At 66.4% G+C, this 55712-nt stretch carries 55 protein-coding genes, 1 tRNA gene and 1 riboswitch (1 of these 57 only partly in view); of the genes, 26 read left to right on the forward strand and 30 right to left on the reverse strand.

Features of this window, described 5'->3' with window-relative positions:
- From ACWKSV_RS12315 to ACWKSV_RS12330, 4 genes are all read left to right on the forward strand, one after another.
- A protein-coding gene (locus tag ACWKSV_RS12315) for a GNAT family N-acetyltransferase (protein WP_076714073.1) crosses the window boundary here: on the forward strand, window positions 1-208 show its end. It extends 317 nt beyond the left edge of the window; the window shows 208 of its 525 coding nt (coding positions 318-525); the start codon falls outside the window, past its left edge; it ends in the stop codon at window positions 206-208.
- Between the two features lie 348 nt (window positions 209-556).
- Entirely contained in the window at window positions 557-1390 is an 834-nt protein-coding gene (locus tag ACWKSV_RS12320) for a sterol desaturase family protein (protein ID WP_237243581.1), read from the forward strand.
- Window positions 1356-1676 carry a DUF2141 domain-containing protein gene (locus tag ACWKSV_RS12325; RefSeq protein WP_330218791.1) on the forward strand — a complete coding sequence of 107 codons (321 nt, stop codon included), beginning with the start codon at window positions 1356-1358 and terminating at the stop codon, window positions 1674-1676. The genes ACWKSV_RS12320 and ACWKSV_RS12325 overlap by 35 nt, the downstream gene beginning before the upstream one ends.
- Before the next feature lie 111 nt (window positions 1677-1787).
- Complete coding sequence (locus tag ACWKSV_RS12330) at window positions 1788-2633, forward strand: MipA/OmpV family protein (protein WP_076714077.1); 846 nt, start codon at window positions 1788-1790, stop codon at window positions 2631-2633.
- Window positions 2634-2893: 260 nt separating this feature from the next.
- Here ACWKSV_RS12330 and ACWKSV_RS12335 read toward each other — a convergent pair whose 3' ends face one another.
- Window positions 2894-3409: an Ivy family c-type lysozyme inhibitor gene (locus ACWKSV_RS12335; RefSeq protein ID WP_056435817.1), complete on the reverse strand. Its 516-nt coding sequence runs from the start codon at window positions 3407-3409 to the stop codon at window positions 2894-2896.
- A 64-nt stretch (window positions 3410-3473) separates the two neighbouring features.
- Here ACWKSV_RS12335 and ACWKSV_RS12340 point away from each other — a divergent pair, with 64 nt between their 5' ends.
- Window positions 3474-3917, forward strand: a complete 444-nt coding sequence (locus ACWKSV_RS12340) for a DUF1810 domain-containing protein (RefSeq protein WP_076714079.1) — start codon at window positions 3474-3476, stop codon at window positions 3915-3917.
- 21 nt (window positions 3918-3938) lie between these two features.
- Here the strand turns inward: ACWKSV_RS12340 and ACWKSV_RS12345 are convergent, their stop codons facing one another.
- Entirely contained in the window at window positions 3939-4316 is a 378-nt protein-coding gene (locus tag ACWKSV_RS12345) for a hypothetical protein (protein ID WP_056435823.1), read from the reverse strand.
- Window positions 4317-4427: 111 nt separating this feature from the next.
- On the opposite strand from ACWKSV_RS12345, the gene ung reads away from it, so the two are divergent.
- From ung to ACWKSV_RS12370, 5 genes are all read left to right on the forward strand, one after another.
- Window positions 4428-5123, forward strand: coding sequence for a uracil-DNA glycosylase (gene ung, locus ACWKSV_RS12350; RefSeq protein WP_076714081.1), 696 nt, complete (start codon window positions 4428-4430; stop codon window positions 5121-5123).
- 79 nt (window positions 5124-5202) lie between these two features.
- A complete protein-coding gene (locus ACWKSV_RS12355) occupies window positions 5203-5514 on the forward strand; it encodes an alkylphosphonate utilization protein (protein WP_056435829.1) in 312 nt (103 codons plus the stop codon).
- A 39-nt stretch (window positions 5515-5553) separates the two neighbouring features.
- Window positions 5554-5799 (forward strand): type II toxin-antitoxin system Phd/YefM family antitoxin, encoded by a 246-nt coding sequence (locus ACWKSV_RS12360; protein ID WP_056435832.1) that lies wholly within the window; start codon window positions 5554-5556, stop codon window positions 5797-5799.
- Window positions 5796-6062 (forward strand): Txe/YoeB family addiction module toxin, encoded by a 267-nt coding sequence (locus ACWKSV_RS12365; protein ID WP_076714083.1) that lies wholly within the window; start codon window positions 5796-5798, stop codon window positions 6060-6062. Before ACWKSV_RS12360 ends, ACWKSV_RS12365 begins: the two co-directional genes overlap by 4 nt.
- Window positions 6063-6072: 10 nt before the next feature.
- Entirely contained in the window at window positions 6073-6750 is a 678-nt protein-coding gene (locus ACWKSV_RS12370) for a DUF8453 domain-containing protein (RefSeq protein ID WP_156884143.1), read from the forward strand.
- 11 nt (window positions 6751-6761) lie between these two features.
- On the opposite strand, the gene thiC is transcribed toward ACWKSV_RS12370, so the two are convergent.
- The 8 genes from thiC to gluQRS all read right to left on the reverse strand — a co-directional run bounded on the left by thiC (window position 6762) and on the right by gluQRS (window position 15097).
- Window positions 6762-8609: a phosphomethylpyrimidine synthase ThiC gene (gene thiC / locus ACWKSV_RS12375; protein ID WP_076714085.1), complete on the reverse strand. Its 1848-nt coding sequence runs from the start codon at window positions 8607-8609 to the stop codon at window positions 6762-6764.
- 48 nt (window positions 8610-8657) lie between these two features.
- Window positions 8658-8748, reverse strand: a riboswitch (TPP riboswitch).
- A gap of 153 nt (window positions 8749-8901) precedes the next feature.
- Window positions 8902-9933 (reverse strand): ferritin-like domain-containing protein, encoded by a 1032-nt coding sequence (locus ACWKSV_RS12380; RefSeq protein WP_076714087.1) that lies wholly within the window; start codon window positions 9931-9933, stop codon window positions 8902-8904.
- Between the two features lie 34 nt (window positions 9934-9967).
- A complete protein-coding gene (locus tag ACWKSV_RS12385; RefSeq protein ID WP_076717732.1) occupies window positions 9968-10948 on the reverse strand; it encodes a ferritin-like domain-containing protein in 981 nt (326 codons plus the stop codon).
- A gap of 200 nt (window positions 10949-11148) precedes the next feature.
- Window positions 11149-12126: an L-histidine N(alpha)-methyltransferase gene (gene egtD / locus ACWKSV_RS12390; protein ID WP_076714089.1), complete on the reverse strand. Its 978-nt coding sequence runs from the start codon at window positions 12124-12126 to the stop codon at window positions 11149-11151.
- 2 nt (window positions 12127-12128) lie between these two features.
- Window positions 12129-13400 (reverse strand): ergothioneine biosynthesis protein EgtB, encoded by a 1272-nt coding sequence (gene egtB, locus ACWKSV_RS12395; protein ID WP_076714091.1) that lies wholly within the window; start codon window positions 13398-13400, stop codon window positions 12129-12131.
- A 39-nt stretch (window positions 13401-13439) separates the two neighbouring features.
- Window positions 13440-14003, reverse strand: coding sequence for a cob(I)yrinic acid a,c-diamide adenosyltransferase (locus ACWKSV_RS12400; protein ID WP_076714093.1), 564 nt, complete (start codon window positions 14001-14003; stop codon window positions 13440-13442).
- Window positions 14004-14007: 4 nt separating this feature from the next.
- Window positions 14008-14235: a twin transmembrane helix small protein gene (locus ACWKSV_RS12405; RefSeq protein WP_056435854.1), complete on the reverse strand. Its 228-nt coding sequence runs from the start codon at window positions 14233-14235 to the stop codon at window positions 14008-14010.
- Window positions 14236-14245: 10 nt separating this feature from the next.
- Window positions 14246-15097, reverse strand: a complete 852-nt coding sequence (gluQRS, locus tag ACWKSV_RS12410; protein WP_076714095.1) for a tRNA glutamyl-Q(34) synthetase GluQRS — start codon at window positions 15095-15097, stop codon at window positions 14246-14248.
- Window positions 15098-15207: 110 nt separating this feature from the next.
- On the opposite strand from gluQRS, the gene ACWKSV_RS12415 reads away from it, so the two are divergent.
- From ACWKSV_RS12415 to ACWKSV_RS12435, 5 genes are all read left to right on the forward strand, one after another.
- A complete protein-coding gene (locus tag ACWKSV_RS12415) occupies window positions 15208-15774 on the forward strand; it encodes an HNH endonuclease (RefSeq protein ID WP_042485172.1) in 567 nt (188 codons plus the stop codon).
- Between the two features lie 17 nt (window positions 15775-15791).
- Complete coding sequence (locus tag ACWKSV_RS12420; RefSeq protein WP_076714097.1) at window positions 15792-16250, forward strand: EF-hand domain-containing protein; 459 nt, start codon at window positions 15792-15794, stop codon at window positions 16248-16250.
- Window positions 16251-16327: 77 nt separating this feature from the next.
- Entirely contained in the window at window positions 16328-17587 is a 1260-nt protein-coding gene (locus ACWKSV_RS12425) for a hypothetical protein (protein ID WP_156884144.1), read from the forward strand.
- 119 nt (window positions 17588-17706) lie between these two features.
- A complete protein-coding gene (gene ppc, locus ACWKSV_RS12430; protein ID WP_076714101.1) occupies window positions 17707-20382 on the forward strand; it encodes a phosphoenolpyruvate carboxylase in 2676 nt (891 codons plus the stop codon).
- Between the two features lie 17 nt (window positions 20383-20399).
- On the forward strand, window positions 20400-20792 hold the full coding sequence (locus ACWKSV_RS12435) for an OsmC family protein (protein ID WP_156884145.1): 393 nt from the start codon (window positions 20400-20402) through the stop codon (window positions 20790-20792).
- Between the two features lie 42 nt (window positions 20793-20834).
- Here the strand turns inward: ACWKSV_RS12435 and ACWKSV_RS12440 are convergent, their stop codons facing one another.
- From ACWKSV_RS12440 to ACWKSV_RS12470, 7 genes are all read right to left on the reverse strand, one after another.
- A complete protein-coding gene (locus ACWKSV_RS12440; protein WP_083706512.1) occupies window positions 20835-21191 on the reverse strand; it encodes a chorismate mutase in 357 nt (118 codons plus the stop codon).
- 132 nt (window positions 21192-21323) lie between these two features.
- A complete protein-coding gene (locus ACWKSV_RS12445) occupies window positions 21324-21971 on the reverse strand; it encodes an FMN-binding negative transcriptional regulator (RefSeq protein ID WP_076714107.1) in 648 nt (215 codons plus the stop codon).
- The gene (locus tag ACWKSV_RS12450) at window positions 21968-22465 is read right to left on the reverse strand and encodes a methylated-DNA--[protein]-cysteine S-methyltransferase (protein ID WP_056435875.1); all 498 of its coding nucleotides are present in this window, start codon (window positions 22463-22465) and stop codon (window positions 21968-21970) included. The genes ACWKSV_RS12445 and ACWKSV_RS12450 overlap by 4 nt, the downstream gene beginning before the upstream one ends.
- A gap of 50 nt (window positions 22466-22515) precedes the next feature.
- Window positions 22516-22911 carry an acyl-CoA thioesterase gene (locus tag ACWKSV_RS12455; protein WP_056435878.1) on the reverse strand — a complete coding sequence of 132 codons (396 nt, stop codon included), beginning with the start codon at window positions 22909-22911 and terminating at the stop codon, window positions 22516-22518.
- Window positions 22908-23513 carry a DedA family protein gene (locus ACWKSV_RS12460; RefSeq protein ID WP_237243470.1) on the reverse strand — a complete coding sequence of 202 codons (606 nt, stop codon included), beginning with the start codon at window positions 23511-23513 and terminating at the stop codon, window positions 22908-22910. The genes ACWKSV_RS12455 and ACWKSV_RS12460 overlap by 4 nt, the downstream gene beginning before the upstream one ends.
- Window positions 23489-25555 carry a S9 family peptidase gene (locus tag ACWKSV_RS12465; RefSeq protein ID WP_076714109.1) on the reverse strand — a complete coding sequence of 689 codons (2067 nt, stop codon included), beginning with the start codon at window positions 25553-25555 and terminating at the stop codon, window positions 23489-23491. Before ACWKSV_RS12465 ends, ACWKSV_RS12460 begins: the two co-directional genes overlap by 25 nt.
- A gap of 110 nt (window positions 25556-25665) precedes the next feature.
- Window positions 25666-26769: a glycoside hydrolase family 43 protein gene (locus ACWKSV_RS12470; protein ID WP_076714110.1), complete on the reverse strand. Its 1104-nt coding sequence runs from the start codon at window positions 26767-26769 to the stop codon at window positions 25666-25668.
- Window positions 26770-26897: 128 nt separating this feature from the next.
- Here ACWKSV_RS12470 and ACWKSV_RS12475 point away from each other — a divergent pair, with 128 nt between their 5' ends.
- Window positions 26898-28688, forward strand: coding sequence for an aminopeptidase P family protein (locus ACWKSV_RS12475; RefSeq protein ID WP_076714112.1), 1791 nt, complete (start codon window positions 26898-26900; stop codon window positions 28686-28688).
- A gap of 344 nt (window positions 28689-29032) precedes the next feature.
- On the opposite strand, the gene ACWKSV_RS12480 is transcribed toward ACWKSV_RS12475, so the two are convergent.
- Entirely contained in the window at window positions 29033-33646 is a 4614-nt protein-coding gene (locus ACWKSV_RS12480; RefSeq protein WP_076714114.1) for an NAD-glutamate dehydrogenase, read from the reverse strand.
- A gap of 80 nt (window positions 33647-33726) precedes the next feature.
- The gene (locus tag ACWKSV_RS12485) at window positions 33727-34557 is read right to left on the reverse strand and encodes a hypothetical protein (RefSeq protein WP_076714116.1); all 831 of its coding nucleotides are present in this window, start codon (window positions 34555-34557) and stop codon (window positions 33727-33729) included.
- Window positions 34558-34687: 130 nt separating this feature from the next.
- Between ACWKSV_RS12485 and ACWKSV_RS12490 the strand changes: the two genes are divergently transcribed.
- Both ACWKSV_RS12490 and ACWKSV_RS12495 read left to right on the forward strand, forming a co-directional pair.
- Window positions 34688-34763, forward strand: a tRNA-Thr gene (locus ACWKSV_RS12490).
- Window positions 34764-34848: 85 nt separating this feature from the next.
- Entirely contained in the window at window positions 34849-35640 is a 792-nt protein-coding gene (locus ACWKSV_RS12495; RefSeq protein WP_156884146.1) for a DUF6538 domain-containing protein, read from the forward strand.
- Here the strand turns inward: ACWKSV_RS12495 and ACWKSV_RS12500 are convergent.
- Window positions 35641-36398 (reverse strand): IS5 family transposase gene (locus ACWKSV_RS12500; RefSeq protein WP_156884147.1). Its coding sequence is split into 2 segments (ribosomal slippage): window positions 35641-36065 and window positions 36065-36398, totalling 759 coding nucleotides; the frame shifts between segments, so codons are not numbered across the junction.
- 72 nt (window positions 36399-36470) lie between these two features.
- Here ACWKSV_RS12500 and aac(3) point away from each other — a divergent pair.
- Window positions 36471-37238 (forward strand): aminoglycoside 3-N-acetyltransferase, encoded by a 768-nt coding sequence (gene aac(3) / locus ACWKSV_RS12505; RefSeq protein WP_237243582.1) that lies wholly within the window; start codon window positions 36471-36473, stop codon window positions 37236-37238.
- Window positions 37239-37286: 48 nt separating this feature from the next.
- Here the strand turns inward: aac(3) and ACWKSV_RS12510 are convergent, their stop codons facing one another.
- Window positions 37287-39206 carry a TonB-dependent receptor domain-containing protein gene (locus tag ACWKSV_RS12510; RefSeq protein WP_083706514.1) on the reverse strand — a complete coding sequence of 640 codons (1920 nt, stop codon included), beginning with the start codon at window positions 39204-39206 and terminating at the stop codon, window positions 37287-37289.
- Window positions 39207-39460: 254 nt separating this feature from the next.
- Between ACWKSV_RS12510 and ACWKSV_RS12515 the strand changes: the two genes are divergently transcribed.
- Window positions 39461-39757, forward strand: coding sequence for an Arm DNA-binding domain-containing protein (locus ACWKSV_RS12515; RefSeq protein ID WP_216637077.1), 297 nt, complete (start codon window positions 39461-39463; stop codon window positions 39755-39757).
- An 87-nt stretch (window positions 39758-39844) separates the two neighbouring features.
- Here ACWKSV_RS12515 and ACWKSV_RS12520 read toward each other — a convergent pair whose 3' ends face one another.
- From ACWKSV_RS12520 to ACWKSV_RS12545, 6 genes are all read right to left on the reverse strand, one after another.
- Window positions 39845-40612, reverse strand: a complete 768-nt coding sequence (locus ACWKSV_RS12520) for an outer membrane protein (RefSeq protein ID WP_076714124.1) — start codon at window positions 40610-40612, stop codon at window positions 39845-39847.
- A 223-nt stretch (window positions 40613-40835) separates the two neighbouring features.
- On the reverse strand, window positions 40836-41501 hold the full coding sequence (locus ACWKSV_RS12525; RefSeq protein ID WP_076714126.1) for a putative hemolysin: 666 nt from the start codon (window positions 41499-41501) through the stop codon (window positions 40836-40838).
- 118 nt (window positions 41502-41619) lie between these two features.
- The gene (locus tag ACWKSV_RS12530; protein ID WP_483666804.1) at window positions 41620-44019 is read right to left on the reverse strand and encodes a TonB-dependent receptor; all 2400 of its coding nucleotides are present in this window, start codon (window positions 44017-44019) and stop codon (window positions 41620-41622) included.
- Window positions 44016-44939 carry a FecR family protein gene (locus ACWKSV_RS12535; RefSeq protein WP_076714127.1) on the reverse strand — a complete coding sequence of 308 codons (924 nt, stop codon included), beginning with the start codon at window positions 44937-44939 and terminating at the stop codon, window positions 44016-44018. Before ACWKSV_RS12535 ends, ACWKSV_RS12530 begins: the two co-directional genes overlap by 4 nt.
- Window positions 44936-45613, reverse strand: a complete 678-nt coding sequence (locus ACWKSV_RS12540) for an RNA polymerase sigma factor (protein ID WP_335695359.1) — start codon at window positions 45611-45613, stop codon at window positions 44936-44938. Before ACWKSV_RS12540 ends, ACWKSV_RS12535 begins: the two co-directional genes overlap by 4 nt.
- Window positions 45603-45986, reverse strand: coding sequence for a DUF333 domain-containing protein (locus ACWKSV_RS12545; protein ID WP_076714129.1), 384 nt, complete (start codon window positions 45984-45986; stop codon window positions 45603-45605). The genes ACWKSV_RS12540 and ACWKSV_RS12545 overlap by 11 nt, the downstream gene beginning before the upstream one ends.
- 552 nt (window positions 45987-46538) lie before the next feature.
- On the opposite strand from ACWKSV_RS12545, the gene hemN reads away from it, so the two are divergent.
- Together hemN and ACWKSV_RS12555 are read left to right on the forward strand one after the other, a co-directional pair.
- Complete coding sequence (hemN, locus tag ACWKSV_RS12550) at window positions 46539-47861, forward strand: oxygen-independent coproporphyrinogen III oxidase (RefSeq protein WP_076714133.1); 1323 nt, start codon at window positions 46539-46541, stop codon at window positions 47859-47861.
- A 207-nt stretch (window positions 47862-48068) separates the two neighbouring features.
- The gene (locus tag ACWKSV_RS12555; protein ID WP_237243471.1) at window positions 48069-48209 is read left to right on the forward strand and encodes a helix-turn-helix domain-containing protein; all 141 of its coding nucleotides are present in this window, start codon (window positions 48069-48071) and stop codon (window positions 48207-48209) included.
- On the opposite strand, the gene ACWKSV_RS12560 is transcribed toward ACWKSV_RS12555, so the two are convergent.
- A complete protein-coding gene (locus tag ACWKSV_RS12560; RefSeq protein WP_076714137.1) occupies window positions 48206-49804 on the reverse strand; it encodes an amino acid ABC transporter ATP-binding/permease protein in 1599 nt (532 codons plus the stop codon). The two genes, ACWKSV_RS12555 and ACWKSV_RS12560, sit on opposite strands and share 4 nt — an antisense overlap.
- The gene (cydD, locus tag ACWKSV_RS12565; RefSeq protein WP_076717737.1) at window positions 49801-51432 is read right to left on the reverse strand and encodes a thiol reductant ABC exporter subunit CydD; all 1632 of its coding nucleotides are present in this window, start codon (window positions 51430-51432) and stop codon (window positions 49801-49803) included. Before cydD ends, ACWKSV_RS12560 begins: the two co-directional genes overlap by 4 nt.
- A gap of 124 nt (window positions 51433-51556) precedes the next feature.
- On the opposite strand from cydD, the gene ACWKSV_RS12570 reads away from it, so the two are divergent.
- From ACWKSV_RS12570 to ACWKSV_RS12585, 4 genes are read left to right on the forward strand one after another with little or no spacing between them, the layout of a single operon-like run.
- Window positions 51557-53125, forward strand: a complete 1569-nt coding sequence (locus ACWKSV_RS12570; RefSeq protein ID WP_076714139.1) for a cytochrome ubiquinol oxidase subunit I — start codon at window positions 51557-51559, stop codon at window positions 53123-53125.
- Between the two features lie 13 nt (window positions 53126-53138).
- Entirely contained in the window at window positions 53139-54278 is a 1140-nt protein-coding gene (gene cydB, locus ACWKSV_RS12575; protein ID WP_076714141.1) for a cytochrome d ubiquinol oxidase subunit II, read from the forward strand.
- A 32-nt stretch (window positions 54279-54310) separates the two neighbouring features.
- Window positions 54311-54409: a cytochrome bd oxidase small subunit, CydX/CbdX family gene (locus ACWKSV_RS12580; protein WP_443026371.1), complete on the forward strand. Its 99-nt coding sequence runs from the start codon at window positions 54311-54313 to the stop codon at window positions 54407-54409.
- 57 nt (window positions 54410-54466) lie between these two features.
- Window positions 54467-55177 (forward strand): Crp/Fnr family transcriptional regulator, encoded by a 711-nt coding sequence (locus ACWKSV_RS12585; RefSeq protein ID WP_076714143.1) that lies wholly within the window; start codon window positions 54467-54469, stop codon window positions 55175-55177.
- Here the strand turns inward: ACWKSV_RS12585 and ACWKSV_RS12590 are convergent.
- On the reverse strand, window positions 55174-55710 hold the full coding sequence (locus ACWKSV_RS12590) for a hypothetical protein (protein WP_076714145.1): 537 nt from the start codon (window positions 55708-55710) through the stop codon (window positions 55174-55176). The two genes, ACWKSV_RS12585 and ACWKSV_RS12590, sit on opposite strands and share 4 nt — an antisense overlap.
- Window positions 55711-55712: the final 2 nt, after the last annotated feature.

The following is a 55712-nucleotide window of genomic DNA, read 5'->3' on the forward strand; positions in this document are numbered from 1 at the left end:
GGTCCCGACGGCGCATGGCCGGGGCTTTGCGGCCGAGGCGATGCGCGCGGTGCTTGGCTGGGCCGATGGACGCGGCCTGACGCGGACATGCTGCATCATCGATCCGGGGAACGCCGCCTCGATCCGACTGGCGGAGAAGCTGGGCTACGGCGCGCCGGTCGAGGGGGTTTATCACGACCGCCCGATCCGGATTTTCCACCGGGGTTAATCCCAACCTCCGTTCGCACTGAGCGAAGTCGAAGTGCGCAGGAATGCGCGCGCGGCGTAGGGCAGGGCGTAGGCTTCGACTTCGCTCAGCCTGAACGGAGGGAGGGGGAAGTTCGCGCGGAAACGCGGAGGTGTAACGCCCGGCCGACAGGCCCCTTCTCATCATCGACGGTGCAGCAAGGACGGCGGACGAACGAGCGGCGGACGCCGACGCCCGACCAGACATCTCCGCGTCTCCGCGCCTCCGCGCGAACAAAAGGCCGCGCGCCGGACGTTCGCGGTTCAAGCCCCGCCCCCGATAGGGTACAAGACCCCCGTGACGCTTGCCCTGATCCTGTCCGCCATCGCCATGACGCTGATCGTCGGTGTCCGCTATCTGCTCGCCTCGGGAGCATTCGCGCTGGCGACCAAGGCGCGGCATCCGAACCTCTATGCCGGGCTCGATCCGCAGATCCGGCGGGAAATCTGGTGGAGCCTCGCCTCCGCTGCGATTTACGGCGTGCCCGCGGGGATCGTCGCCTGGGGCTGGCAGAATCGGGGATGGACGCAAATCTACGCCGATATCCATGCCTGGCCGCTCTGGTACTGGCCGGTTTCGGTGCTGCTGTACCTGGTCGCGCACGACACCTGGTTCTATTGGACGCATCGCTGGATGCACCGGCCCGCCATCTTCAAGGCCGCCCACGCCGTCCATCATGCCAGCCGACCGCCGACTGCCTGGGCCGCGATGGCATTCCACCCGATCGAGGCGGTGACGGGCGCTGTGGTAATTCCGCTACTTGTGTTTGTGATTCCGATTCACATCGGCGCGCTCGGCTTGGTGCTGATCATCATGACCGTTATGGGCGTGACCAACCACATGGGTTGGGAGATCTTTCCGCGATTCCTGTGGCAGGGGCACCTGGGGGGGTGGCTCATCACGGCAAGCCATCATCAACGGCATCATGAGCAATATGGGTGCAATTATGGACTCTATTTCCGGTTCTGGGATCGATTGTGCGGCACGGACCGGGGGCTTGGGGATTTCGAGCGCGCCCATGCGCAGGCCGCGCGCCGCGCTTCTGGTGCTGGCCGCCCTGCCGCTGATCAGCGCCGCACCGGTCAGCCGACTGGACATCGGGATCGACCAGCTCCGCTCGGCCAAGGGCATGATCCGGCTGTGCCTGACCGCCGACCCGGATAACTTCCCGCAATGCGTCGACGATGCCCGCGCGCTGACCCGTTCGGTTCCCGCCGGGCAGCGGGGCATCCATCTGGACGGCCTGCCGCACGGCAATTATGCCGCCGCCGTCATCCATGACGAGAACAACAACGCCAAGCTCGACACGCTGGCGGGCATCCCGCGCGAGGGCTTCGGCTTTTCGCGCAATCCGGTGATCCGGTTCGGCCCGCCGCGCTTTGCCGCGGCGCGGTTCACGCTCGATTCTGTTGCCGAAACACAACAGATCAAAATGCGGTACATCTTCTGACACAATCCGCCGGAGCGAAATCGTTACCGTAGCGTTGCATTTCGGATAACCGAATTCAGGGAGTTTTCCGTCTTGCGCCTATTTTCGCGCGTTTCCGCCCCGCTGATCGTCATGGGCGCACTGTCCCTGTCGGCCCCCGCTTTTGCGCAGGATGCCACGGTGTCCAGCAACCCCGCCGCCGCCGAGATGGCGGGCCAGTTGGGCAAGAACACCATCACCGTCGGCCTGGCCGGGGCCTATCTGCCGGATTATGAGGGGTCGAACGACTATCAGTTCACCCCCGCCCCCGCCGCGCTGGCCTATATCGACGGGCATACGATCACCTATATCGGCAACCGCGTCTCGGTCGACCTGATCGGCGACAAGGCCAATCGCGACTGGGATATCCAGGCGGGGCCGATCGGCGTGGTGAATTTGGACCGCACCGCGCCGTCGCGGATCGACGACCCCCGCGTCCGCGCGCTGGGCAAGATCGGCGCGGCGGTCGAGCTGGGCGGCTATGTCGGCATCGGCAAGATCGGCGTCGTCACCAGCCCCTATGACCGGCTGTCCGTGTCGGTCAGCTATCGCCATGACGTGACCGGCGTGCATGACAGCGGCATCTGGCAGCCGTCGGTCAATTATTTCACGCCGCTGTCGACCAAGGCGGCGGTCGGCCTGTTCGCCACCGCCGAGCGGGTCGGGCGCGGTTATGCCCGGCGCTATTTCTCGATCAATCAGGATCAGAGCGCGGCAAGCGGCCTGCCGGTCTACAACGCCCGTTCGGGCTGGAAGGACTGGTCGGTCGGCGGTCTTGCCACCTATTCGATCACGGGCAATCTGCTGAAGGGTTGGAAGGTCGTCGGCGGCCTGACCTATGGCCGGATGGTCAACGATTTCGGCGACAGCCCCATCGTGTCGCAGGCCGGTTCGCGCAGCCAGTGGCTGAGCGCGCTGGGGTTGGCCTACACGTTCTGAGGACAAGCTAAAGGCCCGACAGGGGAGGAACTGCCGTAGGCATATCCGGCGGCGATCCTCCCTGGAATGAACGCCTTTCATACGGGTCAGTCGGTGCGCCTTCCTCTCCCCTCCCGCAAGCGGGAGGGGTCGGGGGAGGGCAAGGAGTCTCACCGAGGCCATCGCCTGCGGCTTAACCCTCCCCCATCCCCTCCCGCCTGCGGGAGGGGCGTGCTTCGCTGCGAGCCGCTGGCGCCCCCTCGCCATTCACGGGGGGAGGATCAACCCTCCTGCGGGCATTCCCCCGGCTGGGTCACCGGCGCGCCGCCCATATACCAGTGGCTGCGGTCGCCCATTGTCTCGCGGTCGTGATAGCAGACCCGCGCCTTGGTCGATTTCATGTCGATCTCGACCGTCCAGTTGTTGTCGGCGCAGTCATGCGGGGTGCAGCCATGCGCGGCGATTCCCTGCTCCCCCTGGCGGAAGATCGGCACCGTCACCGCGCCGCGCGACATGATCCGCTGGACCAGCTTCTGATCGCCGACTGCATCGTGCAGCGCGGTCGCCACCTCGGTCCGATCGAAGAAGCTGACCCCGTCGACCGCATCGCCCGGATAATGGCCGATATAGCTGGTCAGCGGATTGACCTGCGCCACGCCCGGCATCGGCGTGGGCCGTGCCGTGCCCGGCGGGGTGAAGTTGCCGGGGGCGACATCCGAGTCGGTATCCCCACCCTGCCCGCCACACGCCGACAGCGCGAGCAGAGCCAAGGGGGCAAGGATGGCGAAACGGCGCATGTCTCTCTCCTGACGAATCTCGTGTTGGCGGGAACGCTTCGGGACTGCGGCCGGTTGCCCCTTCATGTCACCCCCGCCTTCCCATGATGCCGCGCTGGCCCGCTTTGTCGAGGCCCAGGCGAACAGTTTTGCCACCGCGCTGGCCGAACTGCGATCCGGCCGGAAGCAAAGCCACTGGATGTGGTACATCTTCCCGCAGATCGCCGGACTGGGTCGCAGCCCGACCGCGATATTCTATGCCATCGCCGATGCCCAGGAAGCGTGGGCCTATCTGGCGCATCCGCTGCTCGGACCGCGTTTGCAGGACGCCGTGGCCGCAGCGATCAATGCGCCGGGCTCGGCCGAGGCGATCTTCGGCGCGGTCGATGCGATGAAGCTGCGTTCGTCGCTGACCCTGTTCGCCGCCGTGGCCGACGATCCCGCGCCGTTCCGCCAGGGACTCGCGCGCTTCTTCGACGGGCAGGACGATCCCGCGACGCTGGCGAGACTCGACCGTCCCGAACGGTGACGGTCGAGTCTCCGCCCTGCGTCACTTGATCGTGACGGGGCCGGGGCCGGTGACGCTGGCCGACTGGTCGGCGGTCAGCACGATCGTCCACTGGGTCGTGCCGTCGCATACCGCGTTCCAGGTCGGGTTGCCGTTGGTGGCGGCGGCTTCCTTCATCGCCGTGACCGACTGGCAGCTGGCGCCGCTCGGCCCGGCATCGCGGATCGCGCGGAACAGGACGCCGCGACGCTGGCCCTCGGGCAGCGCACGGATCTTCGCCCCCAGCGTGTCGGCGCTCATCTCGGTGCCATTGGTGGTGACGGCGGCCGCGCTGTTATTGGCCGGTTCGCTCGACGAGCCGCACGCCGCCAGCGGCAGCGCGGCGGCCATCACGGCCAGGAGAATCGTGGAACGCTGCATGATCCAGGTCCTTTCCTATCGGGCGGCCGCGGGAGGGCGACCGTATCGCCTGCATAACGATCATCGGCGACACCGGTTGCGCGCATCCGTCGCGAACGGCAAGACGCATTCATGAGCGACGTTCGATTGCACGAAAGCTGGCTGTCGGTGCTGCGGCCCGAATTCGACGAACCCTATATGAAGGCGCTGAAGACCTTCCTTGGCCAGGAGCGCGAGGGCGGTCAGCGCGTCTTCCCCCGCCCGTCCGAGTGGTTCCGCGCGCTGGACCTGACGCCGCTGGATCAGGTGCGCGTCGTCATCCTGGGGCAGGACCCCTATCATGGCGAGGGGCAGGCGCATGGCCTGGCCTTCTCGGTCCAGCCCGGCGTCCGGCCGCCGCCCAGCCTGGTCAATATCTACAAGGAGATGGCGACCGACCTCGGCATCGCGCCGCCCTCCCATGGCCTGCTCGACCATTGGGCGCGGCAGGGGGTGCTCCTGCTCAACTCGGTGCTGACCGTGCGCATGGGCCAGGCCGCCTCGCATCAGGGGCGCGGCTGGGAGCGGTTTACCGACGCCGTGATCCGCGCCGTCGCCGCCAAGCCCGAGCCGGTCGTCTTCATCCTGTGGGGTGCCTATGCCCAGAAGAAGGCGGGCTTCGTACGCGAGATGGGCGAAGGGCGGCACTGCGTCCTGACCTCGGTCCACCCCTCGCCCTTGTCGGCGCGGGGCGGTTTTTTCGGGTCAAAGCCCTTTTCCAAGGCCAATGCCTTTCTGGCCGAACATGGCCAGCCGCCGATCGACTGGGCGCTGCCGCCGCTGCCATGATCTGTAATCGCTATGGCATCATTAGGCCTGAGCGCGCATAGGGTCGTGCATCCCCCTATCTGACGAAGGAATACAGGCGATGGCCGATGACGACTATGTCTATGACGAAGCGACCGGCGAATGGATCAGCGCCGCCGACGCCGCCGCCAAGGGCGGAACGGCCAGCGACGACGATGCGGTCGTGGTGCGGGACTCGGTCGGCAATGTGCTGAACGACGGGGACCAGGTGACGTTGATCAAGGATCTGACCGTCAAGGGCGCAGGCCAGACACTGAAGCGCGGCACCCTCATCAAGTCGATCCGCCTGACCGGCGACGCGCAGGAAATCGACTGCAAGTTCGACGGGATCAAGGGGTTGGTGCTGCGCGCGGAGTTCGTGCGGAAGCGGTGAGGGTTGACATTGGACAGGTGCTTGTACAACTTTAGTTGTATGCAGGCTGTCTCCTATTCCGAAGCGCGCGAGAATCTGAAGGCGATGATCGACAAGGTCGTCGCCGACCGCGCGCCCGTGGCGATCACCCGCCAGCGGGGCGAAGGCGCCGTGCTGATCTCCGCCAGCGAATGGGCGTCGATCGAAGAGACGCTGTACCTGCTGCGCTCGCCCAAGAATGCCGAACGTCTGCTCGACGCCGTGCGCGGCTTTGAGGCGGGCGACGAAGGCGTGCCCTTTCCGTGAAAGTGGCGTTCTGGCCGACGGCGTGGGACGATTATCGCCATTGGCAGGAACATGACGCCAAGCTTTGCGACAAGCTCAATGCGTTGATCGAGGAATGCCGCCGTCACCCGTTCAAGGGGACGGGCAAGCCCGAACCGTTGGGCGGCAACCTGTCAGGCTGGTGGTCGCGCCGGATCAGCCATGAGCATCGACTGGTGTACCGGGTGGCAGGCAGCGGCGAGGATCAGGTGCTACAAGTGGCGCAGTGCCGGTATCATTATTAAGGGGCCGCATTTGAACTGGGGTACTTTTTGGAGCGCTGCCAGTGCCATTGCTGCACTTGGCGTACTCATCATTACAGTAATTTATGCATGGCTGACCTACCGGCTGGCTAAAGCCGCTGAGTCTCAAATTTGGCAATCGTCTCGAGCTAGCGTGATAGCCTCCGTTGTCACTAACCAAGGTGGTCAGCTTTTCCTTTTGCATATTGAGAACCTTGGATCGTCACCCGCCGAGAGCCTCCGCGTACATATCGATCGACCGCTGCATACCCAATTCAGCCAGATCAAACCGATAACAGACGCGCCACTCTTTAAAAATGGGGTTTCATCATTTCCCGCAAGGCATTCCGTTAAATTTGCCCTTGGCGTTTCATTTAATTGGCTGAACAAGGCAACCGACCGAACATTACATCCTACGACATTTAATATAACTGTAGAATACGAAACCTTCGGCAGGAAAATTGTAGACACCTTTCCTATCGACATGGAAAGTCTCTACTCGCTTTCCACGATTGACAAAGATTACCTTGAGGAATTTGGCCGGACTTTCCCGGATAAATTTGAAAGATCGATACGAGACATAACTCGATCGATCCAAGAGGCTGCCGAGCCCGCCCCGCGAGTTCCACGCAAGCGATCATGGCCTGAGTGGTTCTCGCAAGGCGTTTGGGCTAAACATCAATGGGACTGAAGTGAATTGAATCACTCCGCCGGAAGGTAAACCTCCCCGCCCTTCTCGCGGAATTTCTCGCTCATTTCCTGCATGCCCGCCTCGGCATCCTCCGCCGCGACGAAGGTGTCGACCGGCGCGTTCTGCTTGGCCGCGAATTCCCGCACTTCCTGCGTGATCTTCATCGAGCAGAATTTCGGGCCACACATCGAACAGAAATGCGCGGTCTTGGCGCCCTCGGCCGGGAGGGTCTGGTCGTGGTAGGATTCCGCCGTGTCGGGGTCGAGCGACAGGTTGAACTGGTCGCGCCAGCGGAACTCGAAGCGGGCGCGGCTTAGCGCGTCGTCGCGCATCTTGGCGGCGGGGTGCCCCTTGGCGAGGTCGGCGGCGTGGGCGGCGAGCTTGTAGGTCACCACGCCGACCTTCACATCGTCGCGGTCGGGCAGGCCCAGATGCTCCTTGGGCGTGACGTAGCAGAGCATCGCCGTGCCGTACCAACCGATCATCGCCGCACCGATGCCGCTGGTGATATGGTCATACCCCGGCGCGATGTCGGTGGTGAGCGGCCCGAGCGTGTAGAAGGGCGCCTCGCCGCACGCCTCCAGCTGCTTGTCCATGTTCTGCTTGATCTTGTGCATCGGCACATGGCCGGGGCCTTCGATCATGACCTGCACGTCCTGCGCCCAGGCGCGCTTGGTCAGCTCGCCCAGCGTATAGAGCTCGGCAAACTGCGCCTCGTCATTGGCGTCGGCGATGGCACCGGGACGCAGGCCGTCGCCCAGCGAATAGGCGATGTCGTACGCCTTCATGATCTCGGTGATCTCGTCGAAGCGTTCGTAGAGGAACGACTCCTTGTGATGCGCCAGGCACCACTTCGCCATGATCGAGCCGCCGCGCGATACGATACCGGTGACGCGCTTGGCGGTCAGCGGGATGTAGGGCAGGCGCACGCCCGCATGGATGGTGAAATAGTCGACGCCCTGCTCGGCCTGTTCGATCAGCGTGTCGCGGAAGATCTCCCAGGTCAGCTCCTCGGCGATGCCGCCGACCTTTTCCAGCGCCTGATAGATGGGGACCGTGCCGATCGGCACCGGCGAGTTGCGGATGATCCATTCGCGCGTGTCGTGGATGTTGCGGCCCGTCGACAGGTCCATGACCGTGTCCGCGCCCCAGCGGATCGACCAGACCAGCTTGTCGACCTCGGACGCCACGTTGGAGGCGACCGCCGAATTGCCGATATTGGCGTTGATCTTGATCAGGAAGTTGCGGCCGATCGCCATCGGCTCGGATTCGGGGTGGTTGATGTTGTTGGGGATGATCGCTCGGCCGCGCGCCACTTCGTCGCGGACGAATTCGGGCGTCACGTAATCGGGGATGTCCGCGCCGAAGCTCTCGCCGTCGCGGACATATTCCTTCAGCATCTCGCGGCCCAGATTCTCGCGGGTCGCGACATATTCCATTTCGGGCGTGATGATGCCCCGGCGGGCATAATGCATCTGGCTGACGTTCATGCCTGCACGCGCGCGCAGCGGACGGTTCAGGCCGGTGCGCGGGAATTGCGGCACGCCGCCCGAACGGTCGGGGCCAAGCTGGCCGTTATCCTCGGGACGGATTTCGCGGCCGTCATAGGCCTCGACATCGCCGCGCGCCTCGATCCAGTTGCGACGGATCTGCGGCAGGCCCGCCATGATGTCGATGCGCGCATTCGGATCGGTATACGCTCCGCTCGTATCGTACACGCGCAAGGGCGGCTCGCCCGAAGAGGGGTCGAGATGGATTTCGCGCATCGCGACGTTCAGCGGGCCGACGTGAATCTTCTTCGAGCCACGAATGGGGCCGGTGGTCACGCCAATTTCGGCCTTTGCGGGGATATCTGCCATAGTCGTCCACTCCATGCGGAGGAAACGGACCATGAGAGATGGGGCCGCTCCCTCCCTACGCCGGTGTCAGCCGGATCAGGTTCAGCGGGTCAGGGGCTCTTGCCCCCCTCTCAAGCGCAGGCCAGCGCTCCCCCGGGGATGGGCCCGTCATAAGCGACTTCGCGGCGGATAAGAAGCGGTTTTGCGTGAAGGTGGATCAGCCCCGCGACGCAAACAAAATGCCCCGACCGGCCAGGGGACTAGCGACCGATCGGGGCAAACGGCCCTTGGAGGGGACCTTGGGAAGGGGGTTTTAGCCGCTGGCGGCGCTGGTGCGGACGTTGCCGTTCAGGCCGCTGGGGAAGAAGCCGCCGCCGGTCACCGCCGCCTTGTTGAGATACACGACGTTCAGCACCTGGCCGGGGGTGCGGACAAAGGCGATGGCGTTGGAATCGGCGGGAACCAGGTTCGCCACCTGCGTGCCGTTCACCGTCGTCACGAGGCCCTGATCCAGGTCGGCCGAGCCGTCTAGGCTGTCGCGTGCGTCCGAGATCTTGCCCGCATTGGTGATCAGCGCCGAATTGCTCAGCCCCTTGCGGTACAGCGTCGTGCGGACCAGACCGGCATGATAGGCCTCGGCCGCGTGGATGCCCGCCGCCGCCTCGATGAAGGTCTTGTTGGTCAGCAGGGAGACGCCGCCCATATAGGCGGTGACGCCGACATCCTCGAACAGGAAGGCGCCGAGGAGGAAGGCTTCGTCCGAGGCATAGGGGTCGAAAGTGCCGCTGGTGATCACGCCCGCCGCCAGCGCCGCCGCCGTGAACGCGCCGCTGGCATCGCCCGACAGGTTGATCGCAGGCTGCGCCACCGCCGCACTGCCCAGCGCCGAGCGCAGGAAGTTGACATGCGCGATCTCGTCATAGGCGATCTCGCGCGCATATTGCGCGACGATCGGGTCCTTGAACTGGACCTGACGCGGCTGCCCCGCGCCGTTGGTGGCGCTGGTGTTGATCGCGACCGCGCCCTGCGATCCGGTGCCGGTCAGCGCCGACGACGGCAGACCGGTGCCGAAGGCGGCATAGCTATAGAATTGCGCTTCCAGATATTCGAGCTGGAGCGCGAAGTTCAGCACATCGGCATCCGTCACCGACCCGGTCGGGGTGGTGGTGGGTGTCGGCGTGGGTACGACGATGACGTTGTCGCCATCGTCACCGCACGCGCCCAGCATCGCCAGGCCGCCGACGGCGCCAGCCCCGGCGGCCATACGCATGAAACGGCGACGATCGGACCGGCGCTTGGCGGAGGCTTCTTCGATAACCTCGAGAATGCAGCGTTCTTCGCTCATGATTCAAATCCTCTCCAGAGGAGGAAAAAGGGGATCAGTTCGCCACGCTCGCGCGCAGATTGCCGTTGACGCCGGCCGGGAAGAACCCGCCCAGCGTGGCGGCCGCCTTGTTCAGGTACACGATGTTGAGCACCTGCCCTGGCGAGCGGCTGAACGCGATGCCGTTCGTATCGAGCGGCACGATGTTGGACACCAGCTGTCCGTTGACCGTGGTCTGGGCGATCCCCTGGTCGAGGTCGGTCGAACCGTCCAGGCTGTCGCGCGCATCCGAAATCTTGCCTGCGGCGGTGATGAGCGACGATTCCGGGTTGGGATCGGCATATCCGCGGGCATAGAGCGTCGTGCGCACGATGGCCGCGTGATAGGCCTCGACCGCCAGAATACCGGCAGCCGCCTGCAGGAAGGTCTTGTTGCTGATCAGCGGCGAGGCGCCCTTATAGGCGGTCACGCCGACATCCTCGAAGATGTACGCGCCCAGCAGGAAGGCGGTGGGCGAGCTATAGGGATTGAAGGTGCCGCTGGTAATCACGCCCGCGGCCAGCGCCGCCGCCGTGAACGGGCCATTGGCATCGCCCGAGATGTTGATCGCGGGTTGCGCGACCGCCGCACTGCCCAGCGCGGTGCGCAGGAAGGCGACATGCGCCGCCTCGTCCGCCGCGATCTCGCGGGCATATTGCCCGACAATGGCGTCGTCGGCGCTGCCGGTCGCGAAATTGACCTGCTGGCCGCCGGTCACGGCACCCTGGGTGCCGGTGCCGGTCAGCTGGTTGGAGGCCAGGCCGGTGCCGTTGGCGGCAAAGGCATAGAACTGCGCCTCAAGATATTCGAGGTTCAACGCGAAGTTCAGAATGTCGGTGTCGGTGATCGTCGACTGGGCCCCGGCCTTGCCTGCCAGGGAAAAGGCGGTCACGCCGGCGGCTGCCGCGCCCATCGCCGTCTTGAAGAATTCGCGCCGCATATTGCGGCGCTCGACCCGTGCATCGAACGCGTCGAGCAGTTGTGCGCTTTCCGTCATCATGCTCCTCCCGATCAGGAACCAGCGGCCAGCTCTTCTGTTATGATGTAACGATCAGAAGTACATGCCGTGGGGTTTTGCCAAGGCCTGCTTTGTGAGCAAGGTCTTGGCCGAACCGGAAGTCAAAACGTCGGCTCTGACGAAAAGACGCATCGAACTAACAAAAATCAGATTTTAATCGTGATGCCACGACAGGACGTTCATGGTGCAAGCCGAGCCGATTGTGCTTCGGCCAGATAGACCGAAAACAGCTGATCGGGGTCCGTCCAGTCCTTCACCGGGGTCCAGCCCCCCGCCCGCAGCAGGATCTTTGCATCGCGCGGGCCATATTTGTGGCTGTTCTCGGTATGGATCGTCTCGCCCGCCGCCATGGCGAAGGGGCGACCTTCGATGGTGAAGTCGACATCCTGCTGGGCCGCCAGATGCATCTCGATCCGCGAGCGGTCGTCGTTCCAGATGGCACGATGGCGAAAGGCATCGACTGGGATGGTGCCGTCCAGTTCGCGGTTGATCCGGTCGAGCAGGTTGCGGTTGAACGCCGCCGTCACGCCTGCCGCATCGTCATAGGCGGGGACCAGCACGTCGCTGGGCTTGGTCCGGTCCATGCCGATCAGCAGCATCGCCCCCTCGCCCAGCGAGCCGCGCATCGCGCGCAGCAGGTCGGTCGCCATGGCGGGCGTCATGTTGCCGATGGTCGATCCGGGGAAGAACCCAAGTTTCGGCGCATCCGCCACCATTGCGGGCAGCGTCAGCGGGCGCATGAAATCGCCCTCCAGCGGATGGATGGGCAGGTCGGGAAACGCCTGTTGCAGCCCGCGCGCGGACTCGCGCAGGAAGTCGCCCGAAATGTCGATCGGCACATAGGCCGAAGGCTCGACACAGCGCAGCAGAACCGGCGTCTTGGTCGAGGAGCCCGATCCGAATTCGACGACCGCGCGCCCCTTGCCGACATGCGCGACCAGATCGGGGCACATGGTCTCCAGGATCGCCGTCTCGGTCCGCGTCGGATAATATTCGGGCAGATCGGTGATCGCCTCGAACAGCTCGGACCCCTTGCGGTCGTAGAACCAGCGCGCGGGGATGGCGCGCGGGCGACGCTCCAGCCCGGCAAGGACGTCGGCGCGGAAGGCGGGGTCGGCCAGCGACATCTGGCCGTCCTCGATCTCGGGCTTCAGCATGCTTAAAGATCCTTTGCCAGGCGGACGCCGGTGAACTGCCAGCGTTGATGGGGGTAGAAGAAATTGCGGTAACAGGCGCGGGCATGGCCCCGCGGCGTCGCGCAGCTGCCGCCGCGCAGGACGAACTGCCCGTTCATGAATTTGCCATTATATTCGCCGACCGCGCCCTCGACGGGGCGGAAGCCGGGATAGGGGCGATAGGCGCTGCCGGTCCATTCCCAGACATCGCCGAAAAAGGCCGGGCCACCCGAGGAGGGGCGCGGCTCGATCGCGCCCGCGCGGTCCAACTGGTTGCCGCCCGATGCGTCGAACGACGCGGCCGCCGCTTCCCATTCAAACTCGGTCGGCAGTCGCGCGCCCGCCCAGGTGGCGAAGGCATCGGCCTCGTAGAAGCTGACATGGGTGACTGGCGCGGCGGGGTCGATCGGACGCCGCCCGTCGAGCCCGAACCGGGTCCAGCCGCCGTCGCGCTGTTCCCAATAAAGCGGCGCGGCGATGCCCTCGCTCTTTACCCAGGCCCAGCCGTCCGACAGCCAGAGCCGTGCGTCATGATAGCCGCCATCGTCGATGAACTGCATCCATTCGGCATTGGTGACGGTGCGGTCGGCCATGGCATGGCCCTGAAGCAGCGCCTGATGACGCGGCCCTTCGCAATCGAAGGCGAAGCCCTGCCCGTCATGGCCGATCTCGACGATCCCCGTCCTGCCCTCGATCCAGCCGATCGGACCGGGCATGGCGACAGGGGCTTTCGGCTCGGGCGGGTAGATTGCCGGTTCCAGCGGGTTTTCCGAGAACAGGTGCAGGATGTCGGTGACGAACAATTCCTGATGCTGCTCCTCGTGGTGACAGCCCAGCGCCACCAGTTCGAGTGCCTCGGCGGGCAGGTCGGGCAGTGCCGCCAGCAATGCGGCATCGACATGGGCGCGATAGGCGCGCACCTCGTCCAGCGTCGGCCGGGTGATCATCCCCCGGCGATGGCGCGCATGGCGCTTTCCCTCCGCCTCGTAATAGCTGTTGAACAGGAAAGGAAAGCGCGGGTCGTGCAGGCCGTAACCCGGCACATGATCGCGCAGCACGAAGGTTTCGAAGAACCAGGTGGTATGCGCCATATGCCATTTGGCGGGCGAGGCGTCCGGCATCGACTGGACGGTCGCATCGGCATCGGACAGGGGCTCGGCCAGCGCCAGGGTCAGAGCGCGGACCGAGCGATAGCGGGATGCCAGGGAATCGGCAGGTGTCGGGGTTGCCGCAGAGGACGGCACAAGGGTCGGCATTGGGCGCTCCCCGGGATAGCGGGAAACGCGGTCGGCCCCTTACCGTACCATGCGTGCCCCTCCTGGAACCCAAAGAACGTCCGATGCGCCGCTTTGGTTCATCGTGCGCGCGGCGACGAAAAGCCAATCCGACAATCGGTTGAGATAGGCGAGCGCGGGCGGGTTGATCGCCTCCTGCCCGGCCAGCGCCACGGCGGCGCGCTCGGCCCGCCGGGCGATGGCGCGCGCCAGATGCAGATGCGCGGACGCCGCGCTGCCGCCGGGCAGGATGAAGCTGGTCAGCGGCGACAGCGACGCATTCATCGCGTCGATCTCCGCCTCCAGCCGCGCGACCTGTTCGGGAATGATGCGAAGCGCCCCCTCCACCTCTTCGGGCGTGGCAAGATCCGCGCCGAGGTCGAACAGGTCGTTCTGAATCATGGTCAGTCGCTCGGTGAGCGGCCCTTCGACCGATAGCAAGGCCACGCCGATCGCGCTGTTCGCCTCGTCCACCTCGCCGATCGCGACCATGCGCGTATCCGCCTTGGAACGGCGCGATCCGTCGACCAGCCCGGTCGTGCCTTCGTCGCCGGTGCGGGTGTAGATTTTCGTCAGCTTGACCAAGGGATCAGGTCCGCCCCGCCATGAACAGCAACAGCACGACCACGGTGATCGCAAGCGCCTGGAAGAAGATACGCTGCTGCATCATCCGGTTGGACTTGAGCTGCGAGGCGGTCGGCCCCTCGCCCTTCGCCTCGGCGGTCGCCTCCTGAAGAAAGGTGATGATGCCGCGCACCAGCGCGACCAAGGTGGCGAGCATCGCCGCGATCAGCAGGATCACGAGAAAAGTGGTCATGCCCTTGAGCTTACGCCTCCCCCAGCCGAAATCCAGCGGGAAGCATATTGCGCCGCAGCGCATCCGCCAGCGCGCGGCCGTCCTCCCCCGCCTCCCGCATCGCCGCCAGGGCGGGCGCACCGTGCCGCTTGGCCAGACGCTGGCCGTCCGTGCCGACGATCAGCGGGTGGTGGTGATAGAGCGGCGTCGGCAGGTCCAGCAGCGCCTGGAGCAATCGGTGGACATGGGTGGCGTCGAACAGATCGACTCCCCGCACTACATCGGTCACGCCCTGCGCCGCATCATCGACCGTCACCGCCAGATGATAGCTGGCGGGGGCATCCTTGCGCGCCAGGATGACGTCGCCATGGGCAAGCGGATGGGCGACGACCTCGCCCGCATATTCGTCCTGCCAGGTCAGCGGCCCGGCACGCTCGACCGCGCGTGCCATGTCCAGCCGCCAGCTGTGCGGCTCGCCCCTCCGCGCGGCGCGCGTCTCGGGCGACACATGGCGGCACGTCCCCGGATAGAGCGGCGTCGCGCCATGCGGCGCGGACAGGCTGGCGGCGATTTCGGCGCGAGTGCAGAAACAGGGATAGAGCAGGTCGGCCAGCCGTGCCTGCGCCGCCGTATAAAGGTCCAGCCGCTGGGACTGGAAGGACAGGTCGTCCCATTCCAGCCCCAGCCATTCCAGGTCGCGCAATATCGCATCGACATGCTCGGGACGACTGCGCGTACCGTCGATATCCTCGATCCGCAGCAGGAAGCGCCCGCCGCCCGCACGCGCCAGATCGAACGCACGCACCGCCGACAGCGCATGGCCCAGATGCAGCCGCCCGGTCGGGCTGGGCGCGAAACGCGTGGTGCGTGGCGCTCCACTCATCGCCCGCCCTCTTGACCGCGATTCCAATAGCATGTTCTCATACGCCCGAGTGTCATAGCCATGTCACGCGCTTGCGCGAATAGCGTCGGCGTACATCGATGGGAGGAGCTGTGTTTCATCCCGATTTGATCCGACACCCGGACAGTTGTCCGGCGCTCGTACTGAATGCGGACTATACGCCGCTGTCCTATTATCCGCTGTCGGTCTGGCCCTGGCAGACCGCGGTGAAGGCCGTGTTCCTCGACCGGGTGGATATCGTCGCCCATTATGAGCGCGAGGTGCGCAGCCCGACCGCCAAGGTCAAGCTGCCCTCGGTCATCGCGCTCAAGCAATTCGTGAAGCCGTCGCAATTCCCGGCCTTCACCCGTTTCAACCTGTTCCTGCGCGACCGCTTCTCCTGCCAATATTGCGGATCGCACCGCGACCTGACCTTCGACCATGTCATCCCGCGCGCGCAAGGGGGGCGGACGACCTGGGAGAATGTCGTCACCGCCTGCGCGCCCTGTAACCTGAAGAAGGGCGGGCGCACCCCACGCCAGGCCGCCATGCCGCTGCATATCGAGCCGATCCGCCCGACAAACTGGCATTTACAGGAACATGGCCGCAGCTTCCCGCCCAATTATCTGCATGAAACATGGCACGACTGGCTCTATTGGGACGTTGAGCTGGAAGCGTAACGAAGCGGGAGTGTCGAATGCGTGGATGGGCAAGGGGCCTGATCAGCCTGGGATTGATGGCACTGGCCGCCACCACGACCGCCTGTGGCAAAGAGGCGGAGAACCGCGCCGAAGCCGACCGCGCCGCCGCCAAGGCGGGCTTCGTTCCGCCCTCCGTCACGTCCCGCGTCGACTTCGGCAGCATGATGGCGCGCCGCTTCCGCGAACTCGACCGCGACGGCAACGACATCATCACCGCCGATGAAATGCCCACGACCAATTCGCGCCTGTGGGAACTGGACCGCAACAAGGACGGCGAGATCACCGAGAGCGAGTTCTTCGAGGGGATGCTGGCACGCTTCGACCGGATGGACCTGAACCGCGACGGCACCGTCACCTCCGAAGAACGCGAGGCATCGCGCACCGAACGACCCGCGACACCCAGCAATCCGGTCGCGACGGGCGCGAACGCGACCCCGCCGGGGAATGCGAACTGACGCCACGGCGCCCGATGCAGAAGCCCTAGGCAGGGCCGACACCTTGCGTCAGATTATGCGGATTGGGGGGCATGATCATGCGCAAGCTATGGATGACGGTGACGCTGATGGCCTGTGCAACCACGCTGTCGGCCCAGGAACCCCAAAAGAAGCCGCCCTTTGCCGATCGCCTGGCGCAGGCCCGATCGCATTTCAGGGTCGACGCGACCGGACTGCACGGCCCAGGCGCCACGACCATCGCCGATGCCGTCACCAAGGCGCGCTATGTGATGATCGGTGAGGATCATCTGTCGCGCGAAATCCCGATGTTCGCGCGCGGTCTATGCCGTCTGATGGCCCCGGACGGGCTGCACGCCTTTGCCGTCGAGACGGGGCCCGAGGCCGCCCGGATCGTCAACGCCCATCTCCGCCGCCCCGATCGCGTCGCGCACCTTACCGCGTTCATGCAGACGCATCCCGATGGCATGGCCTTCCAGAATGGCCGTGACGAAAGCGACATGGCGGCCGATTGCGCCAAGATGGCCGGGCCCGACTTCGCGATCTGGGGCCTGGACCAGGAATTCTTCGGCGCGTCCGGCTTTCTGCTCGAACAGATGCAGGCCGCACACCCCGGCCCCGTCGCCCGCACCGCGATCGCACGGCTGGTCGAGCTCGACCGCGCGGCCAGCCAAAAGGCCATGGCATCGGGATCGGTCGGCGATCTGCTGATCTTCACGATCGGCGAGGCCCAGCTGGCCGACGCGGACGCCGCCATCCGGCGCGACGGCGGGCAGCGGGTTCGCGAGCTGTTCGACAGCCTGGTCGAGACGCGCGCCATCTATCTGGGTCAGAATGACGATGGCTATGCCTCGAACGGACGCCGTGCCCGTCTGATGAAGCGGACGCTGGTGAGGCATCTGGCCGAGGTCCCCAAATCGGCGCGGGTCCTGTTCAAGTTCGGTGATCTCCACGCCGCCAAGGGCGTCAACGGGCTCGACCAGCGAGACCTGGGCAATTTCATCGCCGAACGCGCCGAGGGTGAAGGCGCCGAGTCGCTGCACATCGCGGTCTATGGCGCCAGAGGCGTGCACGCCCTTTACAACGGCGTGGGGCGGCAGGTGCGGACCGAACCCTTCGTCATGACCGACGATGCGGACTATGCCTGGCTGAAGGACGCGCTGGGCGGGCTCGATAGCGGCTCTTCCGAATGGATGCTGGTCGATCTGCGCCAGCTTCGTGCCCATCCACCCAAGGATATGCCGCCGACATGGCGCCAAAAGAGCCTGCAATTCGACCTGCTGGTCGTCGCGCCGACGCTGACCCCGTCGACATTGATGGGATCGCAGGCGGCTCCTTAGCCCTGACCAACCTTAGGTCGAGGCGTAATATCCCGTAATTGCCACACCTCGATATTATACCAAAATTACCCTGCGCAATCGGTTGACGCCTGCCCTATTGCGTTGCAGCAATAGCGCCCATGACGACCTTGCCTCCGATCGCCAACAATGCCGATATCCGCTTCCTGGGCGCCCAGCTCGGCGATGTGATCCGCCGTTATGGCGGCGACGCGCTGTTCGAGGCGACCGAGGCGATCCGGCGCGCCTCGGTCGATCGCTATCGTGGGCTGGGCGAGGACGGGTCGGTCGACCTGCAACTGGAGAAACTCGCCCTCGACGAGACACTGGATTTCGTGCGCGGCTTCATGCTGTTCTCGATGCTCGCCAATCTGGCCGAGGACCGGCAGGGCATTGCGCGGGAGCCGGGCACGGACATTGCCGAGGTGCTGGCGACGCTGTCCGAACAGGGTATCGACCGCGAGGCCGCGATGGAGCTGCTGGCGCAGGCGCTGGTCGTCCCGGTACTGACCGCGCACCCGACCGAGGTGCGGCGCAAGAGTATGATCGACCACCGCAACCGCATCGCCGAACTGCTGGCGATGCGCGATGCGGGCCGTGACGTCACGCCCGATGGCGACGATGTGGACGCGGCGATCGGCCGCCAGATCGCACTTCTCTGGCAGACGCGCGTGCTGCGCCGCGAGCGGCTCTACGTCACCGACGAAGTCGAGACGGCGCTGTCGTACCTGCGCGACGTGTTCCTGCCGGTACTGCCCGCTTTGTACCAGCGCTGGGACAAGGCGTTCGAGGCGCGCGTGCCCGCTTTCTTACGCCCCGGTTCGTGGATCGGCGGCGACCGCGACGGCAATCCCTTCGTCACCGCCGAGTCGCTGACCACCGCGCTCGCGCAAGCCGCCGACGCGGTGCTGACCCATTATTGCGAGGGCGTCCACGCGCTGGGCGCCGAGCTGTCGATCTCGACCGGCCATGTGCAGGTGGACGAGGCGGTGCTGGCGCTGGCCGATGCCAGCGGCGACGACGCGCTGAGCCGCTCGGACGAGCCCTATCGCCGCGCGCTGTCGGGCATTTATGCGCGGCTTTCGGCCACGCATCAGAAGCTGACCGGCAAGACCCCGCCGCGCCCCGGCCGCCTGACCGGCGAACCCTATCCCGACCCGAAGGCGCTCCGCACCGATCTGGTCGCGATCGCGCGGGGGCTGGCCGCACAGGGCGACGGGGCGCTGGCCAGCGGCGGCGCGCTCGGGCGGCTGATCCGCGCGGTCGAGACGTTCGGCTTCCACCTCGCCACGCTCGACCTGCGGCAGAATTCGGCGGTGCATGAACGCGTCGTCGCCGAACTGCTGAAGGTGGCGGGCGTCGAGGCGGACTATCTGGCCCTGGACGAGGAGGCGCGTGTCGCGCTGCTCCGTCGCGAACTGGCCAATGCCCGGCCGCTGTTCAGCCATTATGCCGACTATTCGGACGAGACCCGCTCCGAACTGGCGATCGTCCAGGCCGCCGCCGATGCCCATGCCACCTATGGGCCGAAGTGCATCACCAACTATATCGTCTCGATGGGCAAGTCGGTGTCCGACCTGCTCGAAATCAACCTGATGCTGAAGGAGTTCGGCCTCTACCGCCCCGGCGAGCCCGCCACCGCCGCAATCATGGCGGTACCGCTGTTCGAGACGATCGAGGATCTGGAGGCAGGCCCCGAGATCATGCGCGCCTATTTCGCGCTGCCGGAGATTGCCGCGATCGTCCGCGCGCGGGGCCATCAGGAGGTGATGATCGGCTATTCGGACTCGAACAAGGATGGCGGCTATCTGACCTCCACCTGGTCGCTGTCCAAGGCGTCGAGCGCGTTCCGCCCGGTCTTCGACGAACTGGGCGTCAGGATGCAGCTGTTCCACGGGCGCGGCGGCGCGGTCGGGCGCGGCGGCGGCAGCGCCTTTGCCGCGATCCGTGCCCAGCCGCATGGCACGGTGCAGGGCCGCATCCGCATCACCGAACAGGGCGAGGTGATCGCGGGCAAATACGGCACGCGCGATTCGGCACTGACCAATTTGGAAGCCATGGCGTCGGCGACGTTGCTCGCCAGCCTGGAGCCGGACCGGCTGTCGGCGGCGGACACAGCGCGCTTTACCGCCGCGATGGAGGAACTGTCGGCGACCGCCTTCTCCACCTATCGCGGGCTGGTCTATGGCACCGAGGGTTTCCGTACCTTCTTCCGCCAGATGACCCCCATCGCGGAAATCGCGGGCCTGAAGATCGGCAGCCGCCCGGCCAGCCGCAAGAAGTCCGACGCGATCGAGGATCTGCGCGCCATTCCCTGGGTGTTCAGCTGGGCACAGGCCCGCGTCATGCTGCCGGGCTGGTACGGCGTCGGCACCGCGATCGCGAATTTCGAGGACAAGGCGCTGCTCGCCGAGATGGCGAAACACTGGCCCTTCTTCGCGGCCACGCTGGCCAATATGGAGATGGTGCTGGCCAAGTCCGACATCGGCATTGCGCGGCGCTATGCGGGGCTGGTCGAGGACGAAGCCCTGCGCGATGCGATCTTCGGGCGAATCCATGACGGCTGGCACCGCGCGCGCGACGGCCTGCTGACCGTCACCGGCCAGACACGCCTGCTGTCCGACAATCCGGCACTGGAGGCGTCGATCCGCCTGCGCCTGCCCTATATCGAGCCGCTCAACCTGCTCCAGATCGAACTCATGAAGCGCCACCGCGCGGGCGAGGACGATCCACGCATCGGCGAGGGCATATTGCTGTCGATCAACGGCATCGCCACGGCGTTGCGCAACAGCGGCTAAGCGCGGTGGCGGATTTCGTGATTCATTACGAGGGCGGCCTGCGCTGTCATGTCGCCCATCCCGATAATGGCGCGGTGCTGGTCATGGACGCGTCGCAGGAACTGGGCGGGCGCGGCGAGAATTTCTCGCCCAGCGACCTGCTGTCGGTGTCGCTGGGCGGCTGCGTGCTGAGCATTATGGCGATGGCGGGCCGCGTCGCCGGACTGGAACTGGCGGGCGCGACGGCGACCGTGACCAAGCAGATGGGCAATGCGCCACGCCGGATCACCACGCTGGGCGTCACGGTCCGGGTGCCGGGGCGATATGATACGGCGCAGCGCAAGCGACTGGAGGCGGCAGCGGCCGCATGCCCGGTTCATGCGGTACTGGGAATCGACGCGCCGATCGCGATCATGTGGGACGAGGACTGACTTTCGCAATCCTCCCTGCAAAGGGGAGGAAGAGGCTCGAACCTACCGCCTCTTCTGCCGCGCTTCCTCCGCCGTGAACCCCTCGATCATCGCGCGGAAGGTCGCTTCCGCCACTTCCGGGCTTACCCCCTGCGTCACGGCCTTTTCCCGGATGCGCGTCAGAATTTGCCGAATCCGCGCCTCGTCCCGCACGGTCGCGGCTGAGGACTTGAAGCGCCCGGCCTGCGCCACATAGCGCGACCGCTCGGCCATCAGGCGCAGGATCTGGTCGTCGATCCGGTCGATGTTGGCACGCACTTCGCCCAGAGTCCGGCAGCAGGGCGTGGCAGGCACCTCTGCCGGGGCGGGCGCGGATAGCAGGATGGCGAAAAGCGTGGAGCAAACGGGCAACAGGCGCATCCGGAGTCTCCGACATGGACGGATATCCGGCCCGGTAGGGCCGCATTTCTCCCGCCACCAGTGACATCGCCGTCACGTTGCGGTGATCCGATTCCTCCCCTTCCAGGGGAGGAATGAGTCGGATGATCCGCCTTACCCCGCCCGGTCGCGCTCGGCCTGTTCCATCACGGCCGCCATCGCCCGGTCACCAGGCACGTCCGATGCCGCCAGTCCGGCGATCACGCCGCGCCGATTGGGCTCGGGGTGATGCTGGGCGGTCTTCCACACGCCCTCCAGCCGGGCGACGCGCAGGGTCAGGCCGACGATGCCCCGCTGCAAGCCATGGATGAAATCCACAGGCGCATCGTCCATCGACCAGGGTTCTGCCCGGCCCGCTTCCCGCGTCTCCGTCAGGCGCGCCAGATGGGCCGCCAGCCATTCGGGATCGCGCGTGACGGACAGGACCCCATGCGCCTGTACCACCACATAATTCCAGGTCGGCACGACCTTTCCATGCTCGCGCTTGGTCGGATACCAGCCGGGATGGACATAGGCATGCGGCCCCTGGAAGATCGCCAGCGCCGCCGTACCGCCCTCGGCCAGCCGCCAGACCGGATTGGCGAGCGCCACATGCCCTTCCAGGATCAGCGCCCCGCCATCGCGCGTCGCGATCATCGGCAACGAAACCGCCTCGGGCACGTCATCACGCACCACCACCAGCGAAGCGAGGCCGATTTCCGCCACGGCCTTCAACAGCACCTCTTCCCGCGTCTCGCGAAAGGCACGCGGCGGATAGCTCATGCCAGCGCCAGCGCCGGCTCACCACGTTCGTGTGCGAGCAGCCATTGTTTGACCGCCAGTCCACCCGCAAAGCCGGTGAGCGTGCCGTTCGCGCCGATCACCCGGTGGCAGGGCGTCACGATCGACAGGGGGTTGCGCCCGTTCGCCGCTCCGACCGCGCGCGATGCCCCCGGCCGCCCGATCGCGGTGGCGAGCGCGGCGTAGCTGCGCGTCTCGCCATAGGGAATGGCGTTCAAGCCGGTCCACACCGCCTTTTGAAAATCGGTGCCGACGGGATCGAGCGGCAGGTCGAACACGCGGCGCTCCCCCGCGAAATATTCGGTCAGCTGGCACATCGCCTCCGTCAGGATCGCGTGCGCCGGATCGCCCTGTCGTTCGGGCAGCTTCACCCGCCCGGCCCGCTCCTCGGTCCACAGGACGGCGCGCAGGCCCTGCTCGCTCGCCACGAGGGTCAGCTCGCCCACCGGCGAGGCCATGGTGCATTGGCTCAACATGGGCGCGACCTTAGCGCAGGGACGTGTCCGAAGCGTCCCGCTTCTTGCGGTCAAAGCTGAAAGAAGGGTGCGGCGATCTCGGGCGTGACGCGCAGCAACCGGCCGGTGGCGCGGTCGATCAACGCCCAGGTCGTCACCGCCTCCACCTTCACCCGGCCTTCGGCATCCAGAAAGCGGACATGCCGGTCGAAGCGCGCGCCCTTGGGCGGGTCCGGCACCCAGGTTTCGGCGGCCACCGTCTCGCCCGCCACGACATTGCCGCGATAGTCGATCTCGTGCCGCGTCACGACCCAGACATGGGCGGCGGCATGTTCGGGGGGCACGACCGATTCCCAATGCGCGCCCGCAATCGCCTGAATCCACTGGACCCAGACGGCGTTGTTCACATGGCCCAGCTCGTCGATATGATCGGGCTGGGCGGTGAAGGTCATGGTGAAGCGGCTCATGCCTGTTCGTCCGTTTCCCTGTATCGCAACCACAGCGCGCGGACGCCCCAGCCGATCGCGGCGGCGACCATCACCAGCCCGGCCGCCATCAAGATGTGCGGCAGTGTCGGGCGATAGCGCGCGGCGAGTTCGTGAAACGCCTCACCGAACAGATAACCGATGCCGGTGAAGATCGCTGCCCAGCACAAGGCGGATGCGGCATTGACCGCGACGAACAGCCGGGTCGACACATGGCTGGTGCCCAGCGCCACCGGGCTGATCGTGCGCAGGCCATAGAGAAAGCGGAAGGCGAAGATGAAGCCGACCGGGTAACGCTCCATCAGCTTCGTGACGCGCGTATAGCCCCGCCGCTTGCGCAACTTGCCCACCCAGCGCCCGTCGCGCGCCCGCCGGCCGATGGTGAAGAAGACCTGGTCCGCCAGGAACGACCCGATCGCCGCAGCGAGAAAGGCGGCGGGCCAGCCGATCAGCCCCTGATGCGACAGGATGCCCCCCGTCACGACCGCCGTCTCGCCCTCCAGCCCGGCGCCGAGCGCGATGGCCGCGACGCCGTAGCGCGCGACGATCGCCTCTATGCTCAGGATTCGACTCCCATCTGCCACAGGATGAAGGCGTGCTCTTCCGCGCCCTCGCGCAGGCTCTCGAACCGGCCCGACTTGCCACCATGCCCGGCGCCCATATTGGTCTTGAGCAGCAGCAGATGGTCGTCGGTCTTGGTCGCGCGCAGCCGGGCGGCCCATTTGGCGGGCTCCCAATAGGTCACGCGCGGATCGTTCAGCCCGCCCGAGATAAACATCGGGGGATAAGCCTGCGCCTTCACATTGTCATAGGGGCTGTAGCTGCGGATCAGCTCGAACGCCGCCTTGTCCTCGATCGGGTTGCCCCATTCGGGCCACTCGCCCGGCGTCAGCGGCAGTTCGGCATCCATCATCGTGTTGAGCACGTCGACGAAGGGCACATCGGCGATCACCGCGCCCCACAGCTCGGGATCGGAATTGACCACCGCACCCATCAGCTCGCCGCCCGCCGAACGGCCTGCGATGGCGATCTGGCCCGCCTGGGTCCAACCGCCCTCGATCAGCCCCTTCGCCACGTCGACGAAATCGTGGAAGGTGTTGGTCCGCTTTTCCAGCTTGCCGTCCAGATACCATTGCTGGCCCAGATCGTCGCCGCCGCGGATATGCGCGATGGCATAGGCGAAGCCGCGGTCGAGCAGGCTCATGCGGCCCGTCGAAAAGCCGGGCGGGATGGCATAGCCATAGGCGCCGTACGCATAGAGGAACAGCTTGCCCGATCCGTCGCGCGGAAAGTCCTTGGGATAGACGATCGACACCGGCACCATCGTCCCGTCGCGCGCGGCGATCTTCAGCCGCTCGGTCCGGTATTTGTCGCCGTCATAGCCCGAGGGGATTTCCTGCACCTTTAGCACGGTCAACCCGCCGGTCGCGACGTCGTAATCATAGACGGTGCCCGGCGTGACCATGGATTCGTAACCCAGCCGCAGGACCGAGACGTCATATTCTGGATTGTCTCCCAGGCCCGCCGTATAGCTCGCCTCGGGAAAGTCGATCCGCTGGGGTATGGTCGGCGTGTCGTAGCGGTGGATGGCGATGCGGTCCAAGCCGTCCTCGCGCCCCTCGACCACGAAGAAGTCCTTATAGCACTCCACCCCGGTCATGTAGAAATGCGGGTCCGGCCCGATCAGCTCATGCCAGTCGCCGGGATTGTCGATCGAGGCGGTGCAGAGGCGGAATTGCGGGTCCACATCGTTAGTGTGGATGAACAGCGTGCCGTCATGCTCGTCCACGTCATATTCGCGGCCCTCCTTGCGAGGGGCGACCAGGATCGGTTCGGCGAAGACATTGTCGGCAGGCAGCAGCCGCACCTCGCTGGTGACATGGTCGCCGGTCGCGATCACGATCCAGTTGCGCGCGGAGGTTTCGGCGACGGCGACGCGGTAACCCTCGTCATCCTCATGGAACAGCTCGACATCTTCGGCGACATCGGTGCCCAGCTTGTGGAAGCGCGCATTGTCGGTGCGCCACTGCGCATTCGCCACGCCGTAGAGGAAGCCGCTATCGTCGGCGACCCAGACGATCTCCGACAACATGCCGGGAATGACCTCGGGCAAATGCTCGCCGGTGGTCAGATCCTTGATCCGCACCTCGAACCGTTCGGAGCCATTGTCGTCGATCGCATAGGCGAGGTAGCGGCCATTGTTGCTGATCGAGAAGGCGCCCAGCCGGAAATATTCCTTGCCCTCGGCCAGCGCCGGTTCGTCGAGCAGCAGCTCGTCCGGACCGCCCGCCACCGGCTTGCGCCACCATTTGCGATATTGCCCGCCGGTCTCGAACCCGGTCCAGTAGAGCCAGTCGCCATCCTTTTGCGGGACCGAGGATTCGTCCTCCTTGATCCGCCCCTTCATCTCTTCGTACAGCCGGTCGATCAGCGGCTGGCGCGGCGCCATGACCGCGTCGAAATAGGCGTTCTCCGCTTCGACATAGGCGAGGACGTCCTTGTCCTCGACCTCCGGATAGGCGGGGTCCTTCAGCCAGGCATAGGGGTCGGTGATGGTGATCCCGTGCGCGGTGAAGCTGTGCGGGCGGGTCTCGGCAATGGGCGGCGTCGGCGCGGGTTCGGTCATCGCCCGGATGTAGCTAGGGTTACGCCCCGCCGGAAGGGGTGGAGGGCGGATTCTCCCAGCCTCCCCTCAGCCTCCCCCCAATAGCCGTTCACGCTGAGCGGAGGGTCGGGTTACTTCGCCTTCCACCCATCCGCCAGCGTCCAGCGATCCCGCCAGCGCAGCACCGGCGTCTCGCCCTCCCATTCCACCGGCAGCCAGACATAGCGTCCGTCGATCGCATTTTCGGGCCGCCAGCGGTCCGCCATGAAGATGAAGCGCGGCTCCGCCCCCGGACGCGCGGGCGGCAGCGGCAGGACGAAGGTGGATTGCGAATGAAAGGTCGTCTTCTGGTCCACCTCGCTCCCGCGCACCGGATTGCCCAGCGAGCGCCACGGCCCTGTCACCTTGTCCGCGACATAGACCCGCCCCGGATTGGGCCGCCAGCCGGTAAGCCCCGAGGCGAACATGTAGTAGCGCCCCTTGGCCTTGAAGAGCGCGGGCGCCTCGTTCCCGCCATCGGGCAGCGCACGGACATAATAGCCGTCATGCCTGGTCCAGTCGGGCGTCAGCCGTGCGATCTGGAGCGTGGCATTCTCTTCCGAGGCATAGACATGCCAGGCGGTGTCGCCGTCGACGAAGACCGTCATGTCGCGCGCCATCTGCCCGCCGGGCATGTCCTGGGCCAGCTTGGTGTCCGGTGCCTTGTCCTCTGCGGTCGCATTGGCGGGCCAGATACCCGGATTGACTCGGCCCGCGCGCAGGAAGCGGAACGGTCCCTGCGGCCGGTCGGCGACCGCGACGCCCGCCTGCGCCGCGCCGTAGCCCTTGCCGCGCAGCTCCAGATGGAACCACATCACGAATTTCCGAGTGCGCGGATTATAGACGACCTTGGGCCGCTCCAGGATGCAGTCGCGCGCGATCGGACTATCGAGGTCGTCCGAGACCGCCAGCGCCACCCCCTCGTCGCGCCAGTTCACCAGGTCGGCCGAGCTATAGGCATGGACGCCGACTTGCGCGCGATTGCCCGCGTCTCCGGCCGTCTTGTGCTCGCCATGCCACCACCAGCGTCCGCCATGGCGCAGCAGGCCGCCGCCATGCGCATTGATCGCGACGCCGTTCGTGTCGTTCCACACTTCGCCGGGCCGGAACCCATCCGGTCCTGCCGTCTGCGCGGCCTTGCCCATCAGCGCCACTGCGCCCGCCCCTGCCAAAACACCCCGCCGGTCGATCATCATTCCAACCTCCCATCTCCTCTCTCAAGGATCGTATATGGTCTGACAAATTCGACAAGCCCCCGTGAGGCTCGACGCTGTGCGGGCGGAGGGCTAGACCGACCGCGTTTCCATTGCTGTCAGGCTGTTCCATGTCCCATTCCGCCCGCCTTGCCGCCCTTCGTGCCGAACTGGCCGCCCAGGGGCTCGACGGTTTCGTCGTGCCGCTGACCGACGAGCATATGAGCGAATATGTCGGCGACTATGCACAGCGGCTGGGCTGGCTGACCGGCTTTGGCGGGTCGGCGGGGTCGGCCGTCGTGCTTGGCGACAAGGCGGCGATCTTTACCGACGGGCGCTACACGTTGCAGGTGCGCGAGCAGGTGTCGGGCGAGGACTATGCCTATATCCCGGTGCCGCAGGACAGCGTCGCGGGCTGGCTGGGTCGCGAGACGGCGGCGGGGCAGCGGATCGGGTACGACCCGTGGCTGCACACGCGCCAGCAGGTCGCGGACATGGCCGCCGCGCTGGCCGATCGCGACGCCGAACTGGTCGCCGTCACCGCCAACCCGATCGACGCGGTATGGACCGACCGCCCCGCCCCCTCACCTGCCGTGCTCACCGTGCAGGACGATGCGGTGGCGGGCGAAAGCTCGGCCGCCAAGCGCGCGCGGATCGGCGAATGGCTGGCCGAGCAGCGCGCCGATGCGGTGGTGCTGTCGGCGCTCGATTCCATCGCCTGGGCGCTGAACGTGCGCGGCTCCGATGTCGCGCATACGCCGGTCGCGCTCTCCTATGCCATCGTCCATGCGGACGGCGAGACCGACCTGTTCGTGGCACCCGAGAAGATCACGCCCGAAGTGCGCGCGCATCTGGGCAATGCCGTCCGGCTGCACGAGCGTTCGGCGTTCGAGGGCTATCTGACCGGCTTTGGGGGCAAGCGCGTGGTCGCCGATCCCGAGCGCGCGGTCGCCGCCATTGCGCAGGCATTGGAAGCAGGCGGGGCCAAGGTGCTGGCGCTCCGCGATCCGGTCGTGCTGACCAAGGCGATCAAGAACCCCGCCGAGGTCGCCGGGCACCGCGCCGCCTCGGTGCGTGACGGAGCGGCGATGGTGAAGTTTTTGCGCTGGGTCGAGAGCGAATGCCCCAAGGGCGGACAGACCGAATTGTCCGCCGCCGCGCGGTTGCTGGCCTGTCGCGAGGCGACCGGGTTGCTGAAGGACACCAGCTTCTCGACCATCTCGGCGACCGGCGCGCATGGCGCGAGCCCGCATTATCATGTCACCGAGGAATCGAACGCGGCCATCGAATTGGGTCAGCTGTTCCTGATCGACTCGGGCGGGCAATATCAGGACGGCACCACCGACATCACCCGCGTCATGCCGATCGGTGAGCCTCGCGACGAGATGCGTGATCGCTTCACCCGCGTGCTGAAGGGGCATATCGGCCTCGCCACCGCCGTCTTCCCGGACGGAACCCTGGGCGGGCATCTGGACTCGCTGGCGCGGCGGCCGCTCTGGGAGGTCGGGCTGGATTATGCGCATGGCACCGGGCACGGCGTCGGCGCGTACCTGTCGGTGCATGAGGGGCCGCAGCGTATCGCCGCGCCCAACTATCCCGGCGGCGCGGCGATGGAGCCGCTGCGCGCGGGCATGATGCTGTCCAACGAGCCGGGTTATTACAAGGCGGGCGAGTACGGCATCCGCATCGAAAACCTCGTGCTGGTCGAACCGCGCGCCATCGCGGGCGCGGACCGCGACATGCTGGGCTTCGAGACGCTGACTCTGTGCCCGATCGAGCGGACGCTGATCGTTTCCGAACTGCTGACCGCGACGGAGCGGGACTGGCTCAACGCCTATCATGCGCGGGTGGCGCAGGTTCTGGCGCCGGAGCTGGAGGGGGCGGATCGCGACTGGTTGCTGGAGAAATGTGCGGCGATCTGATTTTTCACGCGAAGCCGCGAGGACGTGAAGAAGAAGGAAGAAGGTTGGTTCGCGCGGAGGCGCGGAGACGCGGAGGTGTCTCGCCTGCCGCGCCAGCAGCCCTCTTATCACGGGCGCTGACGAATGGAGGGCGCTGCGCGCGGCAATTCCTCTCTGCGTCCTCTGCGCCTCTGCGCGAACAAACCTTCTTCTCCGCGCCTCCGCGTCTCCGCGCGAACATCACTTCTTCGCGCCATCGCGGCTTCGCGTGAACAAAAACGCCGCGCGGGAGGGGCCTCCCACGCGGCGTTTTGCGCGCCTCATACGGCACAGGAACTGGTCCCCGGCCTTCGCCGGGGAACAGATCAGCGACCCAGCAGCACCCGCGCCTGGCCCGCGATTTGGGCCAGCATCGCGGCGTTGGGCTGAGCGGCCAGGCGGGCCCGGTCGATCACCGCCTTGAACTGGCCGACGCGCGCGGCATTGCGCTCCAGCCAGGCCTCGACCGCTGCTTCGGGGTCGGTCGCGCCCGCACGGCCCAGGAAGTCCAGCCGTTGCTGCTGGAAATCGCGCGCGAGGCCAGCGATCAGCAGACGCTCCCACGGATCGCTGGGGTTGATCCGCGCCGCCTGGCCCTGCGCCCAGTCGAGGCCCAGCGCCTGACCCAAGCGGGTGAAGGCATGGGTCAACCGCGTCTCGTCGAGCGACAGCCGCTGGCCCAGATCGGCCAGCCCCACGGCACCGTCGAGTTCGGACACGCGCACCACCCGCGCCGCAAGGTCGGCGGGCGCGCCCGCCTCTTCCAGCGCAGCGACGACGCGGGCACTCTGCGCCTTGGCCTCGTCGCGCAGCAGTGCGGGCGTTTCCGCCGCCAGCCGCGCGATACCCGGCTGCAACCGCTCCAGCGCCGCGCCGGGCGAGGTGCCCGCCGGCATGGAGCGCAGCAGGTCGGCGATCTGCGACCGCGTCGCGCGCGCCACCTCGTCGAACAGCGCGATACGCGCGGCTTCGGGCATCGCCGCCGTTTCGATCGCGGTCCATAGGACAGGCAGGTCGAACAGCCGCTCGACCACGACGAACATCGCCGCGATATCGGCCATCGCCGCGCCTTCCTCTTCCGCCAGTTCGAACGGGTGGAGGATGCCCATCCGGTTGACGATCCGGTTGGCCAGCTTGGTCGCGACAATCTCACCGCGCAGGCGATGCTGGTCGATGGCCTCGCCGAAGGCCTCCTGCATCGCGGGCGGGAAGGCGGCGCGCAGATCGGGGAGCAGTTCGTCGTCCAGCGCCAGCGGGCTGGTCTCGATCGCGTCCTGCAAGGTCAGCTTGGCCGTCGCCAGCAGCACCGCGAGTTCGGGCCGGGTCAGCGATATGCCGTCCTGCCCGCGCCGCAGCAGCACGTCGTTGCTGCCCAGCCCCTCGACCGCGCGGTCGAGCCGCCCGGCGCTCTCGAAGATTTCGATGACGCGGACATAGCTCGGCATCGCGCCCGCGCCGTCCGCCTCGGCGATCGACAGGCCCAAAGTCTGGAGGCGGTTATCCTCCAGCACCAAATGCGCCACGTCATCGGTCATCGAGGCGAGCAGCGTGTTGCGATCGCCCTCTGCCAGACGGCCCTCGATCATCTCGCGGTTGAGCGCGATCTTGATGTTGACCTCGTTGTCCGAACAGTCGACGCCCGCCGAATTGTCGATGAAGTCGGTGTTGATCCGCCCGCCCCGCTCGGCAAAGGCGATGCGCGCGGCCTGGGTCACGCCCAGATTGGCGCCCTCACCGATCGCGATGACGCGCAGGTCCTCGGCATCGACGCGCAAGCGGTCATTGGCGGGGTCGCCGACCTGGACGTTATTCTCCGCCGCCGCCTTGATGTAGGTCCCGATGCCGCCGAACCAGAGCAGGTCGGCCGGGGCCTTCAGGATCGCCGAGATCAAAGCCGCCGGCTCCAGCGAGGTGGCGGTGATGCCCAGCGCCTCACGGATTTCGTCCGACAGCGGGATGGTCTTGGCCGAACGCGGGAAGACGCCGCCGCCGGGCGAGATCAGGCTGGTGTCGTAATCCGCCCAGCTCGACCGGGGGAGCGCGAACATGCGCGCGCGCTCGTCCCAACTCGTGGCGGGATCGGGATTGGGATCGAGGAAGATGTGGCGATGGTCGAACGCGGCGACCAGCTTGATCGCCTTGGACAGCAGCATGCCGTTGCCGAACACGTCGCCCGACATGTCGCCGCAACCGACGACGCGGATCGGCTGGCTCTGCACGTCCACGCCCCGCTCGGCGAAGTGGCGCTGGACCGAGACCCAGGCCCCCTTGGCGGTGATGCCCATCGCCTTGTGGTCGTAACCCTGGCTGCCCCCGGAGGCGAAGGCGTCGCCCAGCCAGAAGCCGCGCTCCAGCGCCAGCGCATTGGCGACGTCGGAGAAGGTCGCGGTGCCCTTGTCGGCGGCGACCACGAAATAGGGGTCTTCACCGTCCAGCACGCGCACGCCGTCGGGGTGCACCACCGCCCCCTCGACGATATTGTCGGTGATCGACAGCAGCGCGCGGATGAACACGCGGTAGCTTTCCTTGCCCTCGGCGGCCCAGCCGTCACGGTCGGTGACCGGCGACGGCAGCTGCTTCGGGTAGAAACCGCCCTTGGCTCCGGTCGGTACGATGACCGCGTTCTTCACCCGCTGCGCCTTCATCAGGCCCAGAATCTCGGTGCGGAAGTCGTCGCGGCGATCCGACCAGCGAAGGCCGCCACGCGCAACGGGTCCGGCGCGCAGATGGATGCCCTCGACGCGGGGGGAATAGACCCAGATTTCGCGCCACGGCAGGGGCGCGGGCAGACCCGGAATCTTGTGGCTGTCCAGCTTGAAGGCCAGCGCCTCCCTGCCCGCCTCGGCAAAGGCGTTGGTGCGCAGCGTGGCGGCGATCATGTCGCGGAAGCTGCGCAGGATACGGTCGTCGTCGATCGCCGACACCGCATCCAGCCCGGCCGCGATGGCGGCATCGGCGGCGGCGATATCGCCCTGCGCCTTCGGGTCATGCGCCGCCGTGAACCGCTCGATCAGCGCGGTCGCCAGCTTGGGGGCGCGGCGCAGCGCATCGACCACGGTGGTCAGCCCATAAGGGAGCCCCGCCTGGCGCAGATAGCGGAACCAGGCGCGGAACAGCACCACCGCCTGCGGGCTCAATCCCACATCGACGATCAGGCGGTTGAACGCGTCATTCTCCGCCTTGCCCTCCAGCACGGCGGCGATCGCCCCCTCCAGCACTGCCGCGCCCTTGGGCTCGGTGGTCGCCTCGGTCTCGACGATGAAGTCGTGGACGAAGGGATCGGCCTCGTCGCGCAGCCGCGTCGGCAGCTCGCCGATCACGCGGAAGCCGAAATTCTCCAGCACCGGCACCGCGTCCGACAAGGGCAGCGCGCCGTTCAGCTTGTAGATTTTCAGCTGGCGATCCTGCCCCGGCTGGACCGGGAAGAGGCGGACCGAACGGCTCGATTCATTCTCCAGCGACGACAGGCGCAGAATGTCCGCCGCCGCTTCCGCCGCATCGCTGACATTGCGGTAATTGGTCGGGAAGCCATTGGCCCAGCGCAGCGCGAGGCGCGCGGCCCGCGGGGCGGGCACCTGCTCGGCCAGCGCCGCCTCGACATCGGGCATCCAGCCACGCACCATCTTGCGCAGCCGCTCGGACAGCGCCGCCGTATCGGGCAGCCGGCCGTCCTGGCGCAGGTCGATCGTATAGCGGATCAGCGCCACGACGCCGTCCTCCAGCGCGATCGACCAGTTGAGCAGCGAGCCGTTCGCCGCCTCGCCCAGCATCTCGCCGATCGCCACGCGCCGCGCGGTGGTCAGCTCGTCGCGGGGCAGCCAGACAAAGGCGAACAGATGCCGCTGCAAGACCGAGCGGATCAGCACCAGCTCGGGGCGCGGACGGTCGGCCAGCGACATGGCGGTCAGCGCCAGCTGCTCCAGCGCCTCGGCCGGGAAGGCGGTGACAAGGTCATGCGGCAGCGCGGTCAGCGCATGGGTCAGCGCCTTGCCGGTATGGCCGCGCGGGTCGAAACCGAACTTGGCCTGAAGCGCGGCCAGGCGCGTACGCAGCACCGGCACCTCATGCGGCGGGCTGGCCAGCGCGGCGCTGGTCCACAGGCCCGCGTGAATGGAAAGGCCGACGACGCGGCCCCCTTCCATCACCGGGACCAGCACCAGGTCGAGCGGCACCGCGCGGTGCACGGTCGAGATCGCATTGGACTTGAGCAGCAGCGGCGCCGCGCCACCCTCGGCGAAATAGTCGAGTGCGCGCTGGCGCGACGTCTCGGCCAGCAGCGGCACCTTGTGCGGCGTCCGCGCGACGCCCAGCGCGGGCGCGTCGCGGCCATCCTCATACCATTTCTCATGGCCCAGTAGCGTCAGCTTGCCGCCCAGGAACCACAGGAGAAGCGCCGCGCCCTCGCCATTCTTCTCGCCCAGCGTCGTCGCATCGGCGGCCAGCGCGTCCTGCAACCCCGACCAGTCGGCCACCGCGGCGCGGACATCGGCCAGCACCGCGCGCAGATCGTCGACCAGCCCGCGCCGGTCACGCGCATCGGCGCGTTCCATTTCCAGATAGATAAAGGATTCGGACTTTCCGCCCGTGCCGATCGCCAGAAGCTGTCCCTCGGCATCGCGGGTCACGGGCAGGACGGGGTGGATCACGCGGTCGATCGCAATGCCGTCCGCGCCGACCATCGCCGCGATCGAATCGACCAGGAAGGGCATGTCGTCATTGACGATGGCGAGACGCATCCGGCGGTGCGTGTCGTCGCCCGACATCGGCTCCAGCGCGATCGACGGTTCTCCCGGCGAGCGCTGTTGCGCCACGCCCGCGACGAAGGCCGCCGCAGCAGCCACCTCCGCGGGGCCGAACCCCTGCAACTCCGCCGGAAGGGCGCCCTGGGTCAGCCGCGCGGCAATCGCGTCGGCCATCGGATGCGACATATTCGGTGCCATGATGCCAAGTCCTAGGCCGGGCTCTCGCGGTGCTCAACCCTTTGCCGCGAGAGAAAAGATGTTGCGCCGCAGCGCAATTTTCATTGCGAAGCGCGCAATACCCTTTCGGCCAAGCGCGCGTCGCCGACCACCGTCCCGGTGATGGAAACGCTACCATCCCGGGCGACGTGTCCGACCATCACCACGGGCGTGCCGGGCTGCGCATCGGTCGGCCATGATATGTTAGCGATAGCTTTGGGTTCCTCACCGCTGGGGGACGATGGCCCGTTCCACAGCGCGGCGGCCGAACCTGGCAGCGGCGGCTTGATCCCCTCTCCGGCGGAATCCATCAGCTCCGAATCCAGCGCCGCCTGCAACAGCGGATCGGCCAGTTCCTTCCAGCTCAGGACACCGTGGATGAAGTCGATCATCAACCCGTCGGACGAATAGGGCAGCAATATCCCGCGATACAGCGTCATGCGCCCGCGCGCGTTGACGAATTCTGCCTCGAACCCGGCCGGAACCCGATCGGCCAGCACATGGTCGAAATGCCGGGTCAGTCGCGCCAGCAACGACGCCTCGGGCAATTCCCCGATTCGAGTCGGTCGCGCCGCCGTCCCGCATTCCTCGCGCAGGGCCTGGCCGATATAGGCGATGGCCGGATCGATCCGGTCGCCGCGAAAATCCAGCAATACAGAATTGGCCGCGAAATCGCCGATCGCCTCGGTATCGAGCGCCCGGATCGAGGGAAACCGCGCCTCTCCCGACAGCGAAACCCAGTGGTGATAGGCCCGCGCATGAAGCCGCCGCTCCACCCCGCCCAGCCGCGACAGCGCATCCTCCGCCCCGCCCGCAATCTCGCCCGCCGGACGAGCCGGAACGGGATCCCGGGGGTTTTGCGGTTCGCGGTCCATGACGGTCTTCCTGGTCATGCTCCTGTCATGCCCCGACATAGTTAACCATAGATGAAGATCGCCCCAGCCGCCATAAGCCGCTTGCCAGCCCCCCAACGACCTGTTAAGCGCCCCCTCCTGACCGGACACCAGCCGGTTCACGAGACGGGCCGCTTTAGCTCAGCTGGTAGAGCATCGCATTCGTAATGCGGGGGTCACAGGTTCGAGTCCTGTAAGCGGCACCATCCCCCCTAGCCACTGAAAAGGCTTAGGATTTTACGAAAATCAGTGCTTTTAACGACTGTCTGCTACAATCGTAGCGAGGCAAGGATGAGCGCGTACCTCCTAAAGCGTGATGGCGGCACCTACTATTTCCGGCGTTCGATACCGCTGGCCCAAAGGCAGCGGTTTGGCGGGAAACGCGAGTGGGTCCGGTCGCTAGGTACGAAAGATCGGAAAGAGGCCAAGAGGCTCATACCGGTGTGTCTGATTGCCTTTGATAAGGCGATGGACGGCGATGCCTCGAATGCATCAGAGGAACGCCACGCAGAACCCTTCAAGCCTCCGGTAGCGTTTGCAGAGGCAACAGAACCCCACAACACGCCCAAACGCCCTACGGTGCCTCTCCTAGCCACCTTTGAGGCATATGCGGCGGAGCAACGCATTAAACCCGGCACCGCTGCCGAATGGCGGTCTATGCTAAAAGCTCTCGTCGCGTTTGTGGGTCATGATGACGCCAATGCCCTTTCCGTGTCAGACATTGATAACTGGCGCGACGCCTTGCTTTCAAAACCCGGTAGAGGCGGAAAGCTTCGGTCGCCCGGGACGGTGAAAGACAAATATCTTTGCGCGGTCAGGGCTACGCTAACGTGGGCTGTCGAAAAGCGGTTTCTGCCGGAGAATGTTGCATCATCCGTGAAGGTTCGCGTTCCTAAAAAGATAAAACTTCGCGAACGGGATTTTACACAAGACGAAGCAATAAAAATCCTGTCTGCTACACTCCATAATTTCCCATACATCAACAAGTATGAACGACGTGCCCGGCGATGGATACCATGGCTATGCGCCTACACCGGCGCGAGGGTGAATGAAATTGGGCAACTTAGGGTCAGGACTCGTTGATCACAGCCAGAAGATGACGGTGGCCGCGAGAGCAACGGCGGAAAAGAAGGCCGTGGGGCAGCGATCGTAGCGTGTGGCAACGCGGCGCCAGTCTTTGAGGCGGCCGAACATGATCTCGATGCGGCTGCGACGCCGATAGCGGCGCTTGTCGTATCTGACCGGCTCGTTGCGCGATCGTCGGCCCGGGATGCATGGCTGGATGCCCTTGGCCTGGAGAGCGTCCCTGAACCAATCGGCGTCGTAGCCGCGGTCGCCGAGCAGCCACTGCGCCTTTGGCATGTCATCGAGTAGCGCTGCCGCGCCGGTGTAGTCGCTGACCTGGCCTGCTGTCATGAAGAAGCTCAGCGGACGTCCGTTCGCGTCGGCCACGGCATGGAGCTTGGTGTTCATGCCGCCCTTGGTGCGTCCGATCAGGCGGCCGAGATCCCCTTTTTAACCCGCAGGCTCGATGCCGTGCGGTGCGCCTTCAGGTAGGTCGCATCGATCATGACGGTCTTCGGTTCGGCATCGCCTGTAGCCAGCCCCTCCATCATGCGCGTGAACACGCCACGCTCGCCCCAGCGCTTCCACCGGTTGTACAGCGTCTTGTGAGGACCATAGGCGCTGGGCGCATCTCGCCAGCGCAGCCCATTGCGGTTGACGAAGACGATGCCGCTCAGCACCCGCCGGTCATCCACCCGAGGCTTGCCGTGGCTCTTGGGGAAGAACGGCCGCAGCCGCTCCATCTGATCGTCCGTCAGCCAAAAAAGGTCGCTCATCACCAGTCTCCTCGTGGAGCCTGAATCAGATCGCGACGCTCACAGCAATGGGTCCTGACCCTAGGCAAAGACCTGGCCCGTATCGGATTGCGCGCAGGCGATACCGTGATGGTCCACGCTGCAATGAGCAAGGTCGGGCCGCTTCTCAACGGTCCCGATGCTCTGTCGAATGCCATCCTTGATGTTGTCGGCTCTGAAGGCACGCTTCTGGTCTATACAGGCTGGGATAGCATTCACGATGACCTGATGGATGACGACGACCGTGTCCTGCCCGAATGGCGCGACCATGTGCCAGGCTTTGACCGGCAGGCGTCGCGAGCGGTGCGGATGAACGGCATCATCGCCGAATTCGTCCGAACAATGCCTGGAGCGCACCGTAGCGCCAATCCCGGTGCTTCCGTGGCAGCGGTCGGCAAGCTCGCTGAATGGATCACTGCCGATCATCCCCAAGACTATGGCTATGGCGAGGGATCACCTCTTGCCAAGCTGGTCGATCGAGGCGGGCGTGTTCTCATGGTCGGAGCGCCTTGGGACACCATGACGCTCGTCCATCATGCCGATCACCTTGCCAATCTGCCGGACAAGCTGGTCCGTCGCTACGAGGTGCCGTTCGCCGACGACGCGGGCAAGACGTGGCGGGTGGTCGAGGAGTTCGACACGACCGAGCCGGTGATAGAGGGACTCCCGGAGGATTATATCGAGCAGATCGTCAAGGCGCACGTCGCGAGCGGGGCAGGCTGCGAAGGTTTAATTGGCCTTGCCCCTTCCCTTCTGGTCAACGCCAAACCGATGTTGGCGTTCGCGATCGACTGGTTAGAGGCTCATTCCGAGCCGGCGTAGCGAAATCCCGAACGTCGATACCCCGGAAAGCTACAACCGCTTGGCGGCTTAACCCTCCAGATCGGTTGCGAGGGAGAACCCGACGTAGCGGCCCGAGCTGTAGGTCAGCCCCTCGGAGGAGTCTGCGATCCATCGATAGGTGTTGAACAGGTTCGTTACCTGCACGCGGGCGATCACATCGCGGCGCGCGAGCCGAAGCCGGTGACGCGCACCCAAGGCGACGGTCGGGCGCGACGGCAGGCGGACGGCGTTGGCTTGGTCGGCAAACGATCCGCCATGCCGCGTCACCTGAATGTCGAAGGACGATCCGTTCCAACTCTCTGGATGCACGTCGAGTGCCAGCACGATACGGCTGCGGCTTGTGCCGACAGGACGCGCGCCGATTGTGCCGTCGTCGACCAGATCCCCCGTGACACGGGGATCGAGCAGGACCGCGCCCGCGACTAGGCTGGCGAACGGCGTCATGTTCCCGCTCAACGAACCCTCGAGGCCGCGATGACGGACTTCGCCGAGCTGGCGGTAGACGTCCGAACAGTCGAGGTTGAAATAGGGCTTGCGGACATCGAACACGCCCATCGCCGCTTGCAGCTTGCCCAGCGAGGCGCGCACGCCGGCATCGACCTGCCGCGTTCGGAGGGCGGGCGGTGCGGCATTGCGGTTCACGGCGATATCCGGTGCGACCTCGCTTTCCTCCAGCCCTCGCGTCACCCCGGCATAGGCCGATAGACCGGACGCCACGTCGAGTGAGGCCATCAGGTTGAACAGCCACGGTCGATCGCGCGACATGATCGCTTCGCGTCCGGGCGGACGAACATGCTTGCGGTAATCGGTCTTCTGGACGCCGATATTGAGGCTGCCGCGCCCCTTCCAGCGCCCCTCGTAAGCAATGCCGCCCGTCACCTGCCGAACGTCATCGGGCGTGCGATCCACGAAGGCGAACGACGGCTCAGCGACCGGCGCGCGCGTCGCGATGCTGTGACGGGACAGCTCGACCGCTTCCGCCTCGCCGTAAAGCCGCGCCTGATTGCGGGCGCGCACCGACGCATGGAAACGATGCAACCGTGGACCTTCCGTGAAGGTGCGGGACACGCGGATCTCTCCCGACGTGGACGCATAGCGCGACGACGGAGCCGCATAGACGGTTTCCGTGCCGGTGCCTTCTTCGTCCAAGTCTAGCCACAGCGTCGTCCGATCGCGGCTGACGGCGAAGGTTGACCGGAACAGGCCGCCCGCCAGCGACCAGTCGCCCAGCTTCGTGCAGGCGATCACGCCGGCATTGCTGCCGCGACTGGTATTGGTCGCCCAATCCTGCCCGGTATAGCGGTGGCGATCACGCAACCGAGGCGGGACGAATGCCCCGCTGGTGAAGTAGGTCGGCACCGCCTCCTCGCTCCAAATCGTATCCAGGCTCCAGAACGGGATGATCTCGGTGTCGGGGGCGGGCCGCCACCTGAAGCTGATCCCGGCAGAAAACAACTTCGGCGTGCCCCCGAACCACTCATTGTCCCGGTAGAGGCCGAACCCACCGGCCGCCGACAAGGCTTCACCGGCGATCGGTGCACGCACGTCAAACTCCACGCTGGCATCGCCGAAGGTGCCGGCGTTCAGCCGGGGGCTGAGGATCAATGCCTTCGGAGCATCAGGCAGACGAAAGTCGGCGATCCCGGTCGGTGCCGGAAACGGATAGTCGATCGCCGTCAGTCCGACGCGGATGATCGAGCTATCGATAATCCGGTAGCTGAGGTCCGCCTGCTGATCGATATACAGCCCTTCGATACGGACGTTGCCGGCATCGATCGGGGAGAAGCCGCGAACATCGTCTTCGTCATAAAGACCCACGGACTCGTTGGCGTAGCTCACGCCGAACGCATCCTCGGCCGCGCGCGCGGCGTTCTGATCGGCGCGCTGCGCCGCTGCCTCGCCCGCGAACCCGAAGGCCGCAAGCACCATGAATGTCAATTTCCGCATGGTCGTCCCCCGGCGCGTCCTTTATCGGTTGGCCGGGGACTGACCAAGATTAAACTGAACGGGCCTTGATACCGGACACGCCTATGCCGCTTGTTCGAGCTCCAAGAAGTTCGGCCCGCTCTTGAAGCACCATCCCGTTGACCGGCGCTTGATATTTTCTGGATATATTATTCCCAATTCTCGCCGTTTCACCACGTCGGTCCACTTGATGTGTTCACCGATTCAAGATTCTGCAGCAGAGGCCCATAGATTGGGTGAGTTTTCAATTCATCGGCTTCCACCGGTTCCGTTTCAGCTTCAACGCTGTCTCGCATAAGCTCGTAGCGATGATCTTCAGCGGCATGGAGCGCAAATTGTCGCTGGGCAGTTTCCCCGATGTCTCCCTGGTGCAGGCGCGCCGGAAGCGCGACGAGGCCAAGGCTGAGCTTGATGACGGGATCGATCCCGTCGAGGAAACCCTCCAAGTGCAGACACCGCCCAGGACCCTTGCCATTTCCTACACCGATGCTGGAGAGGCGACGCTTCCGTCCAAGGCTGCCCAAATACGGTAAATTTCGACCGCTTGTCAGCTTCAGGCAAAGCGAAAGCGCCCCCCCCCCGCAACGGGAGCGACGCCTTCATTGGGTACGGGTTTGAGGTCAGAACTTCTGACGGATACCGGCCATGATCGAGACCGACGTGTTCTTCAGCTTATAGTCCATCGTCTGGCGGACCAGATTCTCGTCGATCGCCGTGCCCTTCATCCGCAGGCCGGTGGTCTGCGAGTAGCGGCCAAGCACTTCGATTGCTGTCTGCGGCGTCACATCATAGCTCGCGCCGGCATCGAGGTGCCAACGGAAGCCCCAGTCCTTGCCCATGATCCCAACCATCGGCTTCTGGGTCCCCGGGGTCTTGTCGATCATCAGGCGGCTGATCGAATAGTCGACGCGCGAGGCACCGATGCCGCCGCCGACGAACGGCTTCAACGGACCTTCGCGGACCAGGTCGACATAGGCGGCGACTCCGAGATCGAACGACTTGGTGCGCCCGGCGCCCGAATATGTCTTGGTGCTCAGCGCCTTGGCGTTGACCTTGGCGGTGTCGTAGCCCGCCGTTCCCTCGACACGGAGGCCGCCGAAGTCGTAACCCATGCCGAGTTCGCCGGTGAAGCCGCCATCATGGTCGATGTTCTTGGGCAGGGTCGGCGTCGTCTTGGCGACGGTCTGGCCCTTCGCCAGGACCTGGGTCGGCTTCACGTCGGAATCGATCTGCACGCCGGTGCGGGCGACGGCATAGGCGCCTGGCTCCGCCTTCTGCGCGGCGGCGGGGGATACTGCGACGATCGCTGCGGCAAAGCCTGCGAACAGAGCAGCCGAGTTCCGGCGCGCACCGCGATAGGCGGGCGCGAGCGTGCTAACCAGGGTCATTGGAATTGGTCCTTCGAAATGGAACTTGTGATCGAGTGGGTCGCACCAGTTCGCGTCCCCCTACATTCACAAGACGTCACCCTTTTCGAATTGCCTTAGGTGCAGCTGAAACTTTTTTTAGAAACTATATGCACCGAGATTTTAGATCACCATTTCATATGGATAGCATGTGCCGCAAATATATGAGCCGCGTCCTTTCGAACGCGGCTCATATCATGGGTGCTTAGCGGGCGCGGCCGGCCGGCTGTTCGCGGAAGAGCTTCCACTCCTCGACCACCCGTCCGTTCGGCAGATGGCAATACCCTGAGTCCTGACGAACTTCGATCGTTCCCTTCTGATCCACGCAATAGGAGGAAGCAGGGTTCGTCATGACTGCGCGGTGATTGCGGGAATTCGTGTCCTTCCCCTTACCATTGGCGCCGCGGAACAGGTCCCAGGCGTCGACCGTCTTGCCGTTCCGCAACCGGCAAAGCCCGACGTCACCGCGTGCGGTCCGGCGGTTCAGGTTGGTCCCGCCGACCTTGGTGCAATGCACTGCGGCGGGATTGCCTAGATGCGCATCGGTGCGGCGCTTGGGCGAAGGCTTCTGGCTGTTCCGGAAGAGGTCCCATTCTTCATGGACCTGGCCGTTGGGCAGGCGGCAATAGCCGACATCGCCCGACGGCGTCTTGCGCACGAACGACGTGCCGCCGATCGAGCCGCAATATACCGATGCCGGGTTGGCGATGCCGACCTTGTCCGGGGCCGCCTGCGCCGGAACGGACAACATGGCCGCCGCTGCCGAGACCAGGCCGGTGCTCATCAATACTACAGACTTCATCTCATCGTCCCTACTGGCGAAGCCGGATTGGTCGTCCGGTTCGGTTTGCAAGTTCAGCAGCCGGAACATTCCTTCATCGGCATTGCCGATGCCTGAACATGTTCGCCGCCTTGCATGACACGGCCACCACGTGGCGGTGCCAGCATGACGATGACGAAGCAGACAGGCCGACACCGTAGGAATTTTTTCAGAAGGCCGTATCCAGTCCGACGCGGAAGGTGCGTGGGCGAATGGGCGTGATCTGCTCCTTGCCGGTCACAAAGGGTGTGCCCATCGCGAAACGGTTGCCCCGCGCGTCGAGGATATTGGACACGCCGACGGTTACGCCGAAGCGGTCGCGGCCTATACGCGCGGTGACGGCACTGTCGGCATAATTGCCCTGCTCATCCCCCAGCACAGGTCCCAGCCCCAGGCGCGACAGCCCGATATAACGAACCCAGCCGTCGACCTTCAGCCGCGACCGGTCGCCCAGCGCGGCCTCATAGCTCACGCCGATCCGTGCCGTGATATCGGCGATATTGGGAATGGGACGCAGGCGCGCCGAGACGCCTCCCTGGTCGCCGGGCGCCCCTTGCAACGGCAGGTCGTTCGGATCGCCCTCGTTGACGCTGCTGTCGTTGAGCGAGACGGCCCCCTCCATGCGCCACCCCTTCGCGATGCGGATCGCCCCGGATGCCTCCACGGTCCAGACGTCGCCATTGCCGATATTGGCGGTCGACGGCAGGTTTCCGCTATCGAGGAAGTCCGCCTGGATATTTCGCCAATCGGTATGGGCGATGGTGAGTGTCAGGGCGAAGGGGTCTCGCGCCGCACGGCCGAAGCGATAGCCCGCCTCGATCGTCGAGACCCGGTCGCTGTCGAACTGACGGACATAGTCATCGTCGACCGCCAGACCGCCCGGACGGAACCCCTGTTGATAGCGCAGAAAAGCGGATGCCCCGCCACGCAGGTCGACGAGAAGCGAGGCGGAGGGCAGCACGGACCATTCATGCCGCGTCGCCACGGTAGCGGACACGATCGGCACATCCTGCACCCGGGCATCTTCCGCCGCGCCGGACAACACGGATCGGCTGACCCGCGCGCCGCTGGTCAGCAGGATCGCCGGAGTCAGCCGGACGCTGGCCTCGCCATAGGCGGTGAGTTCGTGCAGGTGATTGGACACGCCGGGAAGCGGATAGTGCTGGCCGGGCAAGACGAAGGACCGCAACAACCGGGTGCGATTCCCGGTATAGCTCAGACCCAGCAACCACCCCGACCCGTTGGCATGCGTGACCCAGGCGCGTGTCTCGTTGGCGACCATGCGGGTGCGGTTGGTCTGGACGAAAAGCGTCGCGGGATCGTTGGGCGTCGTCGCATCATAGCGCTCGGTCAGGTCGAGCGCGGTAAGGCCGGTGGAGGACCGCAATCGGATATCGCCGATCCGGCCGTCCAGCACGAACTGCCCCTGGCCGAAATCATTGCCGAACCCCTCGACCACGCGTGTCCTGCGCGTGAGGAAGGGGCCATCGCGATCCGCATATTGGCTGTCCGCCCCCCGGATACGCTGCGCGATGCCGATCAGCTCCGCGCTCCAGCCATCGGCGATGTTGAGATGCAGGGTGCCGCGCCCGCCCGCGATACGGGTCGTATTGACGTTGCGGCGGCCGAGCAGCGGCTTGTCGATATAGCCACCGTCCTCGACCGCCGTGGCGACCAGCCGGATTCCCAGTCGATCGGTGACGACCGGGAGATTGAGGACAGCCTGCGTGTCGAAGCCTGGCGCGCCATGGGCCGTGGCGGATGCCCCGATCGCCACCGACCCACCGGTCCGGTCCAGCTCGACAGGATTGGGAACCAGGCGGATCAGCCCGCCCATCGATCCTGCCCCGTACAGCGTGCCTTGCGGCCCAGCCAGCACTTCGACCGCCGCCAGATCGGCGAGGCGAAGGTCGGGATCGGGTGCGTTGTAGCCAAGCCGCAGGTCGCCGAAATACTGGCCGACGGTCGCCTGGCTCGGACCCGAAAAGCTGGAATCGGCGATGCCCCGGATGAACAGCTTGTTCCGGCCCGCCCCCAGGCTGGTCGAAGCGATCGTCGTCAGCCGAGACGTGAGCCGTCCGGTTCCACCGGCACCGCCCAGTTCGAGATCCTGCCCCGACACCCGTATGACCTGTCCGGCGGTCTGGCCGAACGGCAGATCGCGCTTGCTGCCGATGACGATGATGTCGGGCGGAGGGGCCTCGGGCGTCTTCGCCACTTCGGGTTGGGGGTTAGGCCGTGGCGGGGTCGGACGAGGCTTCGGCGTCCGCCTGGGAACGATCCGGTACAACAGGTTGTCGATCGCCTCGACTTCCCCGCCGCAGCGTGCCGCAATCAGGCGAAGGGCTACGACCGCACTCATCCGTCCGCGCAAACGCGGCACCGGCTTCGACCAGAGGCCAGGGTCCGTCACCACGACGCTGATCCCGCCGAGACGGCCGAGCGTGGTCACCTGATCGCGGACGCTGCCCGCGCGCAGATCGATCGACAGACTCTGCGCCTCCGCCGGAGCCGCCACCGTCATGGCGAGCGTCAATCCTGTCGCGACCGCAGCCGCACCGAACGTCACCGATTGTCGCCCAGCACCCATTCCTTGCCATCGGCCCGGACCGATACCCCCAGCAAGCGACCCAGCCGCGCCGGATCGTCTCGTAGACTGCGGATGTCGATCGTCCCGCTGAACGGTCTGGCGGCCAGTGCGGGATCCACCCGGACGGTGCGACCGAGTTGGCGGGTGAGATCGCGCGCGACGTCCGACAATGGCGCGTTGTCGAACGTCAACCGCCCCTCACGCCACCCGCCGACATCCGTCGCGACCTGTCGACGCAGTTCCCCGCCGCGTGCCACCACCGCCTGTCCCGGCTCGAGCCGCAGCTTCGCGCTGTCCGGGGCGACCATCACCGCCCCTTCCGCGACGGCGATGCGGGTCCCTCCCGCATCATGCGTCACGTCGAACACCGTGCCGAGGTCGACCATCTGCGTGTCGCCCGCAGTGACCCGGAACGGGTGCGCGGCGTCGTGACGCACCCGGAAAAGCATCTCGCCATGCTCGACGCTCGCCACCCGCGCATCCGCCCGGTCCAATGTCACGCGCGAACCGCCGGCCAGGACGATCTCGCTGCCATCGGCCAGTTGCACCGCACGCTGTTCGCCCGGGGCGGTTTCGACCGCATAGGGCTGGCTGCGCTCGTTCCAGACGGAGACGCCCACGACCGCGACGAGCATCGCGGCGACGGCGCTGCCGCCCCAGCGCCAAAAGCCGTGCCGCACCGGCCGTTCGTCATTGGCCGCGACCGGTTCAGCCCGGAGGGGCATCGCGGCGACACGATCGCGGGCCTCCGCCATGGCGGTCAGCGCATCGTCATACCGGTCGTGATTGCCCGGATCGGCCTCCAGCCATCCAGTCAGGCCGTCCCAGTCTTCAAAGTGAGGATCGGCGGCACGGATCGCCCATTCCAGCGCCTGTTCGTCGACCTGTCTGCCGGTCATTGCAGTTCATCCTTCAATTCGATCAGTGCACGGGTGGCGATCCGCAGATCGGCCTCCACCGTGCTGAGGCTGACGCCCAGTTCCGCAGCGATCTGCCGTTGCGACACGCCATCGATCCGGGCGCGCCGGAAGATGGCTTCCCGGCGTGCTCCCAGCCTTGCCAGGACCGCGGCGACCTTCGCCACTTCCTGTCGTGCGCCGATCACCCGCTCGCCCGCCGGTTCGGGTGAAGCCTCGCCATCCCCGCTAAGCTCGTACCAGTCCTGCTCCCGCTTCTCCCCCTGGCGTTTCGCGCGGTAGCGGTCGATCATCAGCGTATCGGCCGCCCGGAACAGGTAGGACATCGGATTGGCGATCGGACCTGATGACGAAGACGTTGATATCCTTAGCCAAAGATCATTAACCAAGTCTTCGGCTGCATCTCCCGCGCCACGCGCGACAAGAAACCGGACAAGTTTGTCACGATTGGCAAGATAAACCGCTTCAAGCCCGTTTGACGACATCGGCACCGACATTGATGGATTGGACCATGCCGCGGCCCTTACCGGATGAATCGTGAGAAATGAATTTCGACAGGCCATATTTCGTTTGCCCGACCGGGGAGAGATCGTCTGTCGTTGTTGAGGGCCGACAGCCACCGTCGCTCTGGCGACGTTCGCGATATCAGCGGCCACGAAAAAATGCCCATTCCTCGACGACGGCACCGTTTGGCAGATGGCAATAGCCCGTCTGGCCACCGGGCGCATTTACGGTTTCGATCCAACCGCCATTGTGTTCGCAATAGGCACTGGCAGGATTGGGCATGACCGCACGCCGGGGCCGACGACGAAACAGCAGTCGCTGGTCGACAAGGCGTCCGTCCCCCAGGCGGCAGTAACTCCCGCCATTGACCACGATGCCCACCCCGCCGGCGCGGACGCAGATACCGGGCGTGGCGTTGCCCTCTGTCATCTGCCCGAACGCCTCGCTGCTGTTCAGGATCAGCGCCGGCACGCCAAGGCACACCACCGATCCCATGGCGGCAAAGACCCAAAGACGCATCGGCATTGTAACTCCCGTTCATCCGGCAAGACCTGGCACACAAGGCTTTCTCGCCGCCCTCACTCATCAGACGAAGCGGAAGGCGAATTGCCTTGGCACGCGTCCATCATCGGCTACCCGGATGGGGATAGGAGGGGATCGTTTTCCTGCTGGAGGCGTGCAAGGAAGCCTTTCGACCGGCAGCGGCTTTCGCACCGAGGGCAATCGAGCCGACATCCTGCGCGGCGCCCTTACTGTTCCCCGGGTCAGGCATCACGCCGCGATCGTCGAGCCCAGGACGGTCGGCAGGCGATCTGCTCGAAGCCGAGATGGCATGGGCATGGAGCAGAACGTCACCCGCACGCACACCGACCCCAACTGAGTCTGTGCGTCGGCTCGATGCTGGGTCGAAGCCGATGCGCGGAAACGGAAGGGCGGCATTTCTGACACCGGTCGTCTCTTGCCTTACATTACGGGGCCCGATTGGGAGCGAGCCTCCCCCGCCGCCTTCATCATCGACAAAGGCTGGTTTGACGATGGTCAAAGGCACGTCCGCTGCATCGGGGCACAGGATGCGCCATGTGGCCCTATCATCCAGACCTGCTCGCCCGGCCCGTGCCGCGCTACACCAGCTATCCCACCGCCGCCGAATTTGGCGACGGGGTCGGTCATGACGACATGGCCGCCGCGCTCGATGCCGTCGATGCGGATGCCGATGTGTCGCTCTATCTGCATATCCCCTATTGCCGGGCGATCTGCTGGTATTGCGGGTGCAACACCGGCGCGGCGAACCGCACCGCGCGTCTGGATGCCTATCTGGCCCGGCTCCATACCGAGATCGACAGGATCGCCGCCCGGCTGGAGGGGCGCGGACGGATCCGGCGGATTGCCTTTGGCGGGGGAAGTCCCAACGCCATTTCGCCGGGCGCCTTTGCGGCACTGGTCGCGCATCTGCGCAGGGCCTTTGCGTGTGAAGACGCACCCCTATCGCTGGAGATCGATCCGCGCGGCTTCGCGCCGGACTGGGCGAGCGTCATCGCCGCGACCGGCGTCGCGCGGGTCAGCCTGGGCGTGCAAACCTTCGATCCCATGCTCCAGGCCGCGATCGGCCGGGTTCAACCGCGTGAGGATATCATTGGCGCCGTCACGCTGCTGCGCGGGGCCGGATTCGGATCGATCAATTTCGACCTGATGTACGGCCTGCCCGGACAGACCGATGCGGCGCTTCAAGCCACGCTGGAAGAAGCGATCGCGCTTGCGCCCGAGCGGCTGGCGGTCTTCGGCTATGCGCATGTCCCCCACCTGATCCCACGCCAGCGCCGGATCGACGCGACCGCGCTGCCCGGTGCGGCGGCGCGCTTCGCGCAGGCCGCAGCAGCGCATGAGCGACTGACGGCGGCCGGGTACCGAGCAGTCGGGTTCGATCACTTCGCCAAGCCGCACGATCCGCTGGCACAGGCGGCGGCAAACGGCACGCTGCGCCGCAATTTCCAGGGGTTCACCGACGATCCCGCCGAGATCCTGATCGGCATGGGTGCAAGCGCGATCAGCGAATTTCCCGACCGCCTGCTTCAGAACGCGAAGAAGGCGGGCGATTGGCACCAGGCGATCAGCGCCGGTCGATTCGCGACCGCGCGGGGTATCCGGCGGACGCCGCTCGACCGGCGGCGGGGCGCGGCAATCGCGGGGGTGCTGTGCCAGGGAATCGCCGATACGGAAGGTTTGCCGGAGCGCGATGCCATTCATGCCCGGCTTTCCCCCTTCGAGCAGGCCGGACTGCTCCGATGGGAAGGGCACCGCCTCCGCCTGACCGCCGACGCGCAGCCCTATGCCCGCAGCATCGCCGCCGCCTTCGACGCCTGGCGCAGCGAGGACGACACGCGTTTCAGCCATGCCGTCTGACCGGCCGCCGCGCTTCATGATATCGGTCGCCGCCGCCGATTGAGCGCCGGACAGGCATCCGGCCGGAACGGCGATCCGGCCAGCCATTGCGCCGACATGATCGCAGCGTCGGACGATGACGACGCTGGGTGCCGATGCTGGCCCGCGCGTAGGCCGAGGCGCGGGTCGCCGCATCGCTGCTCGACATGGCCTCCGTCGCGGGCTGTGATGGCGGAGGCGCCGGGTCTGGCGGTCGGGACGGTCAGCCGTCACATGACCGCGTTCCAGCAGGATGGGCTGATCGCATTCGCAGGTCTGCGGGGCGTGCACTTGCTCGACCGGGTCCGCCTGGCCGGGATCGCGCGTTAAGCGGCGGATCGGCGGCTTCCCCCATCGGCCGCCCATTGGCGATCGCACAGGGCCGAAAGCACCGGGCGGTGGCTGACCAGGATCATCCCCTGCCCGGTCCGCTTCAACCGCGCGTCCATGCCCCGCGCGACCTGTGCCGCGACCGCCGCATCCAGCCCCTCGCCCGGTTCGTCGAGCAGCAGCCAGGGCGCATCCGCCAGATAGGCCCGCGCCAGGGAGAGCCGCCGCCGCTCGCCGCCCGACAACCGCGCCCCATCCTCGCCCAGCCATGTATCCAACCCTTGCGGCAAGGCGCGCACCACGTCGTCGAGCGCGGCATCGTGCAACGCTTGCCACATGCGATCCTCGCTCGCCTGGTCGTCGGCCAGCCGCAGATTGTCCCGCACCGTGCCCACCAGCAATGCCGCGTCCTGCGGAGTCCAGGCAAAGGTCGGACGAAGACTGGCAGGTGCGAGGGAGGCGGCATCGCGTCCGCCGATCATGATCCGGCCGGGTGACAGCGGGCGAAGGCCCAGCAATCCCTCGACCAGGATCGTCTTGCCGCAGCCCGATGGCCCCGTCAGGGCGATCCGGCTGCCCGGCGCGAATGGCATGTGGTCTATCAAGAGGCTCGCGTCCCCCGCCACGTCCGTAACCGGATGCGCTTCCGCCGCCTCGAACAGCGTTTCCAGCCGTGCCTCAGCCTCGCACAGCCGTCCCCGCTCGGTCATGGCGCGCAGGATCGGTGCGCTTGCATCGGCCGTCATCGCCGCTGCCAGCGCCGCCAGTGCCGCGATCGGTGCGCCAGCGTCCGCCGACAGGACCAGCGCCGATGCCGCTGCCAGCGCGACGCCAAGCACGTGGAGCGCCTCGAACCGGGCCGCCACGGCCGCCTGCCGCGCCTGCGCCTCGGCCAGCCGGTCGCTCGCCGCCGTGATCCGGGCGGTCGCCCAATCCTCCAGTGCGAAACAGCGGAGTTCCGCCGTAGCGCCGCCGATCGTCGCCACCTCCTCGCGCAAGGCCCCCATCGCCTGCTGCACCGCGCGTCCGGGCTCTTCCAACCGGTGCGCCCAGGCACGGGCCAGACCGAGCGCTCCCCCGACACAGGCCAGCGTCGCGATCATGGCCAGCCAGCCGCCAAGCAACGTCAGCGCCGCGCCCGAGACCAGCGCCGCGACGACACCCCAGGGCCCCGACAAACGGACGAAGCGCCATTCCACCGCATCGACATCCCCGATCAGCCGCGCGGTCGCTTCGCCCCGGCCGAGCGCCAGCGCGACCGAGGGCGGCGCGACGGTGAGCGCGCGGTAGAGCGCAGGCCGCAGCCGGGCGAGCGCGCCAAAGGCCGCGCCATGGCTCGCCAGCCGCTCGCCATAGCGCGCGCCGGTTCGCACGATCGCCAGCAACCGGATCATGGCGGAGGGCAACATATAGTTGAACGCCTGCGCCGCGACGATCCCCGCTCCCCCCGCCAGCGCGGCGGCGGTCAGGAACCAGCCCGACAAGGCGAGCAGCAGCACCGAAGCGATCGCAACCAGCGCGGCACACAGTCCCGCCTGCTGCAGACGGCGACGTTCCCGCCAGCGTTCGGCGGCAATCAGCCTGTGGAGTGTCATGCGGCATGTCCCAGGTGAACGACGCGAGTCGCGATGGCGGCCAGCGCGGGGCTGTGGGTGGCGATCAGCGTCGTGCGCCCTTTCGCGGCGCGTGCGATGGTGGCGATCAGCGCGGCTTCGGCGGCGGCGTCGAGATGCGCGGTCGGCTCGTCGAGCAGCAGGAAGGGCGCGGGGTTGAGCAGCGCGCGGGCGAGCGCGATCCGCCGCCGCTCGCCACCCGACAGCCCGCTGCCCCGCGCGTCGAGCATGGCGCCGAGGCCACCCGGCCGGGCCGCGAGCATCGGCCCCAAGCCCGCCGCCGCGACCGCGCGCTGGATCGCCAGTTCATCCGCCCGGGGATGGGCCAGTGTCAGATTATCGCGGATCGTGCCCGCGATCAGCAGGGGGTGCTGGCCCGCCCAGCTTGCATGTCCCGCCAGCGAGGTGAGTGGGACACCGCCCGCCTCGACCGCTCCCGCCGATAGCGGCGCGAGGCCCAGCAGCAGGTGCAATACGCTGGTCTTGCCGCTGCCCGAGGGGCCGAGCAACGCCACCGTCTCGCCCGCGTCGATCCGCAGCGACAGGTGCGAGACGGCGGGGGCATCGCTGCCCGGATACTGGATGGCGACATCGCGCAGGATCAGCGGAGCCGTGACCCGAACCAAGGGCACAGGCTCCGGCTCGATCAGGGGCATCAGCGTATCGGCGGCGGTCTCTGCCGCCTGCTTGTCATGATAGGCGGCGGCCAGGCGGCGCATGGGCGCGTAGAATTCGGGCGCAAGGGCCAGCACGAAGAACGCTTGGGCGAGGGTCAGCGTCTCAGGCGCGGCGAAGGGCAGCAGGCCGAGCAGGGCAAAACCGCAATAGACCGCGACCAGCGCGACCGACAGCGCCGCGAAGAATTCCAACGCGGCGGAGGACAGGAAGGCCACCCGCAGGACGCGCATGGTCCGCTCGGCCAGTTCCTGCGCCGCCGCGCCGATCGCCTCGGTCTCGCGTGTCTCGGCGCGGAAGGCCAGCACGACCGGCAAGCTGCGCACCCGGTCGGCAAAGCGCGCCGACAGACGGTGCAGCGCGACGAATTGCCGCCGCGATTCGTCCGCCGCCGCACCGCCCGCCAGGATCATCGCGGCGACAAAGGGCAGCAGCGTGCCTGCGAGAATGACCGCCGCGACCCAACTGGCACAGGCGGTCGCGACGAGGACCAGCATCGGCGCGATGGCGGCGGCCCGGCGCGCGGGCAGGAAGCGGGCGACATAGCCGTCCAGCGCCTCGACCGCATCGACGGCCTGGCTGGCGAGCAGGCCGCTGTCGATCGGGGCACCGGGCTTGCGACGCAGCGTGGCGGCCACGGCGCGAAGTCGCTGCGCCCGCTTGACCGCGCCCGCCCTCACCGCGCCCCACCGCAAGGCCAGGGTGGCGAACACCCCGCGCAACGCCCCCATGCCGAGCATCAACACGGCCCAGGGCCACACCGCCCCCTGCCCCATCACCGCCGTCACGCCGCCCGCGACACCCGCCGCAAAGCCGATCGCCGCCAGCGTATCGAGCAGCAACAGGCCCGCCACACCGCCGCGCCGCCCGGCCGCATCGTTCAACCAGCGATTGCGTGCCTTACGCGTCGGGGAAGCATGGGCGATCGTCGTCATGCCGCGACGGTCGCCCCGACCGCCCCCATAGTCTTTGACCGCGGTCAATGTCGGCACGGCGCGCCAAGCCTAGCGAATCGCTCGGCAAGGGGCCGGGGGGCGGCTCCTCTTATGGAGACATGCTATGGACCCCGGCGTCGTAGACCTGTCGCGACTGCAATTCGCGGCGACCGCGCTGTATCACTTCCTGTTCGTGCCGCTGACGCTCGGCCTGTCGATGATGCTGGTCATCATGGAATCGGTCTATGTCATGACCAACCGCCCGGAATGGCGCGTGACCACGCGCTTCTGGGGCAAGATCTTCGGCATCAACTTCGTACTCGGCGTCGCCACCGGCCTGACCATGGAGTTCCAGTTCGGCACCAACTGGTCCTATTTCTCGCATTATGTCGGCGACATCTTCGGTGCGCCGCTGGCGATCGAGGGGCTGATGGCCTTCTTCCTGGAGGCGACGTTCGTCGGGCTGATGTTCTTCGGCTGGGACCGCCTGTCGAAGCTCGGCCATCTGATCGTCACCTTCATGGTCGCGCTCGGCACCAATTTGTCGGCGCTGTGGATCCTCGTCGCCAATGGCTGGATGCAGAACCCGGTCGGCGCGAGCTTCAATCCCGATACGATGCGCATGGAGGTCGCCGACTTCGGCGCGGTGCTGTTCAATCCGGTCGCCCAGGCCAAGTTCGTTCACACCGTCAGCGCGGGCTATGTCTGCGCTTCGGTCGTAGTGCTGGGCGTGTCGGCCTTCTGGCTGCTGAAGGGCCGCTTCCTGCCCGTTGCGCGCCGGTCGATGACGGTGGCGGCGGCGTTCGGCCTCGCCTCGTCGCTGTCGGTCGTCGTGCTGGGCGACGAGAGCGGCTATGCGCTGACCGACAACCAGAAGATGAAGCTCGCCGCGATCGAGGCGGTCTGGCACACCGAGCCCGGCCCCTCCGGCCTGACCCTGTTCGGCTATCCCGACACGGTGGCCCGCGAGACGCGCTACAAGGTCGAGATCCCCTGGCTGCTCGGCCTGATCGCGACGCGCAGCCTCGACGGCACGGTCACCGGCATGTCCGAGCTGGTGCTGAAGGCGCAGGAACGGATCGCCTCGGGCGTGATCGCCTATGACGCGGTCCAGCGACTGAAGGCGAACCCGCAGGACATGGGCCAGCGCGCCCGGTTCGAGGCGCACAAGCGCGACCTGGGTTATGCCCTGCTGCTCAAGCGGCAAATGGCCGATCCGCGCGCCGCGACGCCGCAGCAGATCGAGGCGGCGGCCTGGGACACGGTGCCCGATGTCGGCCTGCTCTTCTGGAGCTTCCGCATCATGGCGGCGATCGGCTTTGCGATGATCGCGCTGTTCGCCACCGCCTTCACCTTATGCTCGCTGCGGATGCATCTCGATGCGCGCTGGTTCCTCCGCCTCGCGGTGGCGGCGATCCCATTGCCCTGGATCGCAATCGAACTGGGCTGGGTGGTCGCCGAGCTGGGTCGCCAGCCCTGGGCGATCGAAGGGGTGCTGCCGACCTTCCTGGCGACCAGTTCGCTGTCGCGCGGTGCGCTGTGGACCACGCTGGCGGGCTTTACCGCGCTTTACGGGGTGCTGGCGGTGATCGAGGTCCGGCTGATCCTCGCCGCCATCGCGCAGGGGCCGGAGGAGCGGGACGACCAGCCCGCCCCCGGCCCCATCCCCGCCGCCATTCCCGTTACCGCCTGAAGGAGGCCAGGACATGTTCGATTATGAGATGTTGCGCCTGATCTGGTGGGCCCTCTTGGGCGTGCTGCTGATCGGCTTTGCGCTGACCGACGGGTTCGACCTCGGCGTCGCCGCCCTCCTGCCCTTCGTCGCGCGCAGCGATGCCGAGCGGCGGATGGTCATCAACTCCATCGGGCCGACCTGGGAGGGAAACCAGGTCTGGTTCATCCTGGGCGGCGGCGCGATCTTCGCGGCCTGGCCCTTCGTCTATGCGGTCAGCTTTTCGGGCTTCTACCTCGCCATGTTCCTGGTGCTGGCCGCGCTGATCCTGCGGCCGGTGGGGTTCAAATATCGCTCGAAGCGGCCGGACCCGGCCTGGCGCACCCGCTGGGACTGGGCGCTGTTCGTCGGGGGACTGGTGCCAGCTCTCGTCTTCGGCGTCGCGGTCGGCAATGTGCTGCTGGGCGCGCCCTTCCGTTTGGATGGCGACCTGCGTGCCTTTTACGATGGCACGCTCCTCGGCCTGTTCACGCCCTTCACCCTCGTCTGCGGGCTGTTGTCGGTGGCGATGCTGGTCCTGCACGGCGCGGCATGGCTGTCGATCAAGGTTGAGCATGGTCCCGTCCATGACCGGGCGCGGGCATTCGGCACGGCGGCGGCCATCGCCTCCATCCTGCTCTTCGCGGTCGGCTTCGCCTTCGTCGCATGGGGCGATATCGGCTACCGGATCGTCGGCACGGTCGATCCGCTTGGCCCGTCCAATCCCTTGCGCATGACGGCGGAGCAAGCGGGCGGCGCATGGCTCGACAATTATGCGGCCTATCCGTGGATGATGGCGCTGCCCGTACTGGGCTTTGCCGGGGCCGCATTGGCCCTGATCGGAATCCGGGCGGGACGCGAGGCGCTGGCCTTTGCCGGATCGTCGCTCGCCGCGACGGGGATCATCGCGACCGTCGGTTGCGCAATGTTCCCCTTCATCCTGCCGTCCAGCATCGACGCGCATAGCAGCCTGACGGTGTGGAACGCCTCGTCCACGCAGAAGACGCTGGGCATCATGCTGTTCGTCACGCTCGTCTTCCTGCCGATCGTGCTCGCCTACACCGCCTGGGCCTACCGGGTCATGTTCGGCCGCGTGACGGCGGACGCGGTGCGTACCAACCCCGACTTTTACTGAGAAAGGAACGACCCATTTGGTATTTTTCCTGGGTGCTGGGCCTCGGCCTGGCGATCGGCTTCGGCATCCTCAACGGCATCTGGCACGAATTCCATCTGCCGCGGGAGGATGACGTGTCACCGCGACACTGACAGATAGGACAATCCGTCCGACGACAGGGGATCATGGCCGCGCTATAAGGCAAGGCCATGATCCCGAACGACATCTGTGCCGATTGCGCGGTACGCGACCGGGCCTTGTGCGGCAGCCTGGACGACCGGGAGCTGCTCGCCCTGAACGCCATCGGCCAGCGCCGACGGGTCGCGCGCGGCCAGACCATCGCCTGGGCGGGCGACGAGGCGGTGATCTGCGGCAACCTGCTGACGGGCGTGCTGAAACTGGTCGCCGCCACCGCCAATGGCCGCGAGCAGACGGTCGGCCTGCTCTACCCCGCCGATTTCTTCGGACAGCCCTATGCGGGCGATGTCGACTTCACGCTGACCGCGCTGACCGAGGCCGAACTGTGCGTCTTTCCCCGCGCCGCCTTCGAGCGGGTGCTGGAGGATCATCAGCGCATGGAGCGCCTGTTGCTCCAGCGGACCTTCGAATCGCTGAACGAGGCGCGGGGGCGGATGCTGGTGCTGGCGCGCAAATCGGCGGGGGAGAAGCTGGCGGGCTTCCTGCTCGACATGGCGGCGCGCGCCGGGGCCAGCGGATGCCGGGCGAGCCGCGACGGGCCGGTGACGTTCGACCTGCCGCTGACGCGCGGACAGATCGCCGATGTGCTGGGCATGACGATCGAGACGGTCAGCCGCCAGCTGACCCGGATGAAGCAGAGCGGGGTGATCGGCCTGCCCGGCGGCCGCGCCATCACGATCAGCGACCGGGAGGCGCTGGCAGCGCGCGCCGAAGCGGCTTAATCCAGCAGGCTGTCGGCCAGGGCGTCGATCAGCAGCGACCGCGCCTCGGGCGTCAGTCGATGCCCCGCCAGCGCGATGATGGCCAGCTGCTCGAAATCGACCGCGCGACGGCATCCGGTGAAGAAGCTGCGCAGCATATGGCCCAGCGTCTCGGGTGCGGCGAAGGCATCCGACTCGGCAAAGGCCGCGACCAGTTCGCGCGCCGCCGCCGCATCCGCCTCATGCCGGTGGCGGACATGGTCGAGGAGCGTGTCGGTGAGCGGATCGGCCCGCCCGTTGGACAGCATCGCCTTCAGATAGACGCCGTCCGCCTGCTCGCCCCGCATCACCAGCGCCTCCAGCGCCTGCAGGAACAGCGTCATGGTCGCGGCGTCGGGACGATCGGGCAAGGCATCCGCCATCGCCTCCGCCTGCCCGCATAGCGCCAGCCGACGACGATGCTCCTGAAGCAGGCGGATCAGGTCGATTTCCTGAATGACGTGCCAGCGCCGCGCGAACGGCACGACACTGCCTTGAAGTGGGTTGCGGTCCATCG

Source organism: Sphingomonas sp. SphC10 (assembly GCF_057004845.1).

What these genes read in the sequence shown, in the direction of transcription:
- ACWKSV_RS12320 (WP_237243581.1), top strand. Translation starts at nt 557, where the DNA reads ATGACGCTGATCGTCGGTGTCCGCTATCTGCTCGCCTCGGGAGCATTC.
- ACWKSV_RS12325 (WP_330218791.1), top strand. Translation starts at nt 1,356, where the DNA reads ATGATCCGGCTGTGCCTGACCGCCGACCCGGATAACTTCCCGCAATGC.
- ACWKSV_RS12330 (WP_076714077.1), top strand. Translation starts at nt 1,788, where the DNA reads ATGGGCGCACTGTCCCTGTCGGCCCCCGCTTTTGCGCAGGATGCCACG.
- ACWKSV_RS12335 (WP_056435817.1), bottom strand. Translation starts at nt 3,409, where the DNA reads ATGCGCCGTTTCGCCATCCTTGCCCCCTTGGCTCTGCTCGCGCTGTCG.
- ACWKSV_RS12340 (WP_076714079.1), top strand. Translation starts at nt 3,474, where the DNA reads ATGTCACCCCCGCCTTCCCATGATGCCGCGCTGGCCCGCTTTGTCGAG.
- ACWKSV_RS12345 (WP_056435823.1), bottom strand. Translation starts at nt 4,316, where the DNA reads ATGCAGCGTTCCACGATTCTCCTGGCCGTGATGGCCGCCGCGCTGCCG.
- ung (WP_076714081.1), top strand. Translation starts at nt 4,428, where the DNA reads ATGAGCGACGTTCGATTGCACGAAAGCTGGCTGTCGGTGCTGCGGCCC.
- ACWKSV_RS12355 (WP_056435829.1), top strand. Translation starts at nt 5,203, where the DNA reads ATGGCCGATGACGACTATGTCTATGACGAAGCGACCGGCGAATGGATC.
- ACWKSV_RS12360 (WP_056435832.1), top strand. Translation starts at nt 5,554, where the DNA reads ATGCAGGCTGTCTCCTATTCCGAAGCGCGCGAGAATCTGAAGGCGATG.
- thiC (WP_076714085.1), bottom strand. Translation starts at nt 8,609, where the DNA reads ATGGCAGATATCCCCGCAAAGGCCGAAATTGGCGTGACCACCGGCCCC.
- ACWKSV_RS12380 (WP_076714087.1), bottom strand. Translation starts at nt 9,933, where the DNA reads ATGAGCGAAGAACGCTGCATTCTCGAGGTTATCGAAGAAGCCTCCGCC.
- ACWKSV_RS12385 (WP_076717732.1), bottom strand. Translation starts at nt 10,948, where the DNA reads ATGACGGAAAGCGCACAACTGCTCGACGCGTTCGATGCACGGGTCGAG.
- egtD (WP_076714089.1), bottom strand. Translation starts at nt 12,126, where the DNA reads ATGCTGAAGCCCGAGATCGAGGACGGCCAGATGTCGCTGGCCGACCCC.
- egtB (WP_076714091.1), bottom strand. Translation starts at nt 13,400, where the DNA reads ATGCCGACCCTTGTGCCGTCCTCTGCGGCAACCCCGACACCTGCCGAT.
- ACWKSV_RS12405 (WP_056435854.1), bottom strand. Translation starts at nt 14,235, where the DNA reads ATGACCACTTTTCTCGTGATCCTGCTGATCGCGGCGATGCTCGCCACC.
- gluQRS (WP_076714095.1), bottom strand. Translation starts at nt 15,097, where the DNA reads ATGAGTGGAGCGCCACGCACCACGCGTTTCGCGCCCAGCCCGACCGGG.
- ACWKSV_RS12420 (WP_076714097.1), top strand. Translation starts at nt 15,792, where the DNA reads ATGCGTGGATGGGCAAGGGGCCTGATCAGCCTGGGATTGATGGCACTG.
- ACWKSV_RS12425 (WP_156884144.1), top strand. Translation starts at nt 16,328, where the DNA reads ATGCGCAAGCTATGGATGACGGTGACGCTGATGGCCTGTGCAACCACG.
- ppc (WP_076714101.1), top strand. Translation starts at nt 17,707, where the DNA reads ATGACGACCTTGCCTCCGATCGCCAACAATGCCGATATCCGCTTCCTG.
- ACWKSV_RS12440 (WP_083706512.1), bottom strand. Translation starts at nt 21,191, where the DNA reads ATGCGCCTGTTGCCCGTTTGCTCCACGCTTTTCGCCATCCTGCTATCC.
- ACWKSV_RS12445 (WP_076714107.1), bottom strand. Translation starts at nt 21,971, where the DNA reads ATGAGCTATCCGCCGCGTGCCTTTCGCGAGACGCGGGAAGAGGTGCTG.
- ACWKSV_RS12450 (WP_056435875.1), bottom strand. Translation starts at nt 22,465, where the DNA reads ATGTTGAGCCAATGCACCATGGCCTCGCCGGTGGGCGAGCTGACCCTC.
- ACWKSV_RS12455 (WP_056435878.1), bottom strand. Translation starts at nt 22,911, where the DNA reads ATGAGCCGCTTCACCATGACCTTCACCGCCCAGCCCGATCATATCGAC.
- ACWKSV_RS12465 (WP_076714109.1), bottom strand. Translation starts at nt 25,555, where the DNA reads ATGACCGAACCCGCGCCGACGCCGCCCATTGCCGAGACCCGCCCGCAC.
- ACWKSV_RS12470 (WP_076714110.1), bottom strand. Translation starts at nt 26,769, where the DNA reads ATGATGATCGACCGGCGGGGTGTTTTGGCAGGGGCGGGCGCAGTGGCG.
- ACWKSV_RS12475 (WP_076714112.1), top strand. Translation starts at nt 26,898, where the DNA reads ATGTCCCATTCCGCCCGCCTTGCCGCCCTTCGTGCCGAACTGGCCGCC.
- ACWKSV_RS12480 (WP_076714114.1), bottom strand. Translation starts at nt 33,646, where the DNA reads ATGGCACCGAATATGTCGCATCCGATGGCCGACGCGATTGCCGCGCGG.
- ACWKSV_RS12485 (WP_076714116.1), bottom strand. Translation starts at nt 34,557, where the DNA reads ATGACCAGGAAGACCGTCATGGACCGCGAACCGCAAAACCCCCGGGAT.
- ACWKSV_RS12495 (WP_156884146.1), top strand. Translation starts at nt 34,849, where the DNA reads ATGAGCGCGTACCTCCTAAAGCGTGATGGCGGCACCTACTATTTCCGG.
- ACWKSV_RS12510 (WP_083706514.1), bottom strand. Translation starts at nt 39,206, where the DNA reads ATGCGGAAATTGACATTCATGGTGCTTGCGGCCTTCGGGTTCGCGGGC.
- ACWKSV_RS12520 (WP_076714124.1), bottom strand. Translation starts at nt 40,612, where the DNA reads ATGACCCTGGTTAGCACGCTCGCGCCCGCCTATCGCGGTGCGCGCCGG.
- ACWKSV_RS12525 (WP_076714126.1), bottom strand. Translation starts at nt 41,501, where the DNA reads ATGTTCCGGCTGCTGAACTTGCAAACCGAACCGGACGACCAATCCGGC.
- ACWKSV_RS12535 (WP_076714127.1), bottom strand. Translation starts at nt 44,939, where the DNA reads ATGACCGGCAGACAGGTCGACGAACAGGCGCTGGAATGGGCGATCCGT.
- ACWKSV_RS12545 (WP_076714129.1), bottom strand. Translation starts at nt 45,986, where the DNA reads ATGCCGATGCGTCTTTGGGTCTTTGCCGCCATGGGATCGGTGGTGTGC.
- hemN (WP_076714133.1), top strand. Translation starts at nt 46,539, where the DNA reads ATGTGGCCCTATCATCCAGACCTGCTCGCCCGGCCCGTGCCGCGCTAC.
- ACWKSV_RS12555 (WP_237243471.1), top strand. Translation starts at nt 48,069, where the DNA reads ATGGCGGAGGCGCCGGGTCTGGCGGTCGGGACGGTCAGCCGTCACATG.
- ACWKSV_RS12560 (WP_076714137.1), bottom strand. Translation starts at nt 49,804, where the DNA reads ATGACACTCCACAGGCTGATTGCCGCCGAACGCTGGCGGGAACGTCGC.
- cydD (WP_076717737.1), bottom strand. Translation starts at nt 51,432, where the DNA reads ATGACGACGATCGCCCATGCTTCCCCGACGCGTAAGGCACGCAATCGC.
- ACWKSV_RS12570 (WP_076714139.1), top strand. Translation starts at nt 51,557, where the DNA reads ATGGACCCCGGCGTCGTAGACCTGTCGCGACTGCAATTCGCGGCGACC.
- cydB (WP_076714141.1), top strand. Translation starts at nt 53,139, where the DNA reads ATGTTCGATTATGAGATGTTGCGCCTGATCTGGTGGGCCCTCTTGGGC.
- ACWKSV_RS12585 (WP_076714143.1), top strand. Translation starts at nt 54,467, where the DNA reads ATGATCCCGAACGACATCTGTGCCGATTGCGCGGTACGCGACCGGGCC.
- ACWKSV_RS12590 (WP_076714145.1), bottom strand. Translation starts at nt 55,710, where the DNA reads ATGGACCGCAACCCACTTCAAGGCAGTGTCGTGCCGTTCGCGCGGCGC.